Consider the following 57,671-nt stretch of genomic DNA (forward strand, 5'->3'; position numbering starts at 1 on the left):
GCTTGCCGTTCTCGTTCTCAAAAAACTGACCGTCAACACCGGCCTGCATGATGAAGGTATTGATGTCCTGATGCAGATCACCGGCCGTCGAACCGCTTTCCAGCCGGTTATGCGCGCCTTCGACACGACCCCAGATCGCAGCATTGCTGGCGGCGTCAGCCTGTGTTGCCGCCTGTGTTGCCGATTGTGTTGCCTGCTGGCCCAGATAGCGATCTCCCACCCGCTGTTGCAAGGTCGACAGACGATTGAGCGCCTGAAGCGTTGCGGTATAGGCTTCATAGATGGGTGCTGCCGCACTGTAACGCGGACCCGTTGGCGTTGTCGGGTCAGTCGGATCGGTTGGATTTGTGGGGTTTGTCGGATTGGTTGGATCTGTCGGGTTGGTCAGATTTGGCTTGGTGTTCTGGCTAACCAGATACCAGTTGCCATCATTGGGATCAGCCTTGCTGTTCTTCTGCAGCGTATAGGCATAGGCCGACGAGGTCATGAGCGCCTGCTGTCCATCTTTGGTGGTGTAATCGCCATTCAATGTAAACGTGCCATTCGACTGACCATTCACATCAACCACTTTGATGCCGTTGACCGTCTGAGCACCAAGGCCGCCACGATTGGTGACCTGAACCTTGGTAGTCCCGGATGTGTTGCCACTCACCTGAAGCTTGTCACTCACTGCATTATCGTCGGCCAACACCGTGTTGATCGCAAGCGTGCCGCCATTACCGGTGTAATTACCAGCTATGTTCAGCACGGTTCCGCCGGTGCCGCCAAAGTTAACGGCACCAGAGTTGGAAAGCGCTGCCATATTGGTGGAGAACCCACCCAGATCAATGGCCGAGCCATCAGCCACCGAATAGGCCGATGTTCCGCTGAAGGCGCCCTGTGCACCCTGAATGAGTTTTGCACCAGCAACGTTGGTATCACCCGAATAGGTGTTTGCGCCGTAAAGTGTCAGAGAGCTGGTGCTGGCCTGACTGAGTGTGAGGCCACCTGTGCCGGAGATCACGCCTGAGAAGTCATCATGCTGCATCTGATTGAGGGTAAGCGTGCCTGACCCGAGTGTAATATCACCGTCGCCCGTCATCCCGCCTGCAAGTCCGCCGATTGTCTCATTGAAGTTTGCAAGATCAAGCTTTGCACCCGACCCGATTGCAACCATGCCAGTACCAAATGCCGTATCGGCAATACCAGCCTGCGCTACACCTTTCTCAACGCTCAACCCACCGGAGAAGCTGTTATCACCCGCAAAGGTCGTGGTGCCGGCACCGCGCTGAACAACAGCACCTTCGCCACTGATCTGATTGGACAAGGTAAAGGCACCGGTTTTGTTGATTGCCAGTGTGCCGACACCATAACGCGTGCTGGCGAGTATGATATTGCTGGTTGCCACAAGGCTGCCGCCATCACCCAGCTCAAGCGTGCCTTCGGTGACTTTTGTGTCGCCGGTATAGGTGTTTGCACCTGTCAGCGCCAATGTGCCTGTACCTGACTTGGTGAGGCCTTCAGTTCCTTGGATTACGGAGGCGATGGTCGCTGTCATCGACGCGCTTTCAAGGGAGCCGTCGCCGACAATGATCAGCTGATCGCCTTGACCGGCAAGGGTGATAGTTCCACCTTCAATCCGATAGCCGTCCGTCATGAACTGCATGCCATTGACGCTTGGCGTGTAACCCGCATCAATCGTAACCGTACCAGCAGCACCTTCAAACACAGCAAAAGAATCCACGAGCCATGCGGAATTATTTTGACCGTCTTTATCCGTCCAGTTGTCGTCTGCCAGGCTCCATGTGCCATTACCGCCATCAATAACACCATCATTCTTCGGTCCTGTCCCATCCCAGTAGAAGAACTCCCGTCCACCTGTGTTCACCAGATTGACCTGATGATTGACAGCAGTCTGCAATGAATAATCACTGACATTGCCCTCTGCCACAGTTCCGATGGTCATGGTGTTTGCGGTCAAAGCACCGGAATAATCAAAAATGCGATAGACACCAATCGGTGTAACGCTGCCAGTCTGAACATTGAGCTGGCCGTTCAGAGCAAGATCGCCGGTCACATCAAAAAGCGCATCGTTCGACGGCCCACTATTAAGGGTCACATCGGTCTGGCTGCCTGTTGCAAGCGTTAAGCCGCTTTTAAACGCGAGCACCTGATTGGATTGCCCGAACAATGTGCCGCCATCAGCAACCGCAGCTGTACCGCCAATCGTGCCATTTCCGCCCAATGCACCGGTATTATTGACATTGACGGCACCACCAAGCGCGCCATCATCCAGTCGCAGCTGGCCTGCATTGACATTGGTCTGGCCAGTGAAGGCACTGCTGTCGCCGCTCAGCGCCAGTGTGCCAGTGCCAAGCTTGTTCAGCGCACCTGCACCGGTAAAGATGGTTGCCAGCGAGAATGTGTTATCAGCATCGGCAATATCAAATCCACCGCCATTTGCGCCCCAGTTGATTGTCCGCGTTGTGGTGTCAAAGATTGTGCCTGTCACCTGCAAGGTGCCGCCGTTGAAGTTCAGGGCGCCAGCAACACCACCAAGATTATCATCCTGACTGGCCGATATAGTACCGGCATTGAGATTGGTATCACCCGAATAGCTGTTGTCACCGCTCAGGGTCAGGGTACCTGTACCCATCTGCGTGAGCGAGCCGGTGCCGCTGATCACCTGAGATAAGGCTGTCGCATCGATATTGTTGACGACAAGGCTGGCATTATTGACGATGTCGCCTGCAATAAACCCGTCTGTAACACCATCACCCAGTTGCAGAACACCACCTGATATCGTCGTGTCGCCGGTATAAGTGTTTTGTGCGGTCATGATCAGCGTGCCGTCACCTGACTTGGTCAGACCGCCTTTGGCCTCAAGCGCATTGGCAAACACACCGCTGAAGGTCGCTGTCTTGGTATCATCGACAATAATCGTCCCGCCAGCAGACGTCAGTGTGGCAGTGCGGGCCGAACTCAGCGTATCTGTGAGCTTCAATGTGCCGCCCGTAAAGCGCAGATCGCCAGCCGCAGCGCCGAGATTATTGTCGGCTGCAACCGACAGAATACCAGCCGCAAGTTCTGTACCTCCGGTATAGGTGTTGGTGCCGGATAAGACCAATGTGCCTGCGCCAAGCTTGGTCAGCGAACCGCCACCAAGAAGTGCTTGGGAAACAGTGAATGTATTGCTGGCCTCAGCAATATCAAAGCCACCGCCGCCAGCACCCCACGTGATCGCCCGGGCCGTTGAGGTCATTGTCGTGCCGGTCACTTGCAGAGTCCCGCCATCAAATGTCAGTCCACCGGCCGCATCACCAAGCTTGCTATCCGCGGAAACCGAAAGCCTGCCACCCGAAAACACCGTTCCACCAGAATAGGTATTGTCGGCAGTCAGGATCGTGGTGCCTGAGCCAACACCCATGACATTGCCGGTGCCGGTGATGGTTTTATCATAGGTGTAACTACCCGAGCGACCAAACGCCAGCGTGCCTTTATTCGTGGCATCTGTCCCGGTGATGATATTGTCCGAGGCGAGACTGCCGGTAGCAGTATCATTACCGAATTGCAGCACCCCGCCGGTGATAGTCACGGCTCCGGTAAAACTGCTATCCGCAGTCAGAATGGCCGTGCCGGAAATCTGATTGATAACACCAATCGATGTGGTTGTTCCGTTGCTCATGGCAGGGCTGAACACATAATCCATGCCGGTATGATTGAAGTTGATTATACCCTCGGCGAACAGAGTTACACCGCCATCTGCGCTCACACTGCCGGGTGCTACCGCCGCATCACCAACTGCGGCACCGATGTTCAGTATGCCCGATGAACCGGCCAAACCAATTCCCAGTACAAGGCTTCTCGCGGATTGGAACGCCCCCCCATTGGAAACAGTGAGGGTGCCCGTTGGTGACGCATCATTGTTTATCCCGAGTGTAAGTGTTCCTTGTAAGGACTGGTCTTTGAAGACAGACCCGGCACCGTCAACAGTGGTTTTGCCGCCCAAAGTATAGCTAGTATTTGTACCTATTAGGTCGAACTCTCCGCCATCCAGCACGTTGAACCCGGATTGTTCTGTTGTCAGTATTGTTGTATTACTGTTGGAGAATTCCACAATAGAACCAATCCCAGTAGCTGTGAGTTTAGCACCAGTGAAAGAATTTGTTTTCGTGACTAGCTTCCCACCATCACTGATTTCAACAACAGCTCCAAGACTGTTATTGTTGCTATATCCAAATTTTCCCCCACCGTTACCACCGAGGATATTTAACACGGAGCCCAGGCCACTTACTTTCAAGGTGGACGGTGTTGCGACATTGGAACCCGAAGACAAATTTGATACTGTTACTTCAGCACCATCAAGTATATTCAGGCTTCCATTACCTCGACTTCTGTTATTATTTTCCCAGCCAATAAACAAAAAACTTCCGGCAGCGGTTATCAATTTTGAACCTTTGCCCGTCACTGTAACAGTTGGATTGTCTCCTGAAATGTAATCATAGGTTTGGACTGAATTACCGGTCCCGCTCAGGTTCAGCTGACCTCCATTCTGGATTGTCAAGTTGCCGCCTGTCAGCACTGTGTTGCCACCGCTGCCGACGGTGAGATATGCAGCCTGCGCGGTCTGCCCATCAATGACCGGTGCATTGGCAGACGTCGTTGCCGTCACTCTACCCGTCGTCGGCACGGCTCCCAAAGCCCAGTTTGTAGCCGTGAACCAGTCGGTACTGGTTGCGCCTGTCCAGGTGTCATCGGCTCTTGCCACGCCGCCTGATGCCAGCAGCACTTGCGCCAGCACAAGTGCTGACGCGGAATTGCGCAAAAGGTGTGGGCGTCTCGTACGAGAAGAAACGAAACGGGTGCGAGCGGTAACAATCATATTTTCAGGCAATGTGCATTTCCTTTTAGGAATAAATGTCCCATCAAAATAATTCTGCCTGAACGCTTAAGAGGCAGCCAGTCGGCGCCATTTCCACGTATTCAGGCCAAGTATTCATGCCATGCGTTTCGGCACAGGCGAGAAAGCCAATGCCGTTTGAATCAGTTTCGCATCAAGCAGCCTCGAACAGGACTTGCAGCCTTACGTCACTCCCGATCGCCACCGGCAATATGGAAGGCACGGAAGTGTTGTTTATGGCTGTGCGATGGAAATGATCATTCAAAGTGATGTTGGTCATTCGTTCCTCATGAAGTAATAAGATCAAGAAAATTATGTATAAGTAATATAGTATTTATTATTTTCGATTAAAGATCAGTAACGCATCGTTCGTAACAGTGTAATTTTAATAATTATTATCCGTTTAGTCAAACATAATAAAATGTGACAATTATTAATTACAAGTATATTATTTATTTATTACTTTAGCGCTTTACATGTTGAAATATGATAGATTAAATTTCGTTTATAAGAGAACATAACGCTGATACGACGAATCCCGGTATTGGCTCATGGCAGTGCTTCGGTGCGGCTTTTGCTGGAAAACGGACGTGGAAGGACTCCGCCCTCAGCGCCGTTCGGATTGGTTTCTGCCCAGCTTTGGTCGCTTGTCTGTCTGGTAGCCGGCTTCTGCAAGATCGCCCCTCTGCTCGCACAGCTACCGTTTTCCACGAGGCAAGGATACAGCAGCGAAGGACGCGCGGAATGAGGGTAAGCCGGAGAAAACGCCATGACTGTCAATGCAAACACCGCTCGCTTTGATATTGGCTGCGCAATGAGTGAAGACAAAATGCGGGGGCTTGCGTCGTCAGTCTTTGCTGTCACTGCGCATGAAAGCCGTTCCGAGCGCTTCAGGCCTATTTGGTTTGCCCCCATCGGGTGGTCCGGGTTTAATGTTCATGTATGCTCGGCCCGAGCGCCGCTTCCGGAGTTGAAGCCGGTCTATTTTGTCGAAGCCACACGGTGGCCTCGGGTGTTGGAGGTTTGTAGTTCAGTGACGAATGCGGGCGCGCAGTGTTGTGATGTTGTCGCCAGCCTTCGATGATGATCTTTGCTTCCTTAAGCGTATAGAGATTTCTCCGTTGAGCAGTTCATCACGGAGTCTGGCATTGAAGCTTTCGCAATAGGCGTTCTCTCATGGGCTGCCCAGCACGATGTAAGCTGTATTGGCGCCGACAAGCGCAGTCACTGTACTGCGCGACGTGCAGGACAGCGTTGAGAATTGCTTTAAAATGTTCGTTGGAGCTTTGTTCAGTCCTGCCAAGCAGCCGTCCTGTTAAGGATGGACTTTTAATCGTGCCAATGGACATAGCATGCTTCTGATATGATGTGATGCCAAACGACGTTTGTTGTTGCATAGAAAGTGTTGGCTTCATCAGAAGCGAGCTCGGCGTTAGTGATAGCCTTGTCTGTTGCTATATATGTGGCACCACCCAATGGGGTATAATCGCCGTCCCATTTACCATGGAAATTATCGATAGCGTGTATCAAACCAGCCACTTGGCCGTCGTGACCCTTAATACCCCCATCTGTGTCTTTGTGGGGCTTCTAGCCACCCATCGCTCAGAATTAGAACCTATCAGTGACATTGAGAGCTTCCAGTAACTTAAAGCCCATCTTTCATTGCCAGCATCATAGGTTGCGATGACAACCATAGGCCCCCAACGGTGGGCATGTCACGGTTACATCAGCCCACTTAGCATATCGCTCAAACGTCCTATGCCGCCACTCGTTGTAACCGAGCGGGATAGATGCCCACCTCAAGGGTCTGTAGAGGTAGGTCTATTTGCACCCCCTAATTTATGACAGTTAAATAAAAATATAAAATCGAATAAAAATAATCGTTATTCTTTAAACGAGGAATCTAACGATGCTAGATAATAGTATAGAAGATACATACACGTATATATACGACGTAAGGGCAATTTTCTCCAGTAATAGCGCTGAAACAAGCGCATTTCCTGTCAGATACCTAACGTCAAAAAAAATAAAAATTGTAATATCATCCACTTATGTAGATGGAGGTAATCCTGCACCCAATCTCGGCATTATTCTGCAACTCAATCCTCCTGCTGATGTGCTTGTAGTTTTCGATGATAAAGGAGAGCATGTAGAAAGCTTTGAAGAAGGAAGGTATAATTTAAAAACAGGGGTCGATGGCAGTGTTATTTTATATCTCGCCAGTCCGCATAATATATATCAGAATATTCAGGTATACTCACAGAAATATGGTTCTTCTTCTCCAACCGAGTGTGTAATATTTTTCGGCGACAGTACGACTATTTCAACAGATATGCCCGCGCCTTTCGTCGATTTGAACGATCAAAACTCGCTGGATATACCAACTGATTCTCCATACTTTAATGTCCATTTTCCAGTTTTAAATGACGATATAGATCCAGATGCCTTTAGTTGTGTCATTAGTACAAATTCTTGCTACTTCACAAAACAAAATTATTCATCCGCACTATTGCCTCAAGGAGTGCAAGTACCGTCCGCTTATCTGAATACCGTGGAAGATAATGAAATTTATTACTTTATAGAGAATAATACGGCGGGTGGTGGATTAACCTCGGATAAGCTCATTTTTCAAGCTAAAGGAATACCTTATAAACACCCGTCAATTGGTCCGTGGCAAAACCGCACCTTGAAATCACGCCCCCTTCTCAATGAAGGACAAACTGCCATCACTCCAAGCAATATCTCTGATATTAAATTCAAACTGAAAAATATACCGGAATCAAGCGGAGGCTATACATTCAGAACTGGTGATTCTGTAACTTTTACCATGTTTATAAATGGATACTTCGCGGGATCCAACGTACAAAAGAACAATGTATTTGAGCTGCCCCCTATCATTATTGAGGACCCTTGCCCCGAGAATATATGTATATCACTACCGGCCAATATTCTGGCAGGTTATGGGTCTAATCAAAGTCACTCTCCAGGCAGATATGAGATCGATTACGTCGTTAAACCTGAGAACAGCGCCGATAAGAGTACATGGTCCCGTCCTACGGCCTGGTTGAAGGGTGCTATCACCACGTCAATATGATTTGAGCAGTCTGGGATAGTGTGTGGAGCTGCGTGGGTAGAAAATCTGCGCTTTCGAAATATATTCGCCGAAGTCAGTTTCCACCAACCTTATCATTGAGGTCATAACGCAACAGTTACAATTCTCACTGAGCTTCAAGTTTTCGGATTTGAAGCTTACAGAAAGGGCATGCTGCACTCAAGGTTATGCTGTTAGGGTGGCAGCGCCTATTCTCATAGAATTTGCGCTGCCTTGTGTCTTGATAATGGGCGGCGCTGGGATGAGTGATCTTTGCTATCCAAGGTGAAAGATACGGTTTTCCCTGTGCAGTTGGGAGGGTCTTTTCGCGCGAAAATCCTTTGCTAACAATGCCACGATATCAGGAGCAAATTGGTCCATACATGAAATTTTGACAAGTTATTAAGAACGAAGAGCTGGCTCATGGCGGCGTCAACTATACGACAGAGTTTGTACAATCGGCCGGTAAAATGCGAACGATGGTCACAACTACAATAGCCGTCAATACGGTTTTATCAAGAAACAATAAAAACACCAGGTATTGTCCAATACCTGGTGTTTTTATTGTTTACATAAAATATCGTCAATCCTGTTACTTGGATCATGATGAATTTACGCCAGAATTACAAAATAACCCCGGTACTATCCTCCGATAGTCACAAAAGGAACGTTTATGAGAAGGGAGCGGCCGGCGGCTTTGATTAATCTCTAGTAAAATCTATCCTGACAGGTACTATGCCATTGGAAAAATTTACCCCATAGATAACGTCGAAATCATCTTGTATGTGGATCGCGAATGAGCGTAGCTGACCTGTTCCTTTTGGAAGGCTAATGCGGCATTCTTCCAGTACATCGAAAGTTACGGTACTGATGGGTGTAACGTGCAGCTCCCCCAACGGAGTGGATGTGACATAGAACAGAAGTTGCCTCAGGGAATCCAGAACCAGGTAATTGAAAGATTCCAATTCTCCGTTTACGTCTATAGATTGGGTAATGTAGTTTTCGTTGGTGTCCAAAGCGAGAATTTTTCTTTTTCCATCGACCGTTAAAATGGGTATGAATAATAATCCATTTACAGTATCCAGAATAGTTTTATCACCATACATAATTCCCTTATCTGGTATGTTAATGTATTGTATCTGTGGTGATGCAGTTAAAGTAGAAAAGTATCCTATTATGCTCTCTTGAGTAGGAATGAAATAGCAGGTTTGAGTACGGTTATCGATTGTCAACGACTCAATAGAATTGTAATTAGTTGTTACGTTATATTCGAACTGTCCTGATTGAAATGCGCTGATAGACCCCTTTCCCTCGTTCACTGCAAAAGCGAAAATTTTCTTTTGCAGTGAATCGTATGCGTTTGAATAAAAACGGGCGTGCGCTTCTGTAGGCAGTATTTTGGAGTATATGGGAATCGACGGGCTGCCAGTCAGTTTAGATTTAACGATACAGCTTGTTCCTTTTCCATCGTCTGTCACGCTAACAAATAGAAAATCATCCAGATCGCTAAACGAGAATGGGTAGGATCTATCTGCTTCTGACGCATAGAACATGTCTGACTTGACATCATATATATAAGGATCAGCTATATTTATCTTTGCGAGGCCGCGGGGAGGATTAGTCGGAGAATGCATGTCAGTCCAACCATGTGATAATACGTACAAGTATTTATACTTATTATCACAAAGCAAAAATGTCGGGTCTTTTACCGGAGATTCAATAGGATCTAGTGGAGTCAATGTTATTGATTTAATCGCCATGATTTTATGTCTCAGGTTAAGCTTACAAGTTAATTATCGTTAATTGAAAATATAACGATTTCTCTTTTGTATTCTACGAATCCAATGGGTGCCGCACTTTTCTATAAGTGATTGGTTTGGTATATTGACGGCGAATAGCACCAAGTTGAGCCTCGTTGATGCAACAGTTGTCACAGGCTCTGTTTCGTCTGAATTTTGTGCTTTGGCTTGGTGAAAAATGCAGCAGATGCACACTCAACCAGGAAGTTTATTACCAAACTTTGGGTGGAGAAACGGCATATTTCCCCGCACCAGAGAACTGATTTCGACGCATTTGGGGACTGTTTTTGCAAAGTTGTCTTCATTGCGTATCAGAAATTCGATTGCTCTTGGGTAATCCGTTAGGCAAAACTCAAATGTGAATTTAACCTAACGGAAGTTGAAGCAGAACCGATAGTAATCTGTTGAAATTAAATGTTTATCGGACTTTTAGTGGCGTTAGAGGCACTCCGCTATTCAATGAACGCTGGACTTCAACGAGGATCCGACCGTTCACAGACCACTTATGTCATTAGTTAATCGGGATTATTTAAGCGTGTATTGATAGCTTCTATGGCCTGTACAAGAGCATAGAGCTGACTTCCATTAATCGCATCTGTTGAATTTCCATCGATTCTACCGGCTGCGAGATTGGTTAGCGTTCTTGTCATGCGGTTTGTTGTGTAATTTCCGATGCTAAAGGTGGCTTGTGGGTTCGAGCCAGCGAACTGATATATATTGCCAGAGATGTTAATTTGAGGCGTACTGATCTGCGGTGCAGTAACACTCGCGGACCCTAATGCGACGCTATATAGGTCCGAGGACCTGCTATTCTGGCCCATCGCGGTGCTGCCAACGCCACTTGCCATGCTGTCCTGACCGATTGCGACACTGTTGTCGGCTACGGCATTGCTATTGTGGCCTACTGCGAGGCTGAAATGCCCTTCAGTGGTGCTCGCTGCTCCGATTGCAGTGCTGAGATCTCCAGATGCTGCGCTGCCTTGACCTATGGCAATTCCGTCCTCTCCTGTAGCTCTGCTGCCCTGGCCGGCTGCAATGCTGAAGTCACCTGAAGCCGAACTTGCCTGACCCGTTGCGGTGCTGTTGATCCCATTTGCAGTGCTACCATAGCCCAGTGCGGTACTATTGGCAGCTGACGCAATGCTACCCTGACCCAAAGCGGAGCTGTTGACACCACTCGCCACACCATTTGCACCTATCGCGGTGCTGCCAACATTTGAAGCATTGCTGTTCATGCCAAAAGCTATGCTGTTGCTGCCCGTGGCTGCACTTGCGACACCGATGGTGGTACTGCCGCTACTCGTTGCTTTTGCGCCGTACCCGATAGCAACGGTTTTGGAAGCCCCAGCGAGGCTCGTCGCACCATAGGATGAACTGCTGTCGGCGGAAGCAGCACTGCCCTGGCCGATTGCAATGCTGCTGGCTCCTGCCGCGTTTACATTCGCACCTACCGCAATGCTGTTGGCTCCTGAAACGTTTGCAAACATACCTACCGCAATGCTGTAGTCTCCTTCCACGTAAATATTGGAACCTACCGCAGTGCTGTTGGCTCCTCTCACGAGCGTACTGGCGCCTACCGCAGTGCTGTAGTCCCCCTCTGCGATCGCCATGCCTCCTGCCGCAGTGCCGTAGGCACCATAGGCTTTGGCGCCAGTGCCGATGGCGGTGCTCACAGTGCTTTGTGCTTGGGTGTTCGTTCCTAAGGCATTGCTAAATGCGCCTTCGGCAAGACTTCCACTCCCTATCGCTGTAGCGCGCATACCGGACGCAGTGCTATTCGCGCCATAAGCCGAGGAGTAGTATGCCGAAGCGATGCTGTTGAGACCGTAGGCCGTGTTGTTTGAAGTCTCATCGAGAGCTGTTGTAGAGCTGCTGTTTTCCGAATTCTGTTTTGGATCTTTGTTTGGCTGTGAATTATCTTGAGTCATATCGATATTATACCTTTATTTTATGAAGGATGCCGTGGGGCTTATCAAATTATTGTATTGTTGCCGGCAGTCCGAGATCAATACCGATCTGCTGCTATTAATACTAAATAGTGAAGCACAAATTAGCCTAATGTACCTATTAGAACTTAATATTTCAGCTATAATAGTCGAATTATAAATAAATATTTTGACTATTTATGAGGATTGTGGCAGGCGATGACATAAGTATATTTCTTCGAGAAAATAACATTGCCATCGCCATCATATAATTATGTAATTATATAAAATAATAATTGTATTTTTAACATAAGTTAATATGTGACTAATCACATGAAATTAACAATACTCTAATACGCCAAATTTAATTTGAATTTACTGTATATATATTTCCTTTAAGCCAATTAACTGGGCGCCCCCAGGTATTTTCTTCCCCGCCACCTTGTGGCTTAACAACATAATCTACCTCAAATTTGCCCGCTGTGTTCTGCTGGTTTTGCCCGAACCCTTCTAAAAAGTTCGAAGGGACTTGCATACTGATGCTTGCGGGGCAAATTGCCGGAATAGTGATCGCCGGTAAATCGAATACAGTGGCCTTTTTTGTGTTGGACCGGGCATAATATCCGTTAATATACATGGTGAATATGACCACATCACCGGCGTTATAAGTTGTTGTACCTCCGCCCTCGGAATTGTTCTTCAGATGCATGGTTATGTATGAACTGTTACTCGGGGTGATCGAAGTCTGCCCCTGATTCATGCCAGGGCGTGCAGTCAGGTTGCGGGGCTGATCGGGGTTAACAATCGGATGAATATAAGGTGTGCCTACAGCTTTAAAGCTCAACGTAGGCGAGGTTAGAACACTAGATCCCATATCATTCTGGAGAAAATAGGCAATTTCATTATCTTTATCGGTAGTTAGATATGCGGATGGTATCTTCATTCCTATGGATTCGAGAACTTGCGTATAATCCTCCACGTAAAAATTGACGGAATTAATGATAGCGATACAGGTGTATCCCTGCGGATCCGTCAGAACATCTGCCGCTATCAGGTTCATATAAAAAAATGGACTAATAGTTGGTATTTCGAGTATATTGTTTGCGTTCAGTGGAACGGATGGGGCCGGTATAGCAGTTGTTGCCTGTGTGTAGTCGCCAACATATATAGTGTAAGAAATTGGTTCCGAGCTAGCATTTCTTACAGAATATGGCTCTATTTTATGATACGCATCAGCGAAGCCGGCGAAATAAACCGTGACATTTCCTGTGTTATCCGTCGTAAATGGATAGAGACCTTCTCCGTTGGGGTCTTGGGATTCTCCATTTACATCAAAAAGAGTGACAGTAGCAGGAGGAGGGTTTATCTGAACAATTACGTCTACATTTGGCGCAGCTTTATCCTCATCTTTATATGTAGATGAAAGGGTCATCTTTATTCTTTTAGCTGTTGCGTATAGGACAGGCTTAGGACTCACAGGGACGTTGCTAGTATCAAACGTTGCAGTTACTTCGTAAATATAATTGGGCCCGGCATCTGTGATATCCAGATTTTCAATCGTATTCATAGCAAATTTCCTTATGTTAAATTAACGATTGTATTATATTTAACGCTGTAGATTTTGGTATCTGTCATAGATGTCGGGTTGGATCAGATTATATTCACTCTACCTTGTATATCAGGCCTATAGGCATTGTGAATTTACCGCACGAGTGGACATTGCTGCATTTATAGGGCTGTCAGTCATCGGAATTTAATAACGGGATTTGCTGCGGGACGAGCCTGGAAGCTATGCCGGGTCGAAATTATTCCAAAGAGCACTGATCCTTTGCTCAAGCGCAGATCTGGTTCGGCTGGATTGTAAGGCGCTTGAATGCGTGTTCCAGATGGGTCTCGATTGTTCAGCCGAGGTAAGTGGCTCAACGGTATAAAGTTTATCGGCTAAACCAAAATCCGGTTGTTGTTTGACATAATTCTGGGCACAGACTGAGCGCGCGTTATTCGATAGGCTGTCTGATCTGTTCCCATCGCGTCGAATATCCAAAACGTCGATCCAAAAGGATCAACGTTTTGATTTTTACAATTTTATAGAGCATCCGCAGCCAGAACGGCCTTCGGCTCCAGAAATGCTTCCAGACCGAATGCTCCAAACTCGCGGCCCACGCCGGAGTGTTTGAAGCCACCAAAGGGGGCTTGTGGGTCCATCGGCTTTTCGTTGATGACAATGCGGCCTGCTTCAAGCTGGCGTGCGACCCGACGCATACGGTCCGCGTTCGTACCCAGAATATATGAAGCAAGACCGTATTCAGTGTCGTTTGCAATGGCAATTGCCTCATCGTCATCGCGATAGGAAATCACGGTCAGGACCGGGCCGAAAATTTCTTCACGTGCGATGCGCATCTCATTGGTAACACCTATGAAAACTGTGGGGCGCACGAACCATCCGCGAGCGACGCCATCTGGCCGACCCTCACCACCCACGAGCACTTGCGCACCTTCTTCGTGACCCAGGCGAATATAGGACTGCACGCGCTCCCATTGTTTTGCACTGACCATGGGACCAATCTCCGAAGAGGGATCGCTGGAGGGACCGGCTTTCACTGCTGAAACGGCATCGCGAAGGCGCTCCGTTACGGTTTCGAGCTGGTGTGCCGGTACAAGCAATCTCGTTCCGGCAATGCAGGCCTGCCCGCTGTTGCGAAACGCCGAAGCCAGAATATTCGGGATTGCCTCATCCAGATTGGCATCATCTAGAAGGATCTGTGGCCCCTTACCACCGAGTTCCAACGTGACACGTTTGAAGGTCTCGGCAGCGCTGCGCAGAATAGACTTGCCGGTCGCGGTTGAGCCGGTGAAAGTGATTTTCGCAACATCCGGGCTTTCGCTCAACTCTGTTCCCACCACATGGCCATATCCATTGACCACATTAAACACGCCTTTCGGCAGTCCAGCCTCATGCAAGGCTTCCAGCACCGCCTGGGTTTGAATTGCACTCATTTCCGAGGGTTTGATGACTATGGTCGTGCCCGCAGCAATCGCTGTGGCGAGCTTGGTACAGATAAAGCTGATATTGCTGTTCCACGGTGTGATGGCCACGGCCACACCCACGGGTTCCATGATTACTTCAGTGTTGCCGATCCGGCGACTGAACGGGTAATTAGCGACAGTTTTAGCCGCTTCCTCAAAGACCTGTGCGGCATGCGGAATTGCAAAGCCCAGGAATGATTGCGGTGCGCCGTATTCTTCTGCCATCGCTGCATATAGTGCATCGTGCTTTGCGGCAACGGCGTCACGCAGTGCGTAGAGCATGGCAATGCGCTCTTCGGGTGTCGTGCGGCGCATAGCGGGAAACGCGCGCTTGGCGGCAGCGATTGCCATCCGCGCGTCCTGAGCATCCCCAAGCCGGACTTCACCGATCTTTTCTTCAGTGGCTGGGTTGAAAAGTGCAAAGCTTTCCGCACCATGCGGTGTGACGAAGGCTCCATCGATATAGATATGGTCAATGATTTTCATCGTTCAGTCTCCTGTTTGACTTCAACAGGGATATACAACTCCGTACGTGACAAGATAAGATCATCAATGAGCAACACGTTGATGAGGAAAATTGCGCAATGAAGGTGAGCTTTGCGGAACTTGAAGCCGTAACCACCGTCGCACGGCTTGGTGGATTTCGTTCTGCGGCGCGGGAGCTGGGCGTTTCATCTTCTGCACTCAGTCACGCGGTCGCAACGCTTGAAGCGCGAATAGCGGTTCGCCTTTTCAACCGCACAACGCGGTCAATTGCGCTTACCTCTGCAGGTGAAGCCTTTGTTGCAGACGTGATGCCGGCACTTGCGGCCATTGACGGTGCGCTGGAAAGGGCCACTTATTCGCAGGCCAAGCCGACAGGCACCCTGCGCATTAACACGTCCATCGGAGCAGCAAGAATGCTGATGCAGCCCTTGCTGCTGGAATATCTGCGCCGTTATCCAGACATGACGGTGGAAGTCGTCACCGAAGGGGCATTGGTTGATATCATTGGCCAAGGCTTCGATGCCGGTTTCAGGCTTGCGGAGGCCGTCCCTCCTGACATGATTGCCGTCTCGGTAATCCGGCAGGCACGTATGGTGGTGGTTGGTTCTCCGGAATATTTTACGGGCAGAACCCTGCCGCAACAGCCTGCTGATCTGGGTAATCACCGATGCATACGTGCGCGTATGGCAAGCGGGCGTATTTACCACTGGGAGTTTTCACGTCACGGCGAGAACGTGGAGATTGACGTGCCCGGTGTGCTCGTACTGGATGAAAGCGGACTGATGCTGGAGGCTGCACTTGCAGGTGCTGGTCTCGCGTTTCTTTCGGATTTCGCTACCCGTGAACATGTTGCTGCGGGGCGTCTCATTCAGGTTCTCGACGACTGGACCCCGCCCTATGAGGGGCTCTATCTCTATTATTCCGGACGTCGTCATGTCCCGGCAAAGCTTCGCGCTTTGATTGACCTCGTCAAGGAAATTCGCTTCGACAGATGAATAGGTCGTGTGATGGCCTTTAAGCTTGTGGTTCGGCCATTTTCATTTGCAGCATTACCTGGTTAGCGCATTGACCTTTTATAGCGTTGTCATCTAAGCAACGCTGCGTTCCTCCGGGGATGGCTGGTGCTGGAGCGCAAACTGATCATACTTGCCCGAAAGCGCGTATGAAAAAACCACAAGGAGAGCCGCGTGAAGGGGAATAACGTATTTGCTTTGCGACATATCTGGTTGCATGCATTTGTTCTGCTAATCATTTCTATTTCAGAACTGATTGGCATCCAGAAATTATCCATCGGTATTGGTGCCGTCATCTTTTTGCCTATGCTTTACGCATTTGCTTTGGGTGTCGTCTTCAATCCCAATATTCTTAAGGCAACTGGCAAAGTCCTGAAATCGGATTCGGTCAAGCTTTCCGGTACAATGATCACCATTGCCATTATGCCGTTTATTGCCAAATTTGGTACGACGGTTGGCCCGCAGATTGATAATATCATTGCGGCCGGTCCTGCTCTTGTTTTGCAGGAAATTGGCAACCTGGGCACGATTGCACTGGCCTTCCCGATAGCTGTCTTTGTGCTGCGTATGGGACGTGAAACTGTCGGCGCTACCTATTCCATCGACCGTGAGCCAAATCTGGCTTTGATTGCCGATAAGTATGGTCTTGATAGCCCTGAAGGTGCTGGCGTGATGGGCGTTTATGCGACCGGAACCCTGATTGGCACGTTTGTTTTTGCACTACTGCCGCCTATTATTCACAGTTTCGGACTGTTTGATTTCCGCGCGCTTGCCATGTCATGCGGCGTTGGCTCAGGCAGTATGCTCGCCGCCTGTACCGGCGGGTTAGTCAGCGTTATTCCGGAACAAAAGGATCTGATTCTGGCGTTGGCTGCGGCCAGCAATATTCTCACTTATGCGACAGGCCTTTATGTCGGTTTGTTCGTGGCGCTGCCTTTGACGGAATGGCTCTATAAGAAGTGCCGTCCTGAAGAATATCGCGACGCTGCGTAAGGGGATGATGAGATGACTTCCAATTCCATGAAAAACAAAATCGACACTCTGACCTTGTCCGTTGAGGCGACAGATGAGCGTAAGATCGATATTGTCGAAAATGCCTTACTGCTGATAATCGCCTGTTTTCTCGGACTTGTTGCCAATTGGATTGGCACAGGCGTTACGCCTGTACAGGCATTGCCTGGCATGGCGGTGCTTTATGCGGCCTCCATCTTCGGTTTGATGCTGGCTCGTTTTATGCCGTTTTATCTGCCAAGCGTGGCATGGGTGTCGCTGATTGCCATCATCGTCACCATTCCGGGCGTGCCGGGATCAGATTATGTGGTAGCCAAAGTTGCCGACCTCAACTTCCTGGCACTGGCGACACCAGCGCTTGCCTATGGCGGTTTGGCACTCACACGCAACGAGTTTGAGATTGCCCGCCGTTCGGGTTGGAAAATCGTTATTGTTGCCATCTGCGTGATGATCGGTACCTATCTCGGCTCGGTCATTGTCGCTGATCTGATGTTGCGTGTCACTGGTTAAACAAGTGTCGGGGCAGGTCAAGAACCTGCCCCGATCCGATTTATCATATAGGGAATAATCATATGGCTGTTCTTCTGACAGAAGCCGATATCGCGGAAGCACTGGCATGGCGGCATGATCTGCACCGCCATCCCGAATTGAGCTTCGAGGAAAATCGAACAGCCGGATTTATTGCTGAAAAGCTTATGCAATGGGGCTTTGCCGTCAGGACAGGTTATGCCCGAACGGGTGTTATTGGTAGCTTGACGCGTGGGTCGTCCAAGCGTGCCATCGGGATCCGGGCTGATATGGATGCGCTGCCGATTGCTGAAAAGAGTGGCGTACCCTACGCCTCGCAGACAGCGGGAAAGATGCACGCCTGTGGTCATGATGGCCATGTGACGATGGCTCTTGCTGCGGCGAAGGCTGTCAGCCAGATGGAGTTCGACGGAACAGTACATTTCATCTTTCAGCCCGCTGAGGAAAATGAAGGCGGCGGTCGTGAAATGGTGCAAGAAGGACTGTTCACGGATTTCCCCGTTGACGCAATTTATGGTTTGCATAACTGGCCCGCACTTGATGTCGGCACGTGCGTAGCGCGTGATGACGCGATGATGGCAGCGTTTGGCACGTTCGAGATCGAAGTCACGGGCAAAGGTGCTCATGGGGCAATGCCGCATGAAGGTGCCGACCCAGTGGTTGCGACAGCGCAGATCGTCACCGCTTTGCAGACCATTGCCAGCCGCAATGTATCACCGCTTGAATCCGCAGTCGTTTCAGTGACGCAGATACATGGTGGTGATGCGTGGAATGTTATTCCCGAGACCATGATTGTCCGTGGGACAACGCGCTGGTTTTCGCCTGAAGTCGGCTTAACGATTTCTCAGCGTATGCAAGCGTTGGCAGCGTCGATTGCCGAAGGCTTTGGCTGTACGGCGAAGATCATTTATGAAGAGCGCTATCCATCGACAATCAATGCGGCGGAGAATGCCCGCAAGATACGCGAACTGGCGGCGTCCCCTGATCTCGGTCTGAAGGTGTTGGACGTGGCACCAAGCATGGCTGCGGAAGATTTCGCTTTCATGTTGCAAGAAAGGCCAGGCTGCTATTTCTGGCTCGGCAGTCGCCGCGATGGCGATAACCCGGGCCTGCATTCGCCATATTACGATTTCAATGATGCGCTTTTGCCTATCGGCGCTAATTTCTGGATAAAGCTGGTCGCAACCGAACTGACCGCTTAGTAAGGATCGAGTTGACCAGCGGTGCTCGCTGAGCAACATATCGGCATGGAAACGCTTGACGCTAAAGAATTACGTATGTTCATGGCAGTGGTCCGGATCGGTTCGATCCGGGGTGCCGCTGAACACATGAATGTCGCACCCTCGGTGGTAAGCCGCCAGATTGCAGATACAGAACGCAATATCGGTTTATCGTTGTTTGAGCGCAACGCGCGCGGCATGGCTTTGACCGAAGCAGGTGAACTGGTTCTGGAGCATAGCAGGCGCATTCTTGAAGAAAGCAGTCTGCTCACGGAGCAGTTAGGGCTCCTCAAAGGTGTTCAACAGCGACGTGTCCGTATTCTGTGCGGGGAGGGTTTTCTGGCCGACGTGCTCCAGCACGGGCTTGGTTCTTTTGTAAAAGTTTATCCCGATGTGCAGTATGACCTCCAATTGGGCAGCACCGAGAGTGTTCTCGACGGCATTGCCAATGGCGATGCGGATATTGGTATCGCCTATAATCCGCTGATGGATACGCGCGTTCGTTCGCTGGCTATTTCTCGCCAGCCGCTGTGTGTCGTGACCCCGCCTGACCACCCATTACTGATAAAAGATCGATTGGAACTCGCTGATTGTGCGGGCATGCCCAATGCGCTTTTGCGCGCCGGGCATGGCATCACGCAGTTGGTTACGCGTGTTGCAGCAGATGGTGGTTTTGCCAATGCCCCATTGGTGGAAACAACATCGATCGATGTGCTGCGGCGGTTTGTTATTGCCGGTCTGGGCATATCCTTTTTACCTCGCTTTGCCGTTTCTACTGAGCTTGCTCGTGGTGCGGTCGGGGTGCGTGAATTGTCAGATCCGCCTTTGGCCGAGGCGAGCGCACATTTGATGGTACGCGCACGTCGCCGCTTGCCGCTGTCGGTTGAACGCCTCAGCGGGTTCCTTGCTGGTAGCATGGCGGCGTTCAGGTAAGCTCCTTTTCGACTGTTGCTGGATGTGGGACGCTGCGTTGTCTGCAATCCGGCTATGCGCTGCCCCCCATAGGTGCGAGCTTTCCTTCATTGAATTCTGACTGGGCTTCGGCCGGTATAATGAAAATGGAGATGCGGAATGTCGCTACAGGGAAAACCAGTGATTGGCGTTGTTGGGCTTGGCAGTATGGGCCTTGGCATGGCGCAGACACTTGCGTCCAAAGGCTTGACGACGCTAGGTTTTGATCTGTCTGCGGAGCGTAAGGCTCTGGCGGAGAAGGCAGGCGTAACGCCGTCTGACACGCTCGACCTCTTGTTTGAGAAGTCCAACTTCCTTGTTTTCTCCCTGCCGACAGCACGTGACGTTGAAAACGTCGTCAACGCGCATAGCCATCTTCTGGAAAGTTCGGAGCGCGGCCGTGTAATCATCATCGACACTTCCACATCTGAACCAGATGTAAGCCGTGCGCTCGCGGCCAAGCTCGATGCTATGGGACATGGTTTCCTTGATGCGCCTGTCAGCGGCGGTCCGGCTGGTGCGGCCGCGGGTAAACTGACCATGATGATTGGCGGTAGTGATGCCGATCTGGCGCTTGCGCAGCCCGTTATCGAAACCCTGGCGGCCAAAGCTCTGCATGTCGGCCCAAGTGGCGCGGGTAATGTTGCAAAGCTTGTCAATAATTTGCTCGCGGCGGCCCATATGGTGACCACCAGTGAAGGACTGAAACTGGCGCTTGCTGCGGGAATAAGCCCCGAATCCGCATTGCGTGTTCTCAATGCCGCTTCCGGCAAGTCGATGATTAGCGAAGTCCACTTCCCGACCTGGGTAATGAACGACCGGTTCGACAGCGGTTTCTCGATGGGGCTGATGCGCAAAGATGTTCGTCTTGCCCAGGAAATGGCTGAGCGCACTGGTGCAGAAAACCCGCTGACGTCGGTTGTGGCCAAGCTATGGGCCGGTGCCGAACATCTCAAAGACAGCGATGATTTCACCCGAATGGGTGCGTTTCAGCCTGAATCCTCCAAATAAAGAGCACTATAATGACCCACCCAATTGATCCACAGGCACAGGCCGCGCGCATCTCCGAGATTTTCAAAGGCTTTTTTCCGAAAGGCGAAATCGGTAGCTTTGTAAACGGTGAGATCGTTACAGGCAGCGGTGCTGATCAGAACTTGACCGATCCTGCGACTGGTAAGGTTTTTGCTTCCTTCAAGGATGCGGACCAATCAATCATCGATGCTGCGATGGACAGCGCTTCCCGCGCCCAGAAAGAATGGATGTCGTTAACGGCATCAGCGCGCGGTCGTGTGATGAATGAAATCGCCCGGCGTATTCGTGAACACGCTCCGTTGATCGCCGAAATCGAAAGCCGTTCAGCAGGCCGACCGATCCGCGACATTCGTGGCGAGGCCGTTCGCGTCGCCGAAATGTTTGAATATTATGCGGGCTGGTGTGACAAGCTTTACGGTGACGTTATTCCCGTGCCGAGCAGCCATCTCAATTACACTCGTCACGAGCCGATCGGTGTTGTTACGCAGATAACACCATGGAACGCGCCACTTTTCACCGGCGGTTGGCAGATTGCACCGGCAATCTGTGCAGGGAATGGCGTGGTAATCAAACCGTCCGAACTAACGCCGCTTTCTACATTGATCCTCGGACTCATGTGCGAGCAGGGCGGTGCACCGCGCGGTCTGGTCAATGTTATTGCGGGACAGGGACCGACTGCCGGTCAGGCTGCGGTTTCGCACCCGCGCACCGGGCTGGTGGTTTTTGTTGGTTCAGCACAGGCAGGCTCAGCGATTGCAGCCACGGCTGCCAGGAATGTAGTGCCTTGCATTCTCGAACTGGGCGGTAAATCCGGCAATATCGTATTTCCTGATGCCAATATCGAACGCGCAATTATTGGCGCACAGTCAGCAATCTTCAGCGGCGCCGGACAGAGCTGTGTTTCAGGCTCACGATTGCTGGTACATCGCTCTATCCATCAGCAGTTCGTGGAGCGTTATGCCGATGCTGCAAACCATATAGTTGTTGGCAATCCCTATGACGACAATTCGCATATAGGCCCGATCAACAATGCACGCCAATGGTCAAAAATCGATCAGATGGTGCGTGAGGGCGTAGCCGATGGCGCTGTTCTTGCGGCCGGCGGCAAAAAGCCGGAGCACCTGGAGGAAACAGGCGGTTATTATTACGCGCCGACGATCCTTGATAACGTCGAACCGGCGATGACCATCGCGAAAGAAGAAGTGTTTGGTCCTGTTGTTGCCGTGATGGCTTTCGACGATGAAGCTGAAGCGATTGCCCTTGCCAATGACAACCCCTACGGGCTGGCTGGTGCTGTGTGGACCGAAAATGTGGCCCGCGCTCATCGTGTCGCTGCAAATGTGCGGGCAGGTACCTTCTGGATCAATGGCTATAAAACCATTTCGGTCATGTCTCCGTTCGGCGGCTTCGGACGCAGTGGTTATGGACGCTCCAGTGGTAAGGATGCTCTGATGGCCTACACGCAGGCCAAGAGCATCTGGGTGGAAACAGCCGAAAGCCCCGCCGTGACTTTTGGCTATTCGCCAGAAGTGTAAGCTATCCACGGGCAGAGCAATAAATGCAAATCCCCGCATAAAGTGCGGGGATTTTTTTGCCCAAAATTCAAGTGCGCACGGTTAACCGATAAAGTCCCTCGCAAAGCTTTCAGCGATGGCCAATATGGCCGCATGGATAGGTCCAGCGGTCAGACTGGGTAAGACAGAGCCATCAACCACATACAGATTATCCAAACCGCGCAGTCGCAGATCAGAATCCACAACGGCAGTTTCATCCTTACCCATGCGGCAGGTGCCTGACGGATGGTGATGTGTTATCGCTGCTTTGGCAATGAAAGCGTCGATTTCGCTGTTGGTGTTAAGCGGACCCGGCAATATTTCATGATCGCGCCATTCGTCGAGCTCAGACCTGTGCCCAATTTCACGCGCTGCTTTGAGGGCGGAACGAAACAACGCTCGGTCGTTTTCTGTTTGCAAATAGCGAGGGTCTATCAGCAGAGGATCGTTGGGCTGTGTGCCGGTAATGCGGATTTCGCCACGGCTTGTTGGATGCGTCACTCCAAACAGGAAGGAATAGGCGCTCCCCGGAGCAGGCGCTGCAAAACTCTCCGAGACGATAGGAGCTACTCCGCAGCCAACAACGATTTCGGGTTGACCATTGGCGGAGAAATCGTCTGCGCGCATGTAGGCCATGCTTTCCGAATGTTGCAGCCGGGATGGCGCTAGATGTTTTCGGGTGGCATAAATATTTCCAGCCCCCAACAGATGATCCATCAGATTGAGGCCGAGTTCAGGCGATTGGATACGGCAGGCGACACCGGCTTCGCGCAGCACGTCTTCACGACCGATTCCCGAACGCATAAGAAGTGCGGGGCTTTCCACTGATCCGGCGCAGAGGATTATCTGGTCGGCGGTGATTTTCATGTTGCCGGTTGGTCCAGCAATTTCGAGCGCTGTAACGTGTGATTTATTCAGTTCCAGAGAGCGTGTTAATGCGTTCGTCATGATCGTGAGGTTGGGACGAGACCGCACGGCTGGCGTTAGCCACGCTTCAGCGACCGTCACACGACGTCCATCGCGGATCATCAGCGAATTGGGTGTGACGCCGATCATCTGACCAGTATTGTGACCGGGAATGTGGGGCAGACCAAGAGCAGCTCCGGCCTCGATGAAGGATCGTGCTAAAGAGCTGACCTCTTCATCAGGGATATAGATAGGCATGGGGCCGTTTTCGCCATGGATGCCATCGCCGCCAAGCGAATGGTTCTCGATGGCCCTAAATGCCGACTGCAATCCTTCCCAGCTCCAACGTTCGTCACCAGTCGCTTCTGCCCATGCAGCAAAATCAGCGGGATGGCCGCGCATGTAGCCCATGGCATGCAGCAGGCTTGAACCACCCAACCCCTTACCGCGCGCCCAGGAGTGTATACGCCCTGCCGTTCCCGGCTGTGGGGTGGTCTGATAGTCCCAATCATAGCTGCGATGCTGGATTGCAGGCCACATTGCCGGTTTCCAAATATCCGGATCTGTCGGTTCGCCACCGGCTTCGATCAGCACCACTTTGCGCGACTGATCTTCGCTCAGGCGTGCTGCAAGAAGGGCACCGGCAGAGCCGGCACCAATGATTGCCACATCATATTGTGCCATCGGTTTACTTCTGATCTTCGGGGATAACCGCGCCTTCCAGCGTCATGACTTCGCCATCGAGCGAAACCGAGCAATTGCGCAGCGGAATATCGAGATGGCAGGGCGTATCGCGATCACCACCGGCTTCCGTATTCGGACCCGACGACCAAAGGAAATTACCTGCAAAAGAGCGTGCGTCCATACCCAATTGTGCTTCCGGATTATAGAGGCCCAGAACGGTCCAATTGGCACGGTTCTCAAGTCCCCAGCCGACATGCGCCATGGCATAGGCCCGTGGATCGTTGAAGCTTTCCATAAACTTGCGCATGAATTCGGCGTCATAGCCGCCCTTGATATCGACGATGAAGCCTTTCTCAATGGTAACGGTGATTGGAGCGCGAGCGTATTTTTTGAACGGCAGCAGAATATCACCTTCATCAATGACGATTGTGCCCTCTGCACTGCCTTCATCCGGCCAACGGGCGGAGAAGCAGCTTGGCCAATGATCCCAGCGACCCGGCTCATCAGCAAGGCCGTATTGGGTGAGAACCGGATATTGACCAAGGCGGCAGCGGAAATCCGTGCCTGCCTTTGAGGTCACGTGCATTTCTTTTGCTGCGCCAATTTTCTTCGCCGCAGCCAGAACGCGTAACTTATCCTCCGGGCGTGGTATCTGACGCATCATGATTGCAGGTGGCTCAACCGCCAAAAGCATGCGCGTGCCGGTTTTGAGCACCTGTTCCTGCTCTTTGGAAAACAGAAGCTGCAATGTGTCGATGACCATGTCGGACGCTTTGAGACAGGCAAGCGCCGCCGAGTTTCCATCCAGCGGGGTCTTGCCGATATAGCCTGATTTGTCTGGTGAGATTGCCTTATCGCTGTTAACGGGCGCCAGGTTCAGTTCGGTGACAACGGCCCCAAGGTCGGAAGCTGCAAGCTTGGCAATATAGGCAATCTGCTTGTTGCTGTCGTCACTTGTCAGGATCGTTACCTGCTCGCCTGCTTTCAGGTTGCACATTTCGAGCACCTGTCTCCAGCCCTTCAAGAACTGTGCGTCACTGATAGACATGATAATACCTCCGTTGGGCGTTGCCCGTTTGTGTCGGCCGCGTCCAGAAGAGCTTCGGTTTTGATCGACGCGCTCTTTCTGATTGGTTATCTTGGACGCAGTCAGTTCCCTCTGATGTGGATGTTTCTATAGCGCGGTCTGGTTGGCCAGCGTGAAGAAATTACGGTTGTAATGAAGCAGCGGCGATGTCTCGGGGCCAAAGCGGATAGCCTTTACCTGACCAATGAAAATCGAATGGCTGTCGGTCTCGGATACGGACGCGATTTCACAGTCGAGATTAGCCATCGCATGGTCAAGGGCTGGTGCTCCAGTGACAAGACGTGTCCAGCCATAAGGCGCAAATTTGTCTTCGCCCATTTCACCGATCTGGCCTGCGAAACGCATGGCGATTTCACGCTGACCATCTGCGAGAATGTTGACACAGAAATTCCCGGCAACAGTAATTGCTCTGTGGGCTTCACCGAAACGATTGACACAGACAAGCATCGAAGGCGGTGTGATTGACATCGAACAGACTGCTGTTGCGGTTAGTCCGCGTCGGGTTTCGCCTTCTCCGGCAGTAATAATATTGACTGTCGCTGCAAGCTGGCGCATCGCTGTGCGAAAATCATCGGTTAACTGATCGATGGGGGGCTGTGTCACAGAGTGCCTCCTTTTGCAGCGATTGCTGTTTCCAAAAACAGTGCGGCGGCGGCAAGACGATGATCTGCGCCACGCGCACCAACCAGTTGAACGCCAACTGGCAAGCCTTTTGGCCCTTTGGATACGGGCAGACAGATCAACGGCACCTGCAACACGCTCCACAGACGGTTGTAGATTGGATCACCTGTTGCCATGCCCTCCGGCGCTTCCCCGGGAGCGGCGAGCGTAAGGACTGCGTCGAAGCGTGAAAGGATTGCATCCATTAAGTGGCGAATACCCGGAATTTCGGCCATCGCAGCCCGATAACGTCGCTCATCGATGCAGCCCTGATCTTCCAGCATATTGCGTGTGACAGACGTCAGTTCCATCCAGTTGTGGCTGATCTCCGATGCAAGCGACTGGGTGACTTCCCAACCCATTACCGCTTCATGCAGGTCGAATATGCCGTCATACCAGGCTGGGGCCGGGATGAGCGTCAATTCAGCGCCTTCGGCTTCGGCGAGGGATGCAAGATGGTTGACCGTCTCAATTGCATAGTCTTCGGCCTTTTCGAGGCGCGTTCCAAGAAGCACGCCAATGCGTGGCCGCGCTGGTGGTGTCAGCGCAGCCAGTTCGGATCGACCACTTAGTGTCGCTACGCAATGAGCCGCATCACCAATGTTACGGGCGATGATCCCAAGCGTATCAAGTCCATGGCAAAGAACCTTGATGCCGACAGTATTGATTGACCCGAAGGTTGGTTTGAATGCGGTCACGCCGCAAAAACTTGCCGGACGAATGACAGAACCGGAGGTTTGGGTTCCGAATGCGAGAGGCACCATCCCGGCGGCAACCGCAGCGCAGGACCCTGATGACGAACCGCCCGGCGTGTGAGCTGGATTGTGCGGGTTGCGGGTCTTGTTGGGACTTGCCATGGCAAGTTCCGTGCTAACCGTTTTGCCTAAAACCAGTCCTCCAGAGTTCTTTGCGATCTGAACTGCTGGCGCATCCCACGGCGGCTGGAACCCTTGATAAATCGTGGTTCCATATCCGGTTGGCATATCAACCGTGTCGATTACGTCTTTCACGCCGATAGGGACACCCGCAAGCGGCCCCGTGACCCCGCTTTTGTCCAGTGTGTCAGCATTGGCGCGGGCTTGTTCAACATTGAGGTGTTGCCACGCCTTGATCGGGCCATCTGTTTCGGCAATGCGTTCCAGATGTGCTTCAGTGACTGCACGGACACTCAGTTGTTGGGCATTAACGGCGGTGGCAATTTCGCGGGCGCTAAGGGCTAGAATTTGTTTATTTTTCATCAGTGTTTTCCTTAGCCGAACAATGCTGGACGACGGTCTATCCAAGGAGCTGCGCGCTCCAGTTCGGCTGCGAGTGCAAAAAGCAAAGCATCGTTTCCGAAAGCTGCGCCCAAATGCGAGCCGATAGGGAGACCGGTTGGGCTCATACCGAGCGGAACAGACATTGCAGGACAGCCGGACGTGTTGAACGCAGCCGTGAAAGGTGAGTGGGACCAGAACAGATCGTAGAATTCATCAAGGCTTTTGCCTCTGCCTGCAAGCTTGCCCAATAGTGGCGCAGGTTCGGCTGCGGCGGGCGTGAGCATGATGTCATATTGGCCGAAAAATTTTGCCATAGACCGCGACGAGGCGTGAAGCTGATTTACAGCCCAAAGATAGCGCGTGCCGGGAGTTGCCAGTGCCTCGCGCACCCATTCCTGATTGACGGGTTCAAGCTTTGCGATGTTCGCCGATGCAGGATCGCCGCCTGTCACACCAAGCGCGACATTGACGCCGACGATAATATGCCATGCCGTTTTAAGCGCCTCAGCATCATAACCAGCATCCGCAACTTCTTCGACATGATGCCCGAGGCTTTCAAGAAGCTTCGCTGTATCTCGAATGCTTTGGATCATTTCAGGTGCGATATGACTGCCATCGGGCGAGGCAAGGATCATTGCAATTTTTAGGCGAGATGGAGCTTTGTCGAGTGCTGCAAGATAGCTGCCGTGTGTTGCAGGCGAAGCCCATGGATCGCCGAGGTCGCTGCCGCCAGAAATCTCCAGCATTGCAGCATTGTCGCGAACTGACCATGTTACTGCGTGAGGTGTCGACATGCCACCGATGGCTTCTGCTGCGGCAGGGCCGACAGGGTTGATCAGCCGTGATGGCTTGAAGCCAAAAAGTCCGCAATGGCTTGCGGGAAGGCGGGTTGATCCGGCACCATCTGAGCTATTGGCAAGCGGAACCATGCCGCTTGCAACGGCAGCAGTGGAGCCGCCCGATGATCCACCAGCGCTGCGGCTCAAATCCCATGGATTGCGGGTGGGGCCGAAAGCTTCAGACTCCGTTGTGAAGCTCAATGCAAATTCGGGCGTATTGGATTTCCCTACAATCACCATGCCTGCCGCTTTGTAGCGTGCGGTAATCGTGGAATCGCGCTTGCTCACTGCATTGCGCAGTAATTCAGAGCCGCTGGACAGAAGCATTCCCTCGGCTTCAAACCCTGTGTTCTTGAGCAGCATAGGCACGCCCGAAAGCGGGCTTTTCTTTAAACCATTGGCGATTTGTTGCCGGGCAAGGTCAAAATGCGCATGCACCACGGCATTGAGTTGCGGATTGAGCCGCTCTATTCGTTCGATGGTCGTATCGAGTACTTCGCCTGCACTGATCTCGCCTTTGGAAATCAGTTCGGAAATTGCGAGGCCGTCTTTTCTTGCCAGATCGTCCATCGTCTCAACTCATCTGCGCTTTAAAGAGATCAAGGTCCCACATATCTTTTGTGCCGGACAGAAGCCCATCCCTGATTTCAAAAATATGCAGACCGTCGAGGATGATTTTGCGAGGCATTATGTTCTCGCCGCGCGGGGTGAAGGTTCCTGTCATATGGTAGGGGACGGCAACCTGAGTGCCTGCACGGATATAGCCACGTCTTTCCCATGCTACATCTGGCAGCATGCGCCAGAAGCCAATCAGCCCTTCCGCCAGTGCGGCATGGCCTTCGCGACGTTTCGCCATGGCTACTTCTTCATGCCAGCCATCGGCATGATAAAGTGACACGGCTTTGTCCGCATCGCGCGATGCATAGGCATCATAAAAGCGGTCGATGAGCGTGGCGTGATCCATCGCAATCTCCAACAAGTCCCGATACTAAGAACCCCGCCCGATTTGCACCGGACGGGGCAGCGGGGTTCATTCGATGCCGGCGATTTTCTTCACCTGAGCAACGTAACCGTCTCGCTTGACTTCATTATAAAGTCTGGCGCGAAGAGCGGGCGCTGGTGTAGCGTTGACGTTTTCGAACAAGGCCACACGACCAGCCAGAGAACCGGACGTCATATCCCAGATGAAATTCATCAGCTGTTCTTTGACCATGGCCGAAACGCCGTGTCCGGGAAGCAACTCGTGCAGGAAGTGGCCAACTTCAGGATTGTCGAAGGCTTTCTTGCCAAAGCGCATGACCAGACCCTGGCCACACAATTCCTGCAGGATATGAATGATCTTCGGATAGTTTTCGATGGAGTAGAGACGACCGGCGGTCAACATGCCGACATCGGGACGCATGACGTCGCCTTCTGTTGGCACCGCCAATGCTTCCGCTGCCGTGACAAATGCGCGAAGCGTCTGGGCATATTCGACCAACTGTCCAAGCATCATCTGGACGGCCGGGATTTTGCCCGTACCCAGATAATCCAGCACCATCTGTCCGGCACCGACAAAAAGCTCTGCCTTGACTGCGAGGCGCGTGAGCACGTGCCAATGTGCGAAGACGCATACAGGCCCGTAATAGCTCATTGCCGTCGGGTCGCCGAGATTGAACAAACGTTCTTTCGGCACGAAGACATTGTCGAATACGATGAACTGATCGGCTTCCTCGCCAAGGCTCGCTACCGGATGATCGAATTTACTCGACAATGGCTGTGAGACCATTTCGCGCGAGATCATCTTGATGCCGGGCGTGTCGATTGGAACCGAACCCCAGATGCAGGCATCTGCCGGTGTTTCCTGAATACCACCAAGATTGGTGAAGAAAATGTCGTTGGCTTGCGCAGCAATCGAGCCTACGGTTTTCGCACCGTAAATATAGACGCCATCTTTCGTCACTTTACGGGCTTTAAGCAGCGATGCTTCGGATGCCTTAGGCGAAGAACGATCAGCCTGCGGTCCGGCAAGGCTTTCAGATGCAGTCAGATTGTTGTTCTGACCATATTCCATGTAGCGTTCGATATTCTCTGCGAAGTCGGGATCAATGCCATCAATGAGAGACTTCTTCTTTTTGAAGGTCGGCAGATAGGCATAAAGACCAACGACGATGGATGGCGCAAGATCCGGTGGACGTCCAAAAGTGCCTGCTGTCTTGAGCGATGTATATTCGATCATCCGACGGCGTGCAGCCAGGTCTTCCCTGGTACGTGGAATCTGCCACGAGCGGCTGAGCACAGCCCCTGCCTTTTCGTCATAATAGGTGGTGGCGTCGGCGTGTTCTTCCGTGAACTGATCGTCGAACATCGATGCGAGAAGATCGATGCCCTTTGCCAGGGCCGGTTCGTCATAAACCGAATTCAGCTTTTGCCCGCCAACCCAGATCTGGCGATTATCTTTGAGAGATTCTTTATACTGTTCGCCGGTTTTCAGCCGGTGCGGCTTACTTACTGGTTTCGTGGCTGTTCCCTGTGTCACTTGGGCCTCCTATTGCAATTGGAATCGCCGGTGTTCCCCGCTTTTATGGAGCGTTTCCGGTTGTAGGTATCAGGCGCTTTCTGCCTTTTCGTCCCGCATCTGACGAATGACTTCGGTAGCAACGCGCATTGAATCGAGCGCGGCGGGAACGCCGCAATAAATGGCTGCCTGAAGAATAACCTCGACGATCTCTTCTTCCGTCACACCATTGTTCAAGGCTCCACGAACATGAATTTTCACTTCATGTGGACGGTTCAATGCTGTCAGCATGGCGAGGTTGAGAAAACTGCGGGTCTTGCGCTCCAGCCCCGGACGGGTCCAGATTTCACCCCAGCACCATTCCGTAACAAGCTTTTGCAGCGGAGCGGTCAGGTCATCGGCCTTGGCAAGGGAAGGCGCAACATAGCCGTCGCCAAGGACCTCGCGTCTGACCTTCAACCCTTTCTGAAATTGTTCACCGGTGAATTCGGGACGAGTCATGCATCTCTCCGTTAAGGTGGGCAGTCCGGCAGCCTTGCTCTCGTTGCTTGGTTGCGATGATTGTGCCGTTCTGATTGTCTCAAGGTTAGACATGTCGGACTTGACCTGTCAATAGATTGTATGACAAGATTACGGTCATACTAAAAATGAAGTCGAACGTGCTTCAGCATACAACGATATAAAATGGGAACATCACGGTGGATCAGGCGGCTGGACTTGATGAAAAAATAACGCCTTTTGAGCTTTATGCATTACGCTACGCCACCCATGAAGGACGGACTGCCAAAGATAATTTTCTTTATGCAGACCCACATGAGTCGGGCGAAAATCTCGATTATTTTATCTGGCTGGCTCGTCGCGATGACGAGGTTTTCGTCATCGATACAGGCTTTGGCCAGGAAGCTGCAGACGCCCGCGGGCGCACCCTTTTGCGCCGCCCTGTGGACGCGCTGGCTTTGCTTGATGTTGATGCACAGCAAGTGCGTCAGGTGATTTTGACACATCTCCACTACGATCACGCTGGTACACTGAGTGATTTTCCGGCAGCACATTTTCATCTTCAGGTCGACGAAGCGGGACACGCCACGGGGCCATACATGTGCGACCCAAAAGCACGCGCTCCTTTCGATGTTGAGAACATCGTGGCTTATGTTCGTAACCTCTATGCCGGAAGAATAGAATTTCATCGCGGCGACAAGGAGCTGGTCTCCGGATTATGGTTGCACGCAATCCCGGGCCATAGTGCAGCTTTGCAGGCGGTGCGCGTTTACACCAAACGCGGATGGGTCGTTCTGGCGTCTGATGCAACGCATTTTTACGCCAATATGGAGCGCGAAAACCCGTTCCCGGTGCTGTTTGACGAAGCAGCTCTCATTCGCGGTTATTCAAGATTGATCGAACTGGCACCCAGCCTGAACCATATCGTGCCCGGGCATGATCCTGCGGTCATGCGTGCCTATAAAGCTCCATCAGAAAAGCTGAACGGCATTGTCGTGCGACTGGATGAAGAGCCTATCCTGCGCTGGGAGGAGCTTGCACGATGACAGTGGGTGCAGGGCGCGGGGTGCTGATTACTGGATCGGCGCTTGGTCTGGGTCTGGAGCTTGCTCGCGTATTCGCAAAGGCAGGTGACCGGGTCTTTCTCACGGATATTTTGTCTGATGTTGACGATGCGGCAACTGCTCTGACTGGTGAAACCGGTCAGCCTGTTGGCGCATTAGCAATCGATCTTTCTCGTGAAGGCGCGGCAGGTGAGCTTGCGGCCGCTGCAAAGGAACATCTGGGCACAATCGATATCCTCATTAACAACGCTGTTATTCGCAAGATGTCGCCAGTGCAGTCGCTGGGAGATTCCGATTGGGATAGGGCGCTGGAGGTCAACCTGTCGGCCCCTTTTCGGTTAATCCGAGCCTGTCTGCCAGACATGCAGGCGTGCGGCTGGGGTCGTATAGTCAATATGGCCTCGGTTTATAGCCTGATTGCGCTTGCCGGACGCGTGGATTACGTCACCACAAAGCACGCAATGATTGGTCTTACGCGTACGGTGGCGCTTGAACTCGCCGCTACATCAATCACCTGCAATGCAATCTGCCCCGGCCTGATGGCAACAGATTCGGCGCTCAGCCGTATCGAAGCGCTGGCTGCCGAAAAGAACATCAGCCGCGAAGAAGCCACGCGGGTTTTCCTAGCCTCCCGTCAGCCGGGTGGCAAATTTATTCCAATGGAGACGGTGACAGCACTTGCGCTGTTCCTTTGCGGTTCTGCCAGCGAGGGCATTAATGGCGCAGCTATCCCGGTAGATAATGGCTGGTCGTTTGCGTGAAAGCTGGACCACGATAACAGGAGAGTGGAATGTCTGAAGTGGGTTTTGTTGGCCTTGGCAATATGGGACGCCCTATGGCGGAGCGTATCATAGGCGCAGGCTACAAGCTTGTCGTCAATGATCGTGCAGAAACAGCCGTTGCAGCAATGGTGGCAGCAGGCGCTGAGGCCTCGGCAAGCCTTGAGGAATTGACGGGGCGGGTCGAAACCATTTTCCTGTCGCTGCCAACACCTGAAGTAGTGCTTGCGGTCGGTCGGTCGATTGCAGCAAATCCGGGCATTGTAAAACGTGTTGTCGATCTTTCGACCACGGGTCCCAAAGCTGAGATGGATCTGGCGGAGATATTGTCAGATGCTGGGATAGCTTTGATTGATAGTCCGGTTTCGGGCGGAGTTGCTGGCGCAAAGAAAGGTACGCTGGCCTTGATGGCCGCAGGCCCATCTGCACATTTTGAGATTGTTCTGCCGATGTTGCTGGCGCTTGGCAAGGTGATCCGTGTTGCGGAAGAGCCGGGCAAAGCGCAGGTCATGAAGCTCATCAATAATATATGCTCGGCGGCGGCACTTGCGATTACATCAGAGGCGATGGTGATGGGTGCGAAAGCTGGGCTTGATGCCGATGTTATGATCGAAGTGCTCAATGCCGGATCAGGCCGTACATCGGCGAGCGTCGACAAGATTCCGCGTTTCGTTCTGCCACGTAGTTTCGATTTTGGCTTCGCCATTGCCTTATCTCTCAAAGATATTCGGCTTTGTCTTGAAGAAGCGGAGCGGCTTGGTGTGCCAATGCTGGTAGGGAATGCCGTGCGGATGCTCTTTTCAATCACCAAAGCCGATTTGGGCCCGGATGCAGACATGACTGCAATTATTCGTCCTTTGGAGCAGTGGGCGAATACTGAAGTGCGTGGCAAGGCTGCTGGCGTATGACATGGCAGGTTTAAGCACCATTCTTGCCGAGTTTGTTCATGCACCGCCAATCATGCCTGAGGTGGTGCGCGCCGCCGGACGCCGGTCGTTGCTCAACATGGTGGGTACGGCGATTGGCGGTTCAAATGAGGCCGCAATCCAAAAGCTGGCAGCAATGCTGCCAGCCTTTTCCGGTCCTGAAACGGCGAGCATTATCGGACGAACAGAGCGGGCCGATATGCTTTGGGCCGCTTACATCAATGCGGCATCCGCCAATATTTTTGATTATGACGATACGCATATTCCGACGGTTATTCATCCAGCCGCACCCGTTGCGCCTGCTGTTCTGGCACTTGCCGAAACACTGGCTGCCGAGGGACGTCCCGTATCAGGTGGGGCGTTGATTGAGGCGTTTGTCTTAGGTGCAGAAATCACCTGCCGATTGGGAAATGCGCTTCACCCGGATCATTACGCGCGCGGATGGCATATCACTTCGACCTGTGGAGCATTTGGTGCAGCTCTGGCTGTCGGCAGACTATTGCGGCTTTCTCCATCGCAGCTTGTAGACGCTTTGGGGCATGCATTGGCGCAGGCTACGGGATCGGTTGAAACACTGGGCACAATGTCTAAAAGCCTCTCCGTAGGGCAGGCAGCACGTGCAGGACTTATGTCAGCGCTGCTTGCAGCTAAGGGCTATACTGGCCCGGATGCGCCACTGGAAGGCGCAAGGGGTTTTCTAGCCTTGCATTCTGATAACCCCGATTTTTCCGCGCTGACGGATGATCTGGGGGGCCGCTGGGAAATATTGAAGAATACGTTCAAGCCATATCCATGTGGAGTGGTTTTGAACCCGGTTATCGAAGCCTGCCTGGCACTTCATGCGGAAGGCAACTTCAAGGCCGATGAGATAGCCTCAATTACACTGACAGGTCATCCGCTTTTGCGTCAGCGCACAGATCGCCCGGATGTCTCGACAGGCAGGCTGGCGCAGGTCAGTGCACAACATGCGGTGGCCGTCAGCCTGTTATGGGGCAGGGCAGATCTGGAAGCTTTTTCGGACAGTGCCGTTGGTAATCCGGAACTTAAAGCCGTAGCGCGCAAGCTGTCATTTTTAGATGATCCTTCCTTTACATTTGAGGCCGCGGAAGTTTGTCTTCTGCTTCAGGATGGGCGCAAGCTTGTGCGCAAGATTGATGCCGCCAAAGGTGGACTAGAGTATCCAATGAGTGAGGCTGATCTGGCCGCGAAGTTTCGCACGCAGATTGTTTGGCGCGGGATTGAACTCGATGGCGATGCATTAATTGCTTCTCTCGGAGCGATTGAAAATGCTGCTGATGGAGCTTCCTTCCTCGCCCTGGCGCGAGCTGACACGACTAACAAAGGGAGAGAGATATGAGCCACGGGAAGATTGCCGATCCGATATTCACTTTGACCACAGGCCCGGTAGATGCTTACCCGGCCGTATTGCGTGCGCTGTCCCGGCCCGTTCTTTACGATTACGATCCGGCTTTTCTGGCGGTCTATGAATCTGTGAACGCCAAAGTGCAGCGCGCCTTCCACACCACAACACCACCGGTCATTCTTCAGGGTGAGCCAGTTTTGGGGCTGGAAGCGGCTGCTGCCTCGCTGATTGCGAAAAATGATGTCGTGCTCAATCTCGTTTCTGGCGTTTATGGCAAGGGCTTTGGCTATTGGGCTGCTCGCTATGCGAAAGAAGTTGTCGAGCTTGCAGTACCCTATAATGAAGTGCTGACAGCGAATGCCGTTGCTGATTTTTTAAAGAAGCACCCGGAGGTAGCAGTGGTTTCGCTTTGTCATCACGACACACCATCCGGCACGGTAAACCCGGTTGCCGGAATCGGCACCGTGGTAAAGGCTGCGGGTAAGCTATTCATCGTGGATTCCGTTTCAGCTTTCGGCGGAATGGACGTTCTGCCTGAAACAGCTTGCGCAGATATTTTTGTAACCGGTCCGAATAAATGTCTGGGCTGCCCTCCCGGACTGACACTGTTGCATGTGAGCGAAGCTGCATGGGAGAAAATAGCGGCTAATCCTGATGCACCCAAAGCCTCAATCCTGTCGATCAGTGACTGGAGGAACGCACACAGGGCCGATCGGCCATTTCCCTTCACACCATCCGTTACCGAAATCAATGCTCTTGATGCAGCACTCGATCTTTATCTGGAAGAGGGTGAGGAAGCCGTGTGGGCCCGACATGCATTGACGGCGAAAGCCTGTCGGGCAGGTGTTCAGGCTGCCGGCCTCAAGCTTTGGGCAGCCCGTGAAGAAATTGCATCGGCAACCTGTACTGCAGTCGCAATTCCAGATGGAATCGATGAAGCGAAACTGCGTGCGTCCATACGTGACCGATATGGTGTCGTTTTCTCATCGGGTCGTGCCGAGACTCTGGGTAAGCTGACCCGAATTGGGCATATGGGGCCAACTGCACGCCCGACATATTCGCTTATATCGGTGGCAGCAATTGCCGGGGGGCTCAAAGCCGCAGGCGTTAAAGACATCGATGTAGGGGCCGGAGTTGCAGCAGCAATGGCGGTTATATACACGGCAAAATAGTCAGGCGGTGCACCTTAAACAGGCATAGGGGTAATCTGGTGCTTTCAAAACAAGCAATTACCGTATAGTAATACGGTAATACCGATCCCCATAAACCAAAGGGGTACAAACTTATGGCTATGTCTATGAACGGAAGAACTCCGCCTATTGATTTTAAAGTGATAAAAGCTGCAGCACCTGTGCGTCATAGCGTTACGGAAAGCATCCGCAACTCTATCGCTGTGGGGTATTTTACGGCGGGGCAGCGTATCACTGAACGTGACTTGTGCGAAATGACGGGTGTCAGCCGTACGGCTGTGCGTGAAGCACTCCGGCAGCTCGAAAGCGAAGGTCTGGTCGAAGTCGTTCCGCATCGCGGGCCGATTGTGGCTCGTTTAAGGCCGGAACAGGCGGAAGGCATCTATCAGGTGCGTGTGGAGCTTGAAGGGCTGGCATGTGAACTGTTTGCCCGCAACGCCACCGATGAGGATATCGCAGCGCTGAAAGCGGCTTTCGAAGTGCTGAAGCAAGGCGACAAGGTCACTGATCCTTTGGAGCGTTTGACGGCCAAGAATGCGTTTTATGATAGCCTGATTTTTGGTGCCCATAACGAGGCGCTTGGTCATACGCTTTCTTCGCTGAATGCGCGCGTCATGGTCTTGCGCGCGACATCATTGGGCGCGCCAGGTCGCACACGTGAAAGCCTTGCAGAACTGGAAGAAGTGGTTGGGCATCTGGCTGCCAGACGAGGCAAGGAAGCCCGCAAAGCAGCCGCTCATCATGTGATGAATGCAGGCAAAGTCGCAATTGCCATTCTGCGAGAGCGACTGGCGCAGGAAGCCGATGCCTAGATTAAACGCCGGGGTTATATCCCCGGCGTTGCTCCACCATCCACGTTGATGACCGTGCCGTGTACATATGCGGCAGCGGGGCTGCACAAAAAGCGGACGACATCTGCTACTTCATCGGCTTCGCCATAGCGCTGTATGCCCTGTGCCTCACGAATTTCTTCGCGTGCAGCTTCAATGGAAATATTGCGGTCTCTTGCGAGCACCTCGATACGGCGGCTCAGACGATCCGTCATGATATGGCCGGGACAGAGGGTATTGATCCGCATACCTGTGCCTTGTGCGCGTTTGGAAATCGCCTTGGTGAAGTTGATAAGTGCGGAATTGACTGAACCACCAATAGTAAAGTCCGGCTCAGGCGTATGCGCGCCGACGCCCGATATATTGACAATCACGCCCTTGCGGTCAGACAAGGCAGCCCAGGCAGCTCGACAAAAACGCACACTGGCATGAAATTTGAGAGCAAAACCTTCCTGAAAATCCTCATCCGTCAGCGATAGGAAGTCGCCGCGCTTGGTCGCGCCAGCATTGTTTATGAGCACATCGATTTGTCCGGTTGCGCCCAGCGTCTCCGCGACCACGTGCTCAGCAGCTCCTGGTTTTGACAGATCTGCGGCAATGACCATCACCTGTGGCGAACCAGCTGCGCGCGCCAATTCCGAAGTTTCCTCCAGCGCGGCCGCATCGCGTGCACAAAGGCTGAGCGCGAATCCGTCTTTTGCGAGCCCGATGGCGAAGGCCCGACCCAATCCGCGGCTGGCTCCAGTGACAATTGCTGTGCGCATATTTTTACTCTCTCGTGAATGCTGCTTCTGCCCGCTTTGCTTTTTCTATTTAAATCCAATGGGATATAAGAAATGTTGCAAAATCGTCGTCCGTTGATTTTCAATATTGTATTACGGTATGATCATGCTATCGTATTCTCGCACTGTCAATCGGGGTTGCGGTTTTTGCGCTAAGAGATCGCTGAGCGATCTTCTTCAAAGATCGGCCCTTTCCGAACGGAGGAGCCAGATGCAGGGCTGTGAAAGATTGAAAGTCAGTTTGAGCAGGCGTTGTTACAGCGCATCGCATCGGGTTGTCTTCACGTCTGCAGCACAACGCAGATGGATCGGATCAGGGGTGACACCAGCGCGGCGTTCCATGGGAATTTCCGCCCGCGTTGCCCAGTCATCGCCTTTGTGTCCACACCATATCCGCTGCACGGCCATCTCGTTACCCACTGCGTTCAACTGGAAGACATTGCCTGTTTTTACATCGACGCCAAAGCTGAACGAACGGCTGGCGCCGGGGCTGACTTCACCGAGGTCGGCAGAAAACCAATGCGCGATGGACGCAGAACAAACCAATGCGGTCTTGCCACTGTTTTCAACCGTAATGTCAAGTGACTGGCTGTTGACGGATGCAGATGCCGTGTTCAGTCCAAGAATTGCTGTAGCAAGAAAGATGAGGTGAGTTTTCATTTCAAAACATTGCTCCCGGTTTCTACTTTAAAAATCATCCGGGACGGAAGAATTAGTCAACAAAAATCTATAAAAGGGAACAATAAAATGAAAAGAATGATAACAGGAGCTGTCAGCAGTGCTGTACTCGCTCTCGCCTTGAGTGGCTGGATGGCGAGTAGTGCTTTGGCCGAGGAGATTACTTCAATTGCCATCCTGGCCCCAGAAATGGGAACTGATATGGGCTGGAACCAGCAAGGCGTCGATGCAGCCAAGGCTGCGGGAGAGGCTGCTGGCGTCAAGGTCGTTGTCGCAGAAAACCTGGGTTATGGCGATGTCCGTCCAACCTTGCGCGAACTTGCTGAAGACGGCGCTGGACTGCTGATCGCCCATGCTTCCGGCTATAATACGGCTGCGCCTGAAATTGGCGCGGAAATGAATGTTCCTGTGGCGATCGTAGATAGTCCTGACAAACTCGCCGATGGCAAGGTCGCGGACTACACCGCAGCAGGCAGCGATGGCGCATATCTTGCAGGCCGCCTTGCCGCTAAAGTCAGCCGGACCAAAATTGTGGGTATCGTCGTTTCGGGTGAACCGCCATCGTGGAACAATATGTCGGTCGCCTTCGCCCAGGGCGTTAAGGCTGAGAACCCGGCTGTTGAAGTTCGTTATGCGGTTATTGGACCAGCTGCCTATGCAGATGCAGCGGGTGGCAAGCGTGTAGCTGAAACTGTGATAGCTTCAGGCGCGGATATTATTTTTGGACAGGGTAACGGTTCCAGTTTCGGCATGTTGCAGGCCGTTGAAACCACGCCGGCAACTGATGGGGGGAAAGCCTATTTCATTGACGTCATCGGCGACAAAACCTCTATCGACAAGGGCTATCTTTTGTCCTCGGTCATTTGGGATCTGACTCCTGTTTATGCTGCGATGATCCAAGACCTGAAAGACGGAAAGTACGGCAGCCATAACTATAATATCAAGCTTGCGGACGGCAGCCTTCGACTTTTGAAAACCAAGAATATCCCGGATGATGTCTGGAAAGAGATGGAAGCTCTTCAGGCGGATGTTGTGTCTGGAGCCATCAAGGTTGAGCCGAAGTTTGACGCAGACAGCGTTCATGCGCTGGTGAAGACCGTCGCAGCGAAGTAAACCAGCCTGCTCTTAGAACCCGTCTCGTCATAACCGCGCGCATTGTCTGACATTTTGACATTTGTCGATGTGAACGATGTGCATGCAGCTTGTTTGATCTCCGCGTCACGGCGTGGTTTGGCAAGCTGCGACGAGACGGATTTGCATGAAGGATAATGAGATGCAGGCGACAACCGAACAGGTAGCCTTTTCATCAAACTCCGCAGCGAAGCCATTTGTCGGTCTGCGCGGTATTACCAAGCGCTTTCCCGGTGTTGTTGCCAATAGCAATGTCAGCACAGATATATGGCCGGGAGAGGTTCATGTTCTGCTCGGTGAGAACGGTGCGGGCAAATCCACGCTGGTGGGGATGCTGTCGGGGCTCCAGCAGCCGGACGACGGCTGGATCGAGATTGACGGAACTGCTGTCAAGGTAACCTCGCCCCGTCACGCCCTCACGCTGGGTATTGGCACTGTATTCCAGCACTCCATGCTGGTCCCAAGTTTAACAGTTGTGGACAATTTCACGCTGGGCGGCATCTGGTGGCGTAAGCCAGACCGTAATGGCATCGCAAAACGCATCAAGGAAACCGCAAGTCGTGTAGGGCTGCAGGTTGATCCTTTCGCACTTGTTGCGAGCCTTTCGCTCGGCGAACGCCAGCAGGTCGAAATACTGCGTGCTTTGATGCGCGGCAGCCGCTGTCTCATTCTTGATGAAGCAACTGCAATGTTGACGCCAAATGAAGCGGTGTCACTTGGCCAGTTGATGCGTCGGCTGGTAGCCGAAGGGCTGGCTGTTATTTTCATTACGCACAAGCTCAATGAAGCGCTTGCCTATGGCGATAGGATTTCTGTCTTGCGCCTTGGTAAAAATGCCGGTGCGATTGCTCCCGACGAACTGCATTCCAATAGTGACGAACAGAACACCGAAAACATTATTCGTCTGATGTTCGGCCAGTCCGCATCCAGCGATAGTGCTGGCGAGTTCCGCACCAGCCGGGAATTGGGTCCAGTCGTGCTTGAGGTAACAAAGCTCAACTCAGAATCTGGTCGGATTCCGGTTTGCGATGTTTCAATCACCCTCAGATCGAGAGAAGTACTCGGAATTGCAGGCATCGACGGGAATGGCCAGAAAGAGTTGGCTGAAGCGTTGGCCGGGCAGGCACTTTCATCAGGCAGTGTCAAACTGCACGGCGCTGAAATTGGTTCACTCTCGGTGGGTGAGCGGCGCGCTGCCGGATTGCGCTATGTCACTGATGACAGGTTGGGAGAGGGGACGGTAGGAGCATTTGCTGTCGCAACCAATTTCCTTCTTAAGGATATTGGGGCCTCTCCTTTCTGGCGAAAGGGCATCGAGAAGCCTCACTCTATTCGTTCACAGGCTATAGAACATGTACGCAATTTTGATATTCGTACGCCTGATGTTCAAACACCTGTAGGAACGTTGTCGGGCGGAAATATTCAGAAAGTTTTGCTGGCACGAGAACTGACAGGTGCTGCCGAGGCCGTTATTTTCGCCAAGCCAACCTATGGCCTTGATGTGAAGAACATTCGCGCTACCCGCCAGCGCATTCGCGATGCTGCCGACGCAGGCAGGGCGGTTTTACTGATTTCAACAGATCTGGACGAGCTGCTTGAGTTGGCTGACAGGGTCGCCGTTATCGATCAGGGCAGGGTCGTTGGTACGGTTCAAAATGGTGTGGGTGCGCGCGATGCAATCGGTCGCCTGATGAGTACCGGAGGAGAAGAATGAGCGATCAACAGGCCAGCACCGCCGGAGTGGGGCGCTCGACGCTGCGTGCACCTTTTTCAGCCTGGGGCAGGATATTAACCGTCAGCATTGGGCCGCTGATAGCTGCACTCGTCTTGGGTGGGCTTATACTTCTGGCGATGGGTGTCAATCCGCTGAGCTATTATGGATATGTTGTCGAGCGGGCAATATTATCGCCGTCGGGGCTCTCAGCAACCTTGACCCGTATGGGACCGTTTCTTCTTATCGCGGCAAGTTTGATTGTCGCCTTCCGGGCAGGCATCTGGAATCTCGGTGGAGATGGCCAGTTTCTGTTGGCTGCGGTTATTGTTGCTGCGACCACGCCACTATTGCATGAGGCGGGTCTTCCTATCTGGCTCAACCTGGCCATCGGTTTGATCATCGGTCTTCTAATCGGCGCACTTTGGGGGCTTCTGCCTGCAATGCTGAAAGCGTGGCATGGCATTAATGAGATTATTACAACGCTGATGATGAGTTTTCTGGGCGTCTCGCTCGCAAATGTACTTGTGAAACTCGCATTTCTCGATCCGGCAACCACCACGCCACAAACCCGAACCTTGCCCGTAGACGCCAGACTACCAAAGCTATTCGACACCACAATTTCCTCAGGTCTGATAGTTGGTCTTGTTGTTATCATTGCGATGCATCTGATGATGACCAGGACATCATTCGGCATGAAGCTGCGTCTGGTTGGTGCCAATCCGCGAGCCGCTGTTCACGCGGGCCTTTCAGTGCCAAAACTAACGATTGCTGTGTTTGCCATTTCGGCTGGTCTTGCGGGGCTGTCCGGTGCTGTGGACATATTGGGCACTCAGGGCAATGTGCGGGCCGACTGGAATCCGGCGTACAGCCTTACAGTCGTGCCGCTGGTTTTTCTTGCCCGGTTGAACGGGTTTGGATCAATCGCTTATGTCTTTTTGTTTTCAGCGCTTACGATCGGTGGAGAAAGTGCCGCGCGTCGTCTTGGTGTGCCGAGCTTCTTCTCACTGGTCATCGTAGCGCTGTTGCTGATCACGCTCGCATTGGCGGAATATTTTGACAAAAATCGCCAGTATCGCGCGAAGATCTAGGGGAAAGAAATGTCACTTTTTACAGAAAGTTTCATCATCACCCTGTTCCTGGGGGCAATAGCTGCGGGAACGCCGTTATTGCTGGCGGGTTTGGGAGAGCAGCTCTCCGAGAAGGCAGGGGTGCTCAATATCGGCCTCGAAGGCATGATTCTGGCGGGCGCTTATGCCGGATTTCTTGTTGCGTGGAGCAGCGGAAGCATGGGGCTGGGCTTCATCGGCGGTGCCGCAGCGGGTGCTTTCATTGCCGCTTTCATGGTTTTGCTTTGTGTGCGGTTGGGGCTTAACCAGATCGTTATCGGCATCGCGCTAACCTTGGCCGTCCAAGGACTGACTGCGCTTTTGCATTTCGTGCAGTTTTCCCGCAGCTATCCCCGTCTCGATGGTGCCTCCAAATGGCCGATCTGGCCTTTGTCCGAAATACCGATAGCGGGGCCCATCCTGTTTAACCACAATCCGATTGTATATGTGGCGGTTGCGCTGGTTGTGGTCTTTGCCTGGGTCTACAGGATGACGCATTTTGGTATCGCGTTACAAGCGGCTGGCGATAAGCCGGCAGCACTGGATGCAACAGGCGTAGATGTCATTCGCACCCGCAGCATTGCGGTGCTGACAACTGGTGCGCTGGCGGGGCTGGGCGGTGCATTCATGTCGGTCGCGGTTGCAGGGGTTTTTATCCCGTTCATGAGCCACGGCAATGGTTTTATTGCAATCGTTCTCGCGATGCTGGCGCGTGGGCGACCACTGTGGGTATTGGGTGGCGCGCTGTTGTTTGGCGCAAGTTTGTCTCTGGCAACGGCTCTACAGGTAGCTGGCGTCAATGTGCCAACCGATGTCATTCAAATGTTGCCTTTCGCGATGGTCATGTTGGTCCTTCTGGTTGCTGGCCGAAAGGCAAGTCTACCGCAAGCGCTCGGTGAAAGCTTTGTGCGTGGGGCTCGTTGAGCGGAGGATCGGAGCATGATTTTTGAACGTGCCTTTGCATTGTCGACCGGGATTAAGCCTGTCCAGGTTGTTCGTAATGGCACCCTCTCGGGCAGCAACCTGGCGCGAGCTGTGATTGCTTTAGGGAATTTTGATGGCTTCCATTTGGGCCATCAGTTGCTGCTCCAGAAAGCCAGACAAATAGCAGGTACGATACGTCCCCTTGCGGTCATGTCTGTTGAGCCGCATCCGCGTCAGTTCTTTAACCCGGATATTGTGATCGCACGGCTCGCTCTTCCAGAACAGAAGCATCGATTGGCAGAAATGCTGGGGCTTGATTATATTTTTGAACCAGATTTTAACCAGGACTTCGCTTCCCTCACGCCAGAAGCCTTCGTCATCGATATATTGCACAGAAGGCTCGACATTTCCCACATAATTGTTGGCGAAAATTTCCGGTTTGGTGCGGGCCGCAGAGGCAATTGTGAAACCCTGATTACACTGGCGAATAGCGTTGGAATAGGCGTTGATATCATCCCACTACAAACAGCGTTTTCTTCCACACATATTCGGAAAGCCCTGCAGGACGGTAATGTCAAATCAGCGTGCCAATCTTTAGGCAGAGCATGGGAAGCCAGTATCGTTTGGCGGGATAATGGCTATCATTTGGCTGAGGGCCTCGTTTGTCCGAAAGAGGGATATTATGTTCTGGCCGACCCATCAGATGGACGTGTTTTCATATCGCAATTAGCACAAGACGGCAGAATTTGGTCTGCCGTCTCATGTCCAGGCAGGGTCTCATTCCTGGCACGTTTAGAGCGCTGAAATCACTCGAACTAACGATCCGCCGACGGAGCATTCGTTTCAGTGGGCAGCACTGCTTCTCAGTTTTTGCTCTGCAAAAACGAAGGCTGCATTGATCAGGATAGCAAGCGCTGCCACGATGAAACCACCTTGCAGAACAAATGCTGTATTGCCGGATAAAAGCCCTGCAACGATGACTTCACCAAGCGTGCTTGCAGCAACCGTCGAGCCGATGGTCGCTGTCGACAGCGAGATAATCGCGGCAAGGCGTATGCCTGACAAGATGACCGGCAGCGCAAGCGGCAGTTCGACATTGAACAACAATTGCCGGTCGGTCATCCCCATGCCGCGCCCTGCATCGACAACGGATGGTTCAAGTTCAGTGAGACCCGTCAGCGTGTTTTCAAAAATCGGAAGCAGGCCATAAAGCAGCAATGCGATGAAAGCCGGAACAGACCCGAAGCCGAATATCGGCACGGCGATGGCCAGTACGGCGACAGGCGGGAAAGTCTGGCCTATATTGGCAATAGCACGCGAGAGAGGCAGAAACTCGCGCCCGCTTGGCCGTGTCGTGAGAATGCCGAGTGTTACAGCAATAATCGTTGCCGCCAGCGTTGCAAACCCTACCAGCGCTAAATGATTGATGGTGAGCGCAAGTAGCGAATTCTGAGTATAAATCGCTGGTGAATTGTTGCGCGTGAATGGTGCCAGATAGCTCTGGAACAATTCGGGTTTGATGATGAAGATACAAAGAAGAACCAGCAATCCGGTCTTCAGGACTGTGCCCAGTTTCATGCGACCCTCCGGGCATGGTCTTCAATTGCAGTGCGGGTGATGCGGCCAACGATCTGGCCGTCGCGGCTCACGGGTAGTGCTGAGCGACCCGACCATAAGCTCGCTCCCAGTGCTTCGCGTAATGATGTGTCACTGGAGATCGCATCCCCGTCCGCATCGCCCGGCTCTAAGAGATTGTCGACCGTTTCAAGTGACAGCAGTCGGAATACGCGATCGCTGCCACCGCCAAGCAAGGCATGAACGAAGTCTGTGGCTGGCTTGGTGATGATGTCTTCGGGCGTCGCATATTGCAGCAATTTGCCCTTGTCCATTACCGCAATGCGCGAGCCAAGTCTGATTGCTTCTTCCATGTCATGGGTAACAAGTACAATCGTAGTCCCGTAATGTTTCTGTATCGCCAGCAGATCTTCCTGCGCCTTGTCGCGGATGATTGGATCGAGCGCGCCGAACGGTTCATCCATCAAGAGGATCGCTGGATTGGATGCCAATGCGCGGGCCACACCGATGCGCTGCTGCTGACCGCCTGACAATTCATGTGGCATGCGATCACGATAGATCGCTGGGTCAAGTCGAAACAGCGTCAGCAATTCATCAACACGGGCGGATATTCGGGTCTTATCCCAGCCAAGCAGGGTGGGGACGGTCCCGATATTTTCAGCAATAGTGCGGTGCGGAAACAGTCCATGGCCCTGAATTGCATAGCCGATACCGCGCCGCAGAATATGCGGGGGCAATTCGCGATTGTCTTTACCATCGATCTTGATCACACCATGGCTCGGTTCCACCAGCCGGTTGATCATACGCATGAGTGTGGTCTTGCCTGAGCCGGACGTGCCGACAATGACGGCCACATCACCTGCTTCGATGGTCAGCGAGACATTGTCGACGGCCGTTTGTGCGCCATAGATGCGGGTGATATTTGAAATCTCGATCATGGGGCTGGTTCCTAATTCTGATGGCCGCGGCTGATTTCGATCAGCGCATCAAGCAAAATGGCGGCGACGAATGCCATGGCAACGGTTGGCAAGGCGCCCAGTAGCACAAGGTCAGTAGCTGTCTGGGCGATGCCCTGAAAGACGAACATGCCAAGTCCACCGCCTCCTACGAGGCCTGCAATGACCGCAAGGCCAATGTTCTGCACCAGCACGATGCGGATGCCGGTCAGGATAACCGGGAAGGCCAGAGGCAGCTCCACAGAAAACAAGCGCTGGCGGCGGGTCATGCCAACCCCACGTGCGGCGTCTACGACCGAAGGTGAAACATTATCGAGACCGGTCACGGTTGCGGAAACGATAGGCAAAAGTGCATAAGCGACTAGTGCGATGAAGGCTGGCGCGGGGCCAATACCTGCAATGCCGAGGGCTGCCGCACCTGGAAGATTGGCTCCAACCCATGCAAGCGGGGCGATCAGCACACCAAACAATGCCATGGATGGGATCGTCTGGATGACATTGAAGAATGAGAGAACTGCATCGCGTATACGCTTGAAGCGATGGACTATAATGCCGATCGGCGTGGCAATGATGAAGGCTGCAATGAGCGAGCCAACGGCCAGAAACGCATGAGTGCTAATCGCGCTCGCAAAGGCGCTGCGGCGGGAGACATATTCCTTGAGAATGGAGATGTCGCTCCACACACCGCTATAGAGAAACACACCAAGGAGCAGAACGAAAATACCAAGGGCTGCCAACCGCGGCAGGGGCTTAAGATTCAGGCGAACAAGCGTGTCGCCAATGGCAAGCGCCAATGCAAACACGATCAGCCACAGCCCGCCACCCGGCGAAACGCGCGCGTAATTATTGCCGGCCGGGGTCAGATAGGTAGCGCTCCAGCCAATCGCGATGGCAATCACGATGAGGGTGATTACGAGAATGCCAAGCCGCAGGGCAAGCTTTGAACGCAGCGCCATGATGAGGGCGGTCCCAAGCGTCAGTGCTATCAGCACCAGCGCCTGCGCGAGAGGCAAGGCATTCCAGATATAAACGGGTGCAGTTGCCGCGACGCGATTGGGGCGCACAAGGGCAAAAGGCTGGAAGAGTATGGCCGCGATGATGATGAGGGCAATGACCAGCCCGAGCCTGTCGAAGGTAAACCGGGAGGGAGGGGCGGCGGCACGGTCTGCGGTTAATTGCATGGTGAGTCCTGTTCGCCGGGAATGCTGCTGGCTTCAGCGACGGCCGTGCGGGGCACATCTTCAAAGCAAACTATAAGGAATGGGGTCCCTGCCGGAACTACTGCTCCCGGCAGGGAAAGGGATTACTTGATAAAGCCCTTGGAGGTCAGATATTCGCGCGCGACATCAGCGGCAGGTTCGCCACCAACCTGGACGCGACCATTGAGATCCTGGAGGCTTTCGAGAGAGAAGGATTCAAACACCGGCTTTAGAAGTTCGGCGATTTGTGGATTTTCCTTCAGCACAGCTTCACGAATGATCGGGGTTGGCAAATAGACTGGCTGCACACCTTTGTCGTCGTTCAGCACTACCAGATCCGCAGGTGCGATACCGCCATCTGTTCCGTAGACCATGGCGGCATTGGCGCCCGAAGTCTGTTGGGCAGCAGCAGCGATTGTTGCCGCCGTATCGCCGCCTGAAAGTGTGATCAGCTGATCGGGCTTGAGGGTGAAACTATACGCCGTCTGGAAGGCAGGTAAGGCCGTGGCTGAACTGACAAACTCTGATGAGGCTGCAAGCTTGATCTGTCCACCATCGCTTACATATTTACCAAAATCGGTAAGCGATTTCAGGTTGTTCTTTTCTGCCACATCGCGACGCAGGGCAATTGCCCAGGTGTTGTTGGCATTGGCGGGCGTCAACCAGACAATCTTGTTGGCGTCATAGTCGAGCTTCTTGGCTTCTTCATAACCTGCTTCAGCCTTGTTCCACACGGGCAGATCGCCCTTGTTGAAGAAGAAGGCAGCATTGCCGGTATATTCAGGATAGATGTCGATCTGGCCCTGTGTGATAGCTTCACGCACGATTGGCGTTGCGCCCAGCTGGATCTTATCGACAACCCCAATATTGTTGGCCTTAAGAACCTGTGAAATAATGTTCCCCAGTACACCGCCTTCTGTGTCGATCTTGGAGCCGACGACAACGTCGGCTGCCAAAGCAGAACTGGTGGCAGTTACCACGCCGGCCAATATGCCGGCCATCATCAAAGAAGTCTTCATAGTTATGTTCTCCCTCACAGTCAGACGCTGTTTGAATTTCAGGCTAATTTAAAACACCGGAAAGGGATATATCCCAGATTCCGAACGAAGGATGCCTCAGCAAGCGCCTGCCATCCCGATCATGTTTTATAAGCGTCGAAAACCAATTCTCGCGAGAAATAAAATTCTACTAATTGTCCTCTGTTAGCAGTGACACCATCTCATTTAACATCGTTGGTGTAAAAGTGTTCCGACGCCATACAAATGAAAGTATCTGACGGTGTTCCTGACCAAGCGGATACTGCGTTATCGGAAATGGAAGACGGGCAACGACCGGCTCTGGCAATATCGAAAGATAGCCGTGACGAGTGACCAGGTTGATGATGACGGGAATGGAGTCCATCTCAATTAAGCGAAGCTTGGACGGCCCTACCGGTCCAAGCACGCTTTCCAGATAGAGCATCGCGTGCTGTCGGATGCCGCTTTTGGCGCTGGGCAGTGCCAGTCGATGCTTTTGCAAGAACGCGGCCATATCGTCTTGCAGTTCTGCCATGACACGGTGATCGCCAATCAGTGCGAGCGGCGTATCGGATACGACGCAGCCGTCAAAGTCTTTGGAAAAGTCGTCGTGATCTATGAGGATGGCGTCATAGCGACGGCTTTTGAGACCTGAGACCAGCTCTTCGGCAGTGTTGGCAGATATTGTTAGCGGCTGGCGCGGGTAGAGTTTTTCCCACCCAGCCGTCAGATTGGCCAATATCTGAGCAATGTTGCTTTCATGGCCGAGCGGCATCACAGACCCGACCCGACAGGTCGCGAGATTATATCGGAAACGATCGGAAGAGGCGTGAGACAACTCCTCCCAGTTGCTTATAATTGTCTCGACAAGAGTGAGCATTCTCTTTCCCGCTTCGGTGCAGCTCACTCCAGACCGGTTCCGTTCAAATAAAGCGCAACCGAGATTGCGCTCCAGTTCGGAGAGCTGACGGGTCAGTTGTGGCTGCCCCATGCCGAGGCTTTTGGCTGCTGCGCGTATGCTCCCCGCTTGCGCTGCGACAGAAAAGCGAATGAGAGCAGTAAGAGAAATGGCCGCGCGATTATTGGTGACGCCACCGATAGATTGCAATTGACGACCAAGCTGCGCCGCTTCGTTAAATAATCTGCGGCGCTTTTGTGCTTCCAGTGTCAGGCTCAGGACAGCACCTTCCCGCCGCATCAGTGGTACAGCAAGCGCCGTTTCCATTCGCTCAAGGGCTGCACTGACAGTGGATGGTGCGCGGCCTTCCTGACGCGCAGTCTCGCGTATGGAGCAAGTTGAAATCAGCGAGTTAATGATCAGGATAGTGGCAATGTCCATTAAGATACCCCGATTTGCTCTTTGAAGTCGCGCCGCCCACGACGGGCCGGCAGAAGAATAAACATCAGCTTGTCGCTGGCCTATCGCATAGATTCATATTGCTTGCATCATGACATCGACAGGTCTTTATATTTCACGAAAGTCAATGCTGTCAGATTACCTGTGTTGCGTGAAGTCGCGACCTTAAACATGTCACCCAGTACGATTGTTTACGGCCTGGCTTATCTAAAATCCCCACATCGCGCGTTCGCAATATGGGATATCCCTTGTGCTCGCGGCGTCAGATAAGCTCATCCTGACAGCCTATTCTTGAAGGTATTGAAAACAGTGCAGATCGTGTTGAACGGGCAGCCGTTAGGCTTTGCCGATATGATGAAGATCGGGAATGGAGAACTCGAGGTCTCAGCCTCCGCCGAAGGCATGGACCGCGTGAGGGCTTCCCGTGCTGTTCTGGAAGAAGCGATCCGCAATGGTGTTCCCGTTTATGGCGCCACGACCGGCGTTGGCGCGATGAAGGATATTGCCTGGTCCAGTGAAGAACTCGACGAGTTCAACATGGGGTTGGTACGCGCGCATCATTTCGGCACCGGCACAGCATTCCCACCATCAGTCGTGCGCAAGGCTATAGCCATTCGCATCAATACGATCCTCACGGGGCAGGTTGGTTGCACGACCGGACTGGTTGACGCCTATCTCGATTTATTGCGGACCAATGTTATTCCTGTTGTACGGCGAACCGGATCTATCGGCTGTGCTGATATTGGCCTGATGGGGCAGATTGGTGCAGTTCTGACAGGTGTTGGCGAGGCGATGTATCAGGGTGAGCGCATGCCAGCCGCCGATGCTCTGGCTGCCGCTGGCCTCAAAGCCCACCGTATGGCGCCGCGCGATGCATTGGCTTCGCTTTCCGCCAATGCGGTGAGCTTTGCCGCAGCCGCACGTGCGCTGCGTGATGCGGCTTCGGTCATCCGGGTCATGTTGGCAACCAGCCTTACAGCCTCCGGTGCACTGGGTGCGTCTGCTGATCCGTGGCTGGCTGCCTGCCATGTAGGAACGCCGCGTGAGGCTCTGGTTGGAAAGTGGTATTGCGATGCAGCCGCTTCGTGGCAATGGCCGGTATCAACGCACGTGCAGGATCCGCTGAGCCTTCGCATGGTGGCGCAGGTTTTTGGCACGATTATCGAGAGCCTGCTTGGTGCTGGTTATAAGATCCTACAGGCGACCGGACGCTCAGATGATAATCCGGTTGTGGTCGAAGGCCGCGTCGTGACCTCCGGCGGGTCATTGCCGCTTGACGTGACAGTTCTGCTTGAATCCGTCTCCGTTTGCATGGCGCATGCTGCGCGTAATGCGTTTAATCGCTGCGTGCTTCTGGGCAATGGTCATCGCCGGGGCCTGCCGCTTAATCTTGTGCCGGAAGGCAGGATCGCAACCGGCTTCGGCCCGATCATCAAGCTTGCTGGTGAGATATTCTCTCGCGTTCTTTCGCTAAGTCCACCTGTGTCTGCGCAGTCGCTGGTCGTGGCAGGTGGAATGGAAGACGAAGCTGCTTTCCTGCCGCTGGTGATCGAGCGTTTTGAACGACAGGTTGAAGCACTGAAACGTCTGGCAGCATTGGAAGCGCTGCTGTCCTCGCAAGCCATCGATATTGTCGGAGACGAGCCAAAGGGCGTGGCTGGGCTGATCTATGAACAGGTGCGCAAATGCTCACCGTTCTATGACAAAGACCGACCTCTTTCCTCCGAAGTCGAATGCATCGAAGAGCTGATTTGCTCGGACGCTATCGTTGCGCAGATTATTGATCGCGCGCCGATCAATAGTTTTGACAGCTTCTTCGCATTGGGTACTGCACCCGAAGGTACGCCGGAAGCGACACGCGCGAAAGTCGTGGTTGCCGCTCCCGCATTTAAAGAGAACTGACTTAGAGCACATTGGTTCATAGTGACTGGCTGGGCAGGAGAATAGATATGGCTGATTTTGATCTGGTTTTACAGGGAACCGTAGTGCTGCCTGACCGCATTGTGGATCGCGGCTATGTTGCGGTGCGTGATGGCAAGATCATCCAGCTTGGCACCGGAACGCCGCCTGCAGCCCAAGAGCGGCATCTGCTTGGCGAAGCGCTCATCATGCCGGGCGCAATTGATGCACAGGTGCATTCTCTGTCGCAAAAAAACCAGGAAGATTTCATCTGGTCGACCCGCACAGCCGCAGCTGGTGGCGTTACCACCATTGTCGATATGCCTTATGATGAAGGCGATCTGATTTGCTCTGCAGCGGCGGCGCAACGCAAGATCGCACATGCCGGTAAACAGGCCTTCGTCGATTTCGCGCTCTATGGCACGATTGATCCTCTGGAAGGTACCGTACGCATTGCCGAACAGGCGGAAGCGGGCGTGGCTGCATTTAAGTTCTCGACCTTTGGCACGGATCCGAAGCGTTTCCCTCGCATCAACCCGCCGCTTCTGGCGGAATGCTTTGCGGAAGTGGCTAAAACCGGCCTGACTGCTGGCGTGCATAATGAGAATGACGAATATGTGCAGTCGGCAATGAAGAAGGTCAAGGATGCGGGCATCACGGACTATCGTGCCCATGGCATGTCGCGTCCGCCGCTGACTGAACTTCTGGCTATGACCGAGATTTATGAAATTGGCGCCGCTACCGGTTGCCCCGCGCATGTGGTGCATTGCTCGCTTGGTCGCGGTTATGAGATAGCTGCATCTTATCGTGCTCAAGGCTATCAGGCGACTGTTGAATGTCTCATTCATTATCTGATGCTGGATGAAGAAAATGATGCGAAGCGTCTTGGTGGACGCTCCAAGTGCAATCCGCCTTTGCGTCCACGTGCCGAAGTGGAAAAGCTTTGGCGTGAGTTGGTGAATGGCAATGTAACGTTGCTGTCTACTGATCACGTCAGCTGGTCGCTCGACCGCAAGACCAATCCGGATATGCTTGCCAATGCATCTGGCTTGCCGGGTTTGGAAACTCTCATTCCATTGTTCGTTAAAGGCGCTATGGAGCGCGGCGTGTCGCTGTCATGGGGTGCGAAGCTGATGGCGGAGAACCCTGCCAGGCATTTCCGCCTTGATCATATCAAGGGCGCACTGACGCCGGATCGCGATGCCGATATCATGGTACTGACACCTGAAACTTATATCTACGATGCGGCTTCAACGGGGAATAACGTTGCTGGCTGGTCGCCTTTCGACGGGATAGAGCTGCCTTACAAAGTGGCGGCAACCTATGTGCGGGGTCAAAAGGTCTATGATGGCAAGAATGTCATCGCGACCGAAGGCTCAGGTCAGTTTGTCCGCCCGCCATTGCGTCATATCATTGCAGGACACGCATAATGAGTACCAATCTCCCGGTTCAGGCTAAGCGTATCGCGGAAGATATCGACGCATTGGCCGCGATCACCGAGCCGGGCCGTCCGTGGACAAGGCGTGTGTTCTCGCCGCTCTATCTGGAAGGCCGCGCTTATCTCGAAAAGCGTATGCAGACTGCAGGTCTTGAAACCCGTATCGATGCGGCTGGTAATCTGATCGGCCTTCGTAAAGGACAGGGCGGCAATAAAGGCGTCATCATGCTTGGGTCGCATTCTGATACTGTGCCGGAAGGTGGACGCTTTGACGGCATTGCCGGGGTGGTGACGGCGCTGGAAGTGGCGCGTGCTTTGAGTGATCATGGCGTTGAGCTTGATCACGATCTGGAAATTGTTGATTTTCTCGCAGAAGAAGTCAGCCCCTTTGGCGTTTCCTGCATTGGCAGTCGCGGCATGACCGGACAATTGCCGAAAGAATGGCTTGATCGTGTCAGCGACGGGCGCACGTTGCACGCGGCATTTGGCGAAGTCGGGGGGAATGCCGAAACGGTTTTAAGCCAGAGCCGCCCCGATCTTGCAGCGTTTCTGGAACTGCATATCGAACAGGGGCCAGTGCTGGAAACCGAACATAAGGATATCGGCATCGTAACGGCGATTGCTGGCATTAGCCGTTTTGAAATCGCAATCGAAGGCCGCGCCGATCATGCTGGTACAACGCCGATGGGGCAGCGCGCAGATGCGCTGGTCGCGGCGTCCAAGCTGGTGCTGGATATCAACGAAAAGGCCTTTGAACTGGCAGCAACACCTGGGCATTTTACGGCAACGGTGGGAGAATTCCGCATTGAACCCAATGCTGCCAATGTGGTGCCGTCGCTGGTTCGGCTATTGATCGATACACGGGCAGAATTTCGTCCAGACATGGAAAGCTTCGCGCAATGGCTTGATGAAAACTGTGCGAAGCGGGCAAGTTCAGATGGTGTGGTTATCGAAAGTATAAAGCGCGTCTCCGATAATCTTCCCGCACCTGCAAACGAAAATGTGCTGACACATCTGGAAGCCGCTTGCGAGACGGTCGGTGCCAGCCATCGGCGTCTGGCATCGGGTGCCGGACATGACACTGCATGGCTGTCGAAGGTTGCGCCAGCGGCGATGATTTTCGTACCGAGCAAAGGCGGGCGCAGCCATACGCCGGAAGAATGGACAGACAACAGCGAAATCACCTTGGGTGCAGCCGTGCTTTATGAAGCGGTGCTTTCCCTCGACAAATCGCTGCCAAATTAGAACAAACAGGCAGGAGAAACCGAATGGGACGGATACTTGTTGAGAAAGACGTTGAAGCTGCGGTCAAGGGCGGCTCCGTTTATGCAGCTGGCGGCGGCGGCTGGGCCGATCATGGCCGTATGCTGGGTTATGCGGCTGTCAGCATTGGCAAGCCGGAACTGGTTTCAATTGATGAACTTGACTCCAATGACTGGATCGCAACCGCAGCCGCCATTGGTGCGCCAGCCTCAACAACGCCGTGGGAAATGCAGGGCGTTGATTACGTCAAAGCGGTCGATCTGTTGCAGAAGGAGCTGGGCGAACCGCTCAAAGGTCTGATCATTGGTCAGAACGGCAAATCTTCGACGCTCAATGGTTGGTTGCCATCAGCCATTCTTGGCACCAAGGTAGTTGATGCGGTTGGCGATATCCGTGCGCATCCAACGGGTGACATGGGCTCGATCGGCATGGCCGGTTCGCCGGAACAGATGATCCAGACGGCAGTCGGCGGCAATCGCTCGGAAAACCGTTACATTGAGCTGGTGGTCAAGGGTGCTACCGCAAAAGTTTCGCCGATCCTGCGCGCCGCTTCCGACCAATCGGGCGGCTTTATCGCTTCCTGCCGCAACCCACTGCGTGCTTCCTATGTGCGCACGCATGCAGCACTTGGCGGCATCTCGATGGCTTTGAGCCTCGGCGAAGCGATTATTGCCGCTGAAGCCAAGGGTGGCCATGCGGTGATCGATGCGGTCTGCAAAAACACTGGTGGTCATATTCTGGCCGAAGGTGCGATCACGGAAAAGAACGTGGTCTATACTAAGGAAGCCTTTGATATTGGCACTGTGAAGGTTGGCATTGGCGATAAGGCTGTCACTCTTCATGTGATGAACGAGTATATGGCAGTTGATGACAAGGACGGCGCGCGCGTCGCGACTTTCCCGTCCGTCATTACCACACTATCGGAAGAGGGCTTGCCGCTCAGCGTTGGCGAGCTTCGTGAGGGCATGAAGATCTTCATCCTGCACGTACCCATGAGCATCATTCCATTGTCCGCGAGCGTCCTTGATCCAACTGTCTATCCATCAGTTGAAAAGGCGATGGGCATCGAAATTGCGAAATATGTGCAGGGAGTGAAGTAACCATGCCAAAGGCAAATCCACGTCATCCGAACTTTCCCATTCCGGGTGGTCCGGAACTTCGTGCCAAGGGCTGGCGTCAGGAAGCCCTGCTGCGCCTGCTCGAAAACGTGCTTTCGGTCGGTGAAGACCCTGAGAATCTGATCGTTTATGCAGCGCTCGGCAAGGCGGCGCGTAACTGGCCTGCGCATCGCGCCATCGTCAGGACGCTTCTGGAGATGGACGAAAATCACACGCTGCTCATCCAGTCGGGCAAGCCTGTGGGCTTAATGAAAACCCACGCCAAGGCACCGCTCGTCATCATGGCGAATTGCAATATTGTCGGACAATGGGCGAAGGCCGAGTATTTCTATGAATTGCAGCGCAAGGGTCTGATCTGCTGGGGCGGCCTTACGGCTGGTGCGTGGCAGTACATCGGTAGTCAGGGCGTTATTCAGGGCACCTATGAAATCTTTATGCGCATTGCGCAGAAGCGCTTCAATGGAGATCTGGCTGGACGGTTCATTCTGACTGCCGGTCTTGGTGGTATGGGCGGTGCGCAGCCGCTTGCCGGTCGCATGGCTGGTGCTGCGATCCTCTGTGTGGATATCGATCCTGAACGTGCAAGAATGCGTAAGGAAATCGGCTATTTGCAGGAAATCGCGCCTGATCTCGATACTGCACTTGCCATGATTGATCAGGCGGTCAGGGAAAAGCGAGCATTGTCCGTTGGACTTGTAGGCAATGCAGCTGAAGTCTATCCGGAAATTGCACGTCGCGGCATTGTGCCGGATATCGTCACTGATCAGACCTCAGCGCATGATCTGGTCTATGGCTATGTGCCAAAGGGCATGAGCCTTGGTCAGGTCAAGGACTTGCGTGAAGACGGTCAGGGGCAGCTGATGGCTGCGAGCCGTGCTTCTATCGTTGAGCATGTAAAGGCGATGCTGAGCTTCCAGAAAAAGGGCTCGGAAGTATTTGACAATGGCAACCTGATCCGCACACAAGCGCGGGAAGGTGGAGTGGAAAACGCATTCGATATTCCCATCTTCACGGAGGCTTATCTGCGTCCGCTGTTCGCACGTGCAATCGGTCCGTTCCGCTGGATGGCAACATCAGGTGAAGAGAGCGACATTGCAAAGATCGATGATGTGCTGTTGGAAATGTTTGCCGACAATCACATCGTTACCAACTGGATCAAGCTTGCTCGCGAGCATGTACCATTTGAAGGTCTGCCAGCGCGTATCGCGTGGCTTGGCCATGGCGAGCGCACGGCACTGGCGCTACGCGTCAATGAAATGGTAGCATCCGGTGAACTCAAGGGGCCGGTAGCTTTCTCGCGTGATCATCTTGATGCGGGTGCCATGGCGCATCCAAATATCATGACTGAAGGTATGAAGGATGGTTCAGACGCCATCGCAGACTGGCCGCTGATCGATGCGATGATGCTCTGCGCATCGATGGCCGATCTGGTGGTGGTGCATTCGGGCGGCGGCGGCTATGCCGGTTATATGACCAGCGCGGGCGTTACAGTGGTGGCCGACGGCACGCCGGAAGGTGCTGAACGTCTTGAACATTCCTTGACCAATGATACGGCACTTGGCGTTATTCGTTATGCCGATGCAGGCTACGAAGAGTCCTTGGACGAAATCTCCAGGAAGAATGTACCCTATATTCCGCTCTCATAAGCTTTGCGGTGAAAGTTTGGTCCTCGTTTGATTTGAAAGAAAGCACTCTGATGTTGCACACGTCAGAGTGCTTTCTGGGTTTGGACAAAGGTTTCCAAACTGGTGTTTTGGTTGTTGAGAACGACTGATTATCAGGCGCTTTATCTGCTCATTCGGAAACGCGGAAAAATCTCCATGGAAAGATAGTCTTCATCGAAACTTGAAATATGAACCAGAGCGACGCGGTTGAGAAACTCAACTGTGTTGTTGCGAAAGGTGAGTAAATCATCGCTGCGCAATTCCCGCAGCATCCGATTGATATGTATCGGAGTAAGTCCGAGAGCATCGCCAAGTTCAGATTGGGTAAGGGGGCAGAAGAAGCTGTCTTCATTGCCCGTTCCGTTCAGTCGTGCCCTATGACCAAGCTCCAGGAGCAAATGCGCAACACGAACAAAAGCGCTGCGTCGTCCGATACTGATGATGTGTTCAACAAGGATCGCGCGTTGACGTGCCATGAGTTCCATAAAGGTCATGGCAAGACGCGGGCATTTTGCCAGAGATTCTGTGAGGTGGTCCAGGGAAAGCTCGAAAACCGAGAGCTCCGTGACTGAGATCAGAGTGTAATAGTTGAAGCCGATGCCGGTTCTGAAACCCAGAAAATCGCCCTTCATTGGAAAGTCCAGAATCTGGCGGTCACCGTCCGCGAGGTCACGATAGATGCACCCCCAGCCTCCTTTGATGATATGGATAGAGTTCGCCCAATCGCCTTGACTGCTGACCACTGTGTGCGGGG

General features: G+C 52.8%; 45 protein-coding genes and 1 pseudogene (1 of these 46 running past the window's edge). 24 read left to right on the forward strand and 22 right to left on the reverse strand.

Going from position 1 to position 57,671, the window contains the following annotated elements:
- Both CEV32_RS00365 and CEV32_RS00375 read right to left on the reverse strand, forming a co-directional pair.
- Positions 1-4,873, reverse strand: a 4,873-nt coding sequence (locus CEV32_RS00365) for an autotransporter-associated beta strand repeat-containing protein (RefSeq protein WP_143128769.1), incomplete at its 3' end; no start/stop codon positions are given.
- Positions 4,874-5,808: 935 nt separating this feature from the next.
- A pseudogene (locus tag CEV32_RS00375) lies at positions 5,809-6,101 on the reverse strand (integrase core domain-containing protein); the annotation flags it as partial.
- A gap of 687 nt (positions 6,102-6,788) precedes the next feature.
- Here CEV32_RS00375 and CEV32_RS00380 point away from each other — a divergent pair.
- The gene (locus CEV32_RS00380; RefSeq protein WP_094573460.1) at positions 6,789-7,973 is read left to right on the forward strand and encodes a hypothetical protein; all 1,185 of its coding nucleotides are present in this window, start codon (positions 6,789-6,791) and stop codon (positions 7,971-7,973) included.
- Positions 7,974-8,671: 698 nt separating this feature from the next.
- Here the strand turns inward: CEV32_RS00380 and CEV32_RS00385 are convergent.
- From CEV32_RS00385 to CEV32_RS00400, 4 genes are all read right to left on the reverse strand, one after another.
- The gene (locus tag CEV32_RS00385) at positions 8,672-9,730 is read right to left on the reverse strand and encodes a hypothetical protein (protein WP_094573461.1); all 1,059 of its coding nucleotides are present in this window, start codon (positions 9,728-9,730) and stop codon (positions 8,672-8,674) included.
- 554 nt (positions 9,731-10,284) lie between these two features.
- Positions 10,285-11,697 carry a hypothetical protein gene (locus CEV32_RS00390; RefSeq protein ID WP_094573462.1) on the reverse strand — a complete coding sequence of 471 codons (1,413 nt, stop codon included), beginning with the start codon at positions 11,695-11,697 and terminating at the stop codon, positions 10,285-10,287.
- Between the two features lie 361 nt (positions 11,698-12,058).
- Positions 12,059-13,261: a hypothetical protein gene (locus CEV32_RS00395; protein WP_094573463.1), complete on the reverse strand. Its 1,203-nt coding sequence runs from the start codon at positions 13,259-13,261 to the stop codon at positions 12,059-12,061.
- Between the two features lie 518 nt (positions 13,262-13,779).
- Positions 13,780-15,207: an aldehyde dehydrogenase family protein gene (locus tag CEV32_RS00400; RefSeq protein ID WP_094573464.1), complete on the reverse strand. Its 1,428-nt coding sequence runs from the start codon at positions 15,205-15,207 to the stop codon at positions 13,780-13,782.
- 98 nt (positions 15,208-15,305) lie between these two features.
- Here CEV32_RS00400 and CEV32_RS00405 point away from each other — a divergent pair, with 98 nt between their 5' ends.
- The 7 genes from CEV32_RS00405 (at position 15,306) to CEV32_RS00435 (ending at position 22,497) form a co-directional block, all read left to right on the forward strand.
- Positions 15,306-16,202 (forward strand): LysR family transcriptional regulator, encoded by an 897-nt coding sequence (locus CEV32_RS00405; RefSeq protein ID WP_094573465.1) that lies wholly within the window; start codon positions 15,306-15,308, stop codon positions 16,200-16,202.
- A 192-nt stretch (positions 16,203-16,394) separates the two neighbouring features.
- Entirely contained in the window at positions 16,395-17,213 is an 819-nt protein-coding gene (locus CEV32_RS00410) for a DUF3100 domain-containing protein (protein ID WP_094573466.1), read from the forward strand.
- Between the two features lie 12 nt (positions 17,214-17,225).
- A complete protein-coding gene (locus tag CEV32_RS00415) occupies positions 17,226-17,741 on the forward strand; it encodes a hypothetical protein (protein WP_094573467.1) in 516 nt (171 codons plus the stop codon).
- Positions 17,742-17,803: 62 nt separating this feature from the next.
- Positions 17,804-18,961, forward strand: a complete 1,158-nt coding sequence (locus tag CEV32_RS00420; protein ID WP_094573468.1) for a M20 aminoacylase family protein — start codon at positions 17,804-17,806, stop codon at positions 18,959-18,961.
- Positions 18,962-19,006: 45 nt separating this feature from the next.
- On the forward strand, positions 19,007-19,912 hold the full coding sequence (locus CEV32_RS00425) for a LysR family transcriptional regulator (protein WP_094573469.1): 906 nt from the start codon (positions 19,007-19,009) through the stop codon (positions 19,910-19,912).
- A gap of 138 nt (positions 19,913-20,050) precedes the next feature.
- Complete coding sequence (locus CEV32_RS00430; protein ID WP_094573470.1) at positions 20,051-20,941, forward strand: NAD(P)-dependent oxidoreductase; 891 nt, start codon at positions 20,051-20,053, stop codon at positions 20,939-20,941.
- 11 nt (positions 20,942-20,952) lie between these two features.
- Positions 20,953-22,497, forward strand: coding sequence for an aldehyde dehydrogenase family protein (locus CEV32_RS00435; protein ID WP_094573471.1), 1,545 nt, complete (start codon positions 20,953-20,955; stop codon positions 22,495-22,497).
- An 81-nt stretch (positions 22,498-22,578) separates the two neighbouring features.
- Here CEV32_RS00435 and CEV32_RS00440 read toward each other — a convergent pair whose 3' ends face one another.
- From CEV32_RS00440 to CEV32_RS00475, 8 genes are all read right to left on the reverse strand, one after another.
- Positions 22,579-24,105 (reverse strand): GMC family oxidoreductase, encoded by a 1,527-nt coding sequence (locus CEV32_RS00440; protein ID WP_094573472.1) that lies wholly within the window; start codon positions 24,103-24,105, stop codon positions 22,579-22,581.
- Between the two features lie 4 nt (positions 24,106-24,109).
- On the reverse strand, positions 24,110-25,153 hold the full coding sequence (locus tag CEV32_RS00445) for a M29 family metallopeptidase (protein ID WP_094573473.1): 1,044 nt from the start codon (positions 25,151-25,153) through the stop codon (positions 24,110-24,112).
- A 126-nt stretch (positions 25,154-25,279) separates the two neighbouring features.
- The gene (locus tag CEV32_RS00450) at positions 25,280-25,795 is read right to left on the reverse strand and encodes a flavin reductase family protein (RefSeq protein WP_094573474.1); all 516 of its coding nucleotides are present in this window, start codon (positions 25,793-25,795) and stop codon (positions 25,280-25,282) included.
- The gene (locus tag CEV32_RS00455) at positions 25,792-27,090 is read right to left on the reverse strand and encodes an amidase (RefSeq protein WP_094573475.1); all 1,299 of its coding nucleotides are present in this window, start codon (positions 27,088-27,090) and stop codon (positions 25,792-25,794) included. The genes CEV32_RS00450 and CEV32_RS00455 overlap by 4 nt, the downstream gene beginning before the upstream one ends.
- Positions 27,091-27,101: 11 nt before the next feature.
- Positions 27,102-28,520 carry an amidase gene (locus tag CEV32_RS00460; RefSeq protein WP_094573476.1) on the reverse strand — a complete coding sequence of 473 codons (1,419 nt, stop codon included), beginning with the start codon at positions 28,518-28,520 and terminating at the stop codon, positions 27,102-27,104.
- Positions 28,521-28,524: 4 nt separating this feature from the next.
- Positions 28,525-28,914 (reverse strand): nuclear transport factor 2 family protein, encoded by a 390-nt coding sequence (locus CEV32_RS00465; RefSeq protein WP_094573477.1) that lies wholly within the window; start codon positions 28,912-28,914, stop codon positions 28,525-28,527.
- Positions 28,915-28,980: 66 nt separating this feature from the next.
- Positions 28,981-30,468, reverse strand: coding sequence for a 4-hydroxyphenylacetate 3-hydroxylase N-terminal domain-containing protein (locus CEV32_RS00470; protein ID WP_094573478.1), 1,488 nt, complete (start codon positions 30,466-30,468; stop codon positions 28,981-28,983).
- Positions 30,469-30,537: 69 nt separating this feature from the next.
- Complete coding sequence (locus CEV32_RS00475; protein ID WP_094573479.1) at positions 30,538-30,948, reverse strand: carboxymuconolactone decarboxylase family protein; 411 nt, start codon at positions 30,946-30,948, stop codon at positions 30,538-30,540.
- A 197-nt stretch (positions 30,949-31,145) separates the two neighbouring features.
- Between CEV32_RS00475 and CEV32_RS00480 the strand changes: the two genes are divergently transcribed.
- The 6 genes from CEV32_RS00480 to CEV32_RS00505 all read left to right on the forward strand — a co-directional run bounded on the left by CEV32_RS00480 (position 31,146) and on the right by CEV32_RS00505 (position 37,079).
- On the forward strand, positions 31,146-31,991 hold the full coding sequence (locus CEV32_RS00480) for an N-acyl homoserine lactonase family protein (protein ID WP_235818672.1): 846 nt from the start codon (positions 31,146-31,148) through the stop codon (positions 31,989-31,991).
- Positions 31,988-32,770 (forward strand): SDR family oxidoreductase, encoded by a 783-nt coding sequence (locus CEV32_RS00485; protein ID WP_094573480.1) that lies wholly within the window; start codon positions 31,988-31,990, stop codon positions 32,768-32,770. Before CEV32_RS00480 ends, CEV32_RS00485 begins: the two co-directional genes overlap by 4 nt.
- A gap of 29 nt (positions 32,771-32,799) precedes the next feature.
- Complete coding sequence (locus CEV32_RS00490) at positions 32,800-33,696, forward strand: NAD(P)-dependent oxidoreductase (RefSeq protein WP_094573481.1); 897 nt, start codon at positions 32,800-32,802, stop codon at positions 33,694-33,696.
- Between the two features lies 1 nt (position 33,697).
- The gene (locus CEV32_RS00495; protein WP_094573482.1) at positions 33,698-35,071 is read left to right on the forward strand and encodes an MmgE/PrpD family protein; all 1,374 of its coding nucleotides are present in this window, start codon (positions 33,698-33,700) and stop codon (positions 35,069-35,071) included.
- Positions 35,068-36,249, forward strand: coding sequence for a pyridoxamine--pyruvate transaminase (ppaT, locus tag CEV32_RS00500; RefSeq protein WP_094573483.1), 1,182 nt, complete (start codon positions 35,068-35,070; stop codon positions 36,247-36,249). Before CEV32_RS00495 ends, ppaT begins: the two co-directional genes overlap by 4 nt.
- Before the next feature lie 125 nt (positions 36,250-36,374).
- Positions 36,375-37,079 (forward strand): GntR family transcriptional regulator, encoded by a 705-nt coding sequence (locus CEV32_RS00505; protein ID WP_208620769.1) that lies wholly within the window; start codon positions 36,375-36,377, stop codon positions 37,077-37,079.
- Between the two features lie 14 nt (positions 37,080-37,093).
- Here CEV32_RS00505 and CEV32_RS00510 read toward each other — a convergent pair whose 3' ends face one another.
- Together CEV32_RS00510 and CEV32_RS00515 are read right to left on the reverse strand one after the other, a co-directional pair.
- The gene (locus CEV32_RS00510) at positions 37,094-37,861 is read right to left on the reverse strand and encodes an SDR family oxidoreductase (RefSeq protein WP_094573485.1); all 768 of its coding nucleotides are present in this window, start codon (positions 37,859-37,861) and stop codon (positions 37,094-37,096) included.
- Between the two features lie 273 nt (positions 37,862-38,134).
- Positions 38,135-38,539, reverse strand: coding sequence for a hypothetical protein (locus CEV32_RS00515; RefSeq protein ID WP_094573486.1), 405 nt, complete (start codon positions 38,537-38,539; stop codon positions 38,135-38,137).
- A gap of 87 nt (positions 38,540-38,626) precedes the next feature.
- Here CEV32_RS00515 and CEV32_RS00520 point away from each other — a divergent pair, with 87 nt between their 5' ends.
- The 5 genes from CEV32_RS00520 (at position 38,627) to CEV32_RS00540 (ending at position 44,236) form a co-directional block, all read left to right on the forward strand.
- On the forward strand, positions 38,627-39,670 hold the full coding sequence (locus tag CEV32_RS00520) for a putative B6 ABC transporter substrate-binding protein (protein ID WP_094573487.1): 1,044 nt from the start codon (positions 38,627-38,629) through the stop codon (positions 39,668-39,670).
- A gap of 160 nt (positions 39,671-39,830) precedes the next feature.
- On the forward strand, positions 39,831-41,402 hold the full coding sequence (locus CEV32_RS00525; protein WP_094573488.1) for a putative B6 ABC transporter ATP-binding protein: 1,572 nt from the start codon (positions 39,831-39,833) through the stop codon (positions 41,400-41,402).
- A complete protein-coding gene (locus CEV32_RS00530) occupies positions 41,399-42,490 on the forward strand; it encodes a putative B6 ABC transporter permease subunit 2 (protein ID WP_094573489.1) in 1,092 nt (363 codons plus the stop codon). The genes CEV32_RS00525 and CEV32_RS00530 overlap by 4 nt, the downstream gene beginning before the upstream one ends.
- Positions 42,491-42,499: 9 nt before the next feature.
- Positions 42,500-43,432 (forward strand): putative B6 ABC transporter permease subunit 1, encoded by a 933-nt coding sequence (locus CEV32_RS00535; protein ID WP_094573490.1) that lies wholly within the window; start codon positions 42,500-42,502, stop codon positions 43,430-43,432.
- A 15-nt stretch (positions 43,433-43,447) separates the two neighbouring features.
- A complete protein-coding gene (locus CEV32_RS00540; RefSeq protein WP_094573491.1) occupies positions 43,448-44,236 on the forward strand; it encodes an adenylyltransferase/cytidyltransferase family protein in 789 nt (262 codons plus the stop codon).
- Between the two features lie 39 nt (positions 44,237-44,275).
- On the opposite strand, the gene CEV32_RS00545 is transcribed toward CEV32_RS00540, so the two are convergent.
- The 5 genes from CEV32_RS00545 to CEV32_RS00565 form a co-directional block, all read right to left on the reverse strand.
- Positions 44,276-45,010, reverse strand: a complete 735-nt coding sequence (locus tag CEV32_RS00545; RefSeq protein WP_094573492.1) for an ABC transporter permease — start codon at positions 45,008-45,010, stop codon at positions 44,276-44,278.
- Positions 45,007-45,945: an ABC transporter ATP-binding protein gene (locus tag CEV32_RS00550; protein ID WP_094573493.1), complete on the reverse strand. Its 939-nt coding sequence runs from the start codon at positions 45,943-45,945 to the stop codon at positions 45,007-45,009. Before CEV32_RS00550 ends, CEV32_RS00545 begins: the two co-directional genes overlap by 4 nt.
- 11 nt (positions 45,946-45,956) lie before the next feature.
- Positions 45,957-47,144, reverse strand: coding sequence for an ABC transporter permease (locus CEV32_RS00555; protein ID WP_094573494.1), 1,188 nt, complete (start codon positions 47,142-47,144; stop codon positions 45,957-45,959).
- 122 nt (positions 47,145-47,266) lie between these two features.
- Positions 47,267-48,181, reverse strand: coding sequence for a glycine betaine ABC transporter substrate-binding protein OsmF (gene osmF / locus CEV32_RS00560; protein ID WP_094573495.1), 915 nt, complete (start codon positions 48,179-48,181; stop codon positions 47,267-47,269).
- A 169-nt stretch (positions 48,182-48,350) separates the two neighbouring features.
- Complete coding sequence (locus CEV32_RS00565; RefSeq protein ID WP_094573496.1) at positions 48,351-49,517, reverse strand: LysR family transcriptional regulator; 1,167 nt, start codon at positions 49,515-49,517, stop codon at positions 48,351-48,353.
- 369 nt (positions 49,518-49,886) lie between these two features.
- Between CEV32_RS00565 and CEV32_RS00570 the strand changes: the two genes are divergently transcribed.
- Genes CEV32_RS00570 through CEV32_RS00590 form a run of 5 tightly spaced genes read left to right on the forward strand, consistent with a single transcriptional unit; the run spans position 49,887 to position 56,899 of the window.
- On the forward strand, positions 49,887-51,437 hold the full coding sequence (locus tag CEV32_RS00570; RefSeq protein ID WP_094573577.1) for an aromatic amino acid lyase: 1,551 nt from the start codon (positions 49,887-49,889) through the stop codon (positions 51,435-51,437).
- Between the two features lie 47 nt (positions 51,438-51,484).
- A complete protein-coding gene (locus CEV32_RS00575) occupies positions 51,485-52,864 on the forward strand; it encodes a dihydroorotase (protein ID WP_094573497.1) in 1,380 nt (459 codons plus the stop codon).
- Complete coding sequence (locus CEV32_RS00580) at positions 52,864-54,117, forward strand: Zn-dependent hydrolase (protein ID WP_094573498.1); 1,254 nt, start codon at positions 52,864-52,866, stop codon at positions 54,115-54,117. The genes CEV32_RS00575 and CEV32_RS00580 overlap by 1 nt, the downstream gene beginning before the upstream one ends.
- A 23-nt stretch (positions 54,118-54,140) precedes the next feature.
- Entirely contained in the window at positions 54,141-55,235 is a 1,095-nt protein-coding gene (locus CEV32_RS00585) for a DUF917 domain-containing protein (protein ID WP_094573499.1), read from the forward strand.
- Between the two features lie 2 nt (positions 55,236-55,237).
- Positions 55,238-56,899 carry a urocanate hydratase gene (locus tag CEV32_RS00590; protein WP_094573500.1) on the forward strand — a complete coding sequence of 554 codons (1,662 nt, stop codon included), beginning with the start codon at positions 55,238-55,240 and terminating at the stop codon, positions 56,897-56,899.
- Positions 56,900-57,039: 140 nt separating this feature from the next.
- On the opposite strand, the gene CEV32_RS00595 is transcribed toward CEV32_RS00590, so the two are convergent.
- On the reverse strand, positions 57,040-57,671 hold the 3' portion of the coding sequence (locus CEV32_RS00595; protein ID WP_094573501.1) for a Crp/Fnr family transcriptional regulator. 127 nt of this gene lie beyond the right edge of the window; only the last 632 of its 759 coding nucleotides appear in the window; the start codon falls outside the window, past its right edge; it ends in the stop codon at positions 57,040-57,042.

It is taken from the genome of Brucella rhizosphaerae (genome assembly GCF_002252475.1).
GTDB lineage: Bacteria > Pseudomonadota > Alphaproteobacteria > Rhizobiales > Rhizobiaceae > Brucella > Brucella rhizosphaerae.

Excerpts from the sequence above, each read along its gene's own strand:
- CEV32_RS00380 (WP_094573460.1), top strand. The coding sequence starts at position 6,789 with ATGCTAGATAATAGTATAGAAGATACATACACGTATATATACGACGTA.
- CEV32_RS00385 (WP_094573461.1), bottom strand. The coding sequence starts at position 9,730 with ATGGCGATTAAATCAATAACATTGACTCCACTAGATCCTATTGAATCT.
- CEV32_RS00390 (WP_094573462.1), bottom strand. The coding sequence starts at position 11,697 with ATGACTCAAGATAATTCACAGCCAAACAAAGATCCAAAACAGAATTCG.
- CEV32_RS00395 (WP_094573463.1), bottom strand. The coding sequence starts at position 13,261 with ATGAATACGATTGAAAATCTGGATATCACAGATGCCGGGCCCAATTAT.
- CEV32_RS00400 (WP_094573464.1), bottom strand. The coding sequence starts at position 15,207 with ATGAAAATCATTGACCATATCTATATCGATGGAGCCTTCGTCACACCG.
- CEV32_RS00405 (WP_094573465.1), top strand. The coding sequence starts at position 15,306 with ATGAAGGTGAGCTTTGCGGAACTTGAAGCCGTAACCACCGTCGCACGG.
- CEV32_RS00415 (WP_094573467.1), top strand. The coding sequence starts at position 17,226 with ATGACTTCCAATTCCATGAAAAACAAAATCGACACTCTGACCTTGTCC.
- CEV32_RS00420 (WP_094573468.1), top strand. The coding sequence starts at position 17,804 with ATGGCTGTTCTTCTGACAGAAGCCGATATCGCGGAAGCACTGGCATGG.
- CEV32_RS00425 (WP_094573469.1), top strand. The coding sequence starts at position 19,007 with ATGGAAACGCTTGACGCTAAAGAATTACGTATGTTCATGGCAGTGGTC.
- CEV32_RS00430 (WP_094573470.1), top strand. The coding sequence starts at position 20,051 with ATGTCGCTACAGGGAAAACCAGTGATTGGCGTTGTTGGGCTTGGCAGT.
- CEV32_RS00435 (WP_094573471.1), top strand. The coding sequence starts at position 20,953 with ATGACCCACCCAATTGATCCACAGGCACAGGCCGCGCGCATCTCCGAG.
- CEV32_RS00440 (WP_094573472.1), bottom strand. The coding sequence starts at position 24,105 with ATGGCACAATATGATGTGGCAATCATTGGTGCCGGCTCTGCCGGTGCC.
- CEV32_RS00445 (WP_094573473.1), bottom strand. The coding sequence starts at position 25,153 with ATGTCTATCAGTGACGCACAGTTCTTGAAGGGCTGGAGACAGGTGCTC.
- CEV32_RS00455 (WP_094573475.1), bottom strand. The coding sequence starts at position 27,090 with ATGAAAAATAAACAAATTCTAGCCCTTAGCGCCCGCGAAATTGCCACC.
- CEV32_RS00460 (WP_094573476.1), bottom strand. The coding sequence starts at position 28,520 with ATGGACGATCTGGCAAGAAAAGACGGCCTCGCAATTTCCGAACTGATT.
- CEV32_RS00465 (WP_094573477.1), bottom strand. The coding sequence starts at position 28,914 with ATGGATCACGCCACGCTCATCGACCGCTTTTATGATGCCTATGCATCG.
- CEV32_RS00475 (WP_094573479.1), bottom strand. The coding sequence starts at position 30,948 with ATGACTCGTCCCGAATTCACCGGTGAACAATTTCAGAAAGGGTTGAAG.
- CEV32_RS00485 (WP_094573480.1), top strand. The coding sequence starts at position 31,988 with ATGACAGTGGGTGCAGGGCGCGGGGTGCTGATTACTGGATCGGCGCTT.
- CEV32_RS00490 (WP_094573481.1), top strand. The coding sequence starts at position 32,800 with ATGTCTGAAGTGGGTTTTGTTGGCCTTGGCAATATGGGACGCCCTATG.
- CEV32_RS00495 (WP_094573482.1), top strand. The coding sequence starts at position 33,698 with ATGGCAGGTTTAAGCACCATTCTTGCCGAGTTTGTTCATGCACCGCCA.
- ppaT (WP_094573483.1), top strand. The coding sequence starts at position 35,068 with ATGAGCCACGGGAAGATTGCCGATCCGATATTCACTTTGACCACAGGC.
- CEV32_RS00505 (WP_208620769.1), top strand. The coding sequence starts at position 36,375 with ATGAACGGAAGAACTCCGCCTATTGATTTTAAAGTGATAAAAGCTGCA.
- CEV32_RS00510 (WP_094573485.1), bottom strand. The coding sequence starts at position 37,861 with ATGCGCACAGCAATTGTCACTGGAGCCAGCCGCGGATTGGGTCGGGCC.
- CEV32_RS00515 (WP_094573486.1), bottom strand. The coding sequence starts at position 38,539 with ATGAAAACTCACCTCATCTTTCTTGCTACAGCAATTCTTGGACTGAAC.
- CEV32_RS00520 (WP_094573487.1), top strand. The coding sequence starts at position 38,627 with ATGAAAAGAATGATAACAGGAGCTGTCAGCAGTGCTGTACTCGCTCTC.
- CEV32_RS00525 (WP_094573488.1), top strand. The coding sequence starts at position 39,831 with ATGCAGGCGACAACCGAACAGGTAGCCTTTTCATCAAACTCCGCAGCG.
- CEV32_RS00530 (WP_094573489.1), top strand. The coding sequence starts at position 41,399 with ATGAGCGATCAACAGGCCAGCACCGCCGGAGTGGGGCGCTCGACGCTG.
- CEV32_RS00535 (WP_094573490.1), top strand. The coding sequence starts at position 42,500 with ATGTCACTTTTTACAGAAAGTTTCATCATCACCCTGTTCCTGGGGGCA.
- CEV32_RS00540 (WP_094573491.1), top strand. The coding sequence starts at position 43,448 with ATGATTTTTGAACGTGCCTTTGCATTGTCGACCGGGATTAAGCCTGTC.
- CEV32_RS00545 (WP_094573492.1), bottom strand. The coding sequence starts at position 45,010 with ATGAAACTGGGCACAGTCCTGAAGACCGGATTGCTGGTTCTTCTTTGT.
- CEV32_RS00550 (WP_094573493.1), bottom strand. The coding sequence starts at position 45,945 with ATGATCGAGATTTCAAATATCACCCGCATCTATGGCGCACAAACGGCC.
- CEV32_RS00555 (WP_094573494.1), bottom strand. The coding sequence starts at position 47,144 with ATGCAATTAACCGCAGACCGTGCCGCCGCCCCTCCCTCCCGGTTTACC.
- osmF (WP_094573495.1), bottom strand. The coding sequence starts at position 48,181 with ATGAAGACTTCTTTGATGATGGCCGGCATATTGGCCGGCGTGGTAACT.
- CEV32_RS00565 (WP_094573496.1), bottom strand. The coding sequence starts at position 49,517 with ATGGACATTGCCACTATCCTGATCATTAACTCGCTGATTTCAACTTGC.
- CEV32_RS00570 (WP_094573577.1), top strand. The coding sequence starts at position 49,887 with ATGATGAAGATCGGGAATGGAGAACTCGAGGTCTCAGCCTCCGCCGAA.
- CEV32_RS00575 (WP_094573497.1), top strand. The coding sequence starts at position 51,485 with ATGGCTGATTTTGATCTGGTTTTACAGGGAACCGTAGTGCTGCCTGAC.
- CEV32_RS00580 (WP_094573498.1), top strand. The coding sequence starts at position 52,864 with ATGAGTACCAATCTCCCGGTTCAGGCTAAGCGTATCGCGGAAGATATC.
- CEV32_RS00585 (WP_094573499.1), top strand. The coding sequence starts at position 54,141 with ATGGGACGGATACTTGTTGAGAAAGACGTTGAAGCTGCGGTCAAGGGC.
- CEV32_RS00590 (WP_094573500.1), top strand. The coding sequence starts at position 55,238 with ATGCCAAAGGCAAATCCACGTCATCCGAACTTTCCCATTCCGGGTGGT.